The following is a 57,671-nucleotide window of genomic DNA, read 5'->3' as shown; positions in this document are numbered from 1 at the left end:
AATGATGAACTTACCGAATTTAAAGAGAAGTACGATTACGACCGAATCATGCCAAAAATCAGGAACAAGTCCACTGCACATTACGACAAGAATTTCCTCGTTTATTACAACAGTTATGAGCTTCTTGAACCCGTCAATGGAAAAGAAATTATTCGTGACTTTTTATACTTTATCAACCCACTTCATTATTTTATTTATGCTATGATTGAGGGTGAGGTGGATATGATCCTATTTGTCAATAGCTGGTTTTCTTAAACCGTGTGTCATTTCATTATCTGACTTTTTAGGCTGATAAAGTAGAATAGATATAAATTAAATTGAAACGGTTTTGTATCTAAAATGTACCTTCGCTTATACAGGTATTAAAGATTAACTCTTCCGTGACTGAAGTGGCTATGTTTACGGATGGATTGCAAACGGTCGCCCTGAATAATGCAGAAATGAATGTACACCAACCATTTTTTATAGACATGTTTAAATCCGTACGTATGGCCGCTCAGGAAGAGCATATCACGATACTCCATCACAAGTTGGAAACCTATTTGGGGAGTCAGATAATCAATAACAGAACAGATGATGACAAAACCCTTTTTCTTGCTTCAAGATTAAACAATGATAACCACTTATAAAGGAGCAGATGGTGTTCGCCTTTATACTATCGGCAATGAAATAGGAAAAGGTGGTGAAGGACATGTATTTGAGGTACGCGAATCGCCTGCTATATTATTGAAAATTTATACGGAGGAACTGGCAAGCGATAAAATGGATAAGCTCCGTTACATGACCACGATGCGGCGGCCTGCTATATACCGGTTTGCCGCATGGCCACTGGACCTGGCCATTCATAACGGAAGAGTAGAGGGATTTGTGATGAACAAACTAACGGGTTATGTGCCGCTGCATATGTTGTTTAATCCCATGGACCGTAAGAAATTATTCCCTGACAAAGGATATAATTTCTTGGTACATGTAGCCCGGAATCTTGCTACTGCTTTTCATTCTCTGCATGTGGAAGGATTGATCATCGGAGATGTAAATGAAGGGAATATCCTGGTAAACCCGCAAGGGATGGTTGCGTTTATTGATTGTGACTCTTTTCAGATAAAAAACAAAGACCATTATTATTTCTGTGAGGTGGGTGTACCCCGTTATACACCGCCGGAACTGCTATCCGCAAAAAGTTTTAGTCAGGTAGTGAGAACTGTTAATACGGACGCCTTTTCACTGGCGATCTTACTTTTTCAAATCCTCTTTTTAGGTAGACATCCCTTCGCTGGTCGTAATAATTCGGCTGAGGATTTTGATGAAGAGCGCGCCATCCGTGAGCAGGAATTTGCATATTCCCTAAAAAAGCAATATAAACGGTTATTACCACCATTGAATAGTTTTGATATCGCTGATCTCAGTGACGGACTGATCACACTATTCCATCGTGCTTTTGAAAACCAGGACCAACGGCCTTCGTCGAAAGAGTGGATGGTTGCCTTGGATATATTCAGTAAAGATATTATTACCTGTGGGAAAACTAAAATACATACCTACCCAAAAACGATGGAGAATTGTCCATGGTGTGATTTTCAAGCGAAGAAAGGAATTGTTTATTTTCTGGACGACAGTGAGCGAAATATCCTTGCCGATAATCAGGAATTTGCGATGTTCCTCAACGACATCAATACAGAAAAATTATCACTAGAAAAATTTAAGGTAAGGTATTTACATACACCGTTGACTCAGGGGAAAATTGATCCGCGTTGGTATCGGTATCGTTGGTTGCATCTGTTAACGGCTTTTGTCGGTGGGGCTATCATTGCTGCTTTTGCAGTAATACATTCGGCTTTCGTATTGCTTGCGATTATTTTCCTGGCGATGTATCATGTTAAGTCTCCCTTTCGCCGTAAAATAGAGCGGGAACTAGAGAGAGGAATCGGGTTGATCCAGGATATGAAAAAGCAGCAGTTGACCATTGTAATGGAGTATGATCATCCCAAAGAGCTCAAACATTACCGCGATGTACAGGATGCCATTAATGCATCTATCAAAGAATACAAAAAGTTGCCGGACCCCTACCTGAAAGAACGGCGGTTGGTTGAAGAAAAGTGGTATCATAAACAGCTGTCCCTTTATTTAGCTGGATTTTTAATTGTTGATTTCGAGATACCTTCTTTGTGGGCGGCCAAAAAACAACTCTTGTATGATAATGGGATCCTTACTGCTGCAGATATCAGCAGGTTGAATAAGATAAAAATAGCAGGAATCGGCCCCAAAAACATGCAAATCCTAATTTCCTGGCAACAACAGATGGCGAATGGATTTGAATATAAACCAGACTATGAACAAATCAATAAAGAGCTGGCTAAGCTATCACGGGAACTAGCCATACAGAAAGCCAGTATGGAAAACAGTATCCGACAGTTGTATGTCGGTCTGAAAGTACATAAAAACAGTATCTTAAACCGGCAGACCTTCCTAGCGCAGAAATATAATGAGATAGATACTGCCATCTCAAGAAATACTTTTTTTGCAGATGAATTAAAGCAACTACTCAGATATTACTGATATATGGTAACGAGCATCTCTGAAAATAAGCCAGGATGAGGCGGCTCTTTTCCCTTTCTCACCAACCAGGGTTCTGAATTATTTTTTTATCCCTGTCCAGCTCATATTGACTAATAGGCCACCAGTAATAAGACGGCATAAACAGGTGCGGTGTCATGGTTGCTACCCTGTTGTAAAAAGCATCTCCATCCTTGCTGATATCCATGCCATGCATAGTACCCATTACCTGTGGTGCAATTTTCCATCTGCGAATATCAAAAAAGCGGTGCCCTTCATAAGCCAGTTCTACTTTTCTTTCCGCCCGGATCTTTTGACGCATTTCATCCTGCCCGCCCGGTAATGGAAGACCAGCGCCATATTGCGGAATACCTGCCCGCTCGCGGATCATGTTGAGATACCTGACAATATCAGGATTCCCCGGGGTATACTCATTGAGCGCCTCCGCATAGTTCAGGTAGATCTCCGCCAGCCGGAATAAAGGAGCGGGCCTGTCCTGCCGCTGTCCATTACCTCCCGAACCTATATTAGTGGTGGGGCCTACATTTTTCCGGACCAGGTAACCGGTTTTCGAAAAATCCGTTGGATGCCCGTTTCGCCCGTTAGGCCCTGAAACGAAGAAGCTGACAGGCGCGGGCGATTGCATTGTACCGCCCTGCCATACACTATTGTTATAAGTAACATCCCTGTAAAACCTCGGCTCCCTGTTTATGTACATATTGAAAATCTTCTCTCCGTTTACGGTGGTAAAACCAGTTTGGGAATATAAGGGCGATTCCGAAGGCAGCTTACCATCTGACATAAAATAAGTGTCTATCATTTCCTGTGTTGGCCCGATGCCGCACCATCCGCCAGCCTGCCTGGGCATGCAATGTACATCCCATTGGCTTAATCCATTCCCTTTACGGACGAATATCTGTTCATTGTTCCATCCCTGGAAAAAAATTCCCTCCAATGTTTTTATTACATCGCCCGACGGGTCTTTATACAAACCGTAAATGTTCAGATCAATGACCGCCTTTGCAGCATCTGCAGCCTTTTTCCATTTTTCAGCATCCTTCACCGGCGAGATCAGCGGGGCGCCTTCAGCACTCTTGAAGGAAGACAACAGCGCGTCTGTATTCCCATTGTACAAAGGACTTGCAGCGTATAACAGCAACCGGGCTTTGACAGCTAATGCCATCCCCTTCGTAGCCCTGCCATATTCGGCATCGTTTGGCTGTCCGTTTCTCTGCGGAACCAGCGGCAGCACCCCGGCGGCTTTATCCAGTTCGCTTACTACGTAATTAACGCAGTCGTCATACGTACTTCGCGGAAGCTGCATATTGCCGGCCGGAGCATCCGGAGCAATAACATCTTCTCCCAATAAAATCACAGGGCCATACTGGCGCATGAGGCAGAAATAATAATAGGCCCTGAGGAATCTTGCTTCTGCCTTGTACTGGTCTATAAGCTGCTGACCACTTAGGTTGCGTATTTCGTTGTTTTCGTCTATATGATTGATGAAGTAAGTGGCTGAACGGATAGCCTGGTAATAAGAGCCCCAGTATTCAAAGGAGTTGTTGGCAGGACTAAGGTTACCAATGTTGATCTGGTAATTGGAAGAGCCAGACCAGGTAAGATCCGCTTCATCGCTCGTTCCTACCCAGGGGAAATTATGGATAGCTTCCCATTCATCCGGCACATAACTGTATACACTGGCAAGAAATTGTTCTGAGGTGGCTTTCTTTTTAAATACTTCTTCCATAGTGATCCTGTCATCAGGCACCTGGTTAAGGAATTTCTTGCAGGAGGTGAAGCTTAGTATGCCGGCAGCTAAAAGTAATATATTGATCCTGGTATATCGAAGCATAGTCATTGTTTTTCTGTTTGCAGAGAATAAGTTGTCAGAAGTTACATCTCAGGCCGAGGTTATAAGTCTTCAGCAGCGGGTATTGCGACCCCCTTCCATCGCCCAGTTCCACATCCCACAGCTTAAAACCACTGAATGTAGCCAGGTTATACCCGATGAAGTAAACATCCAGTGTTGAAATGCCCAGGCGGGATAACCATTTGTTTTTACTTAATTCATAATTCAGCTGAAGGGTCTGCAACCTCAGGAAAGCCCCGTTCTTCATCCACCAGGTACTTCCTTCATAGTTCATATTATCAGCTCCATAAGTGATCCTTGGATAGAAGGGATGGGGATTCGGATTGTCGGGCGTCCACCTGTCTGTTATCTGCGCCAGCAGGTTACCACGTTCACCGCCATATGTAAATGGCCGGAAGCCGTCGCCATACAGCGTTATATCCACATTCCCGATCCCTTTGAACCATGCCGCCAATGACCAGTTTTTCCACCCGATAGTTGGTCCGAAACCATATACGATTTCCGGCATGCTTCCATTACCAATAGGAGCCTGGTCATAAGAGTCGATCTTACCATCTTCATTCATATCTTTATACTTAATATCCCCCGGTTTGTTGGTGCCAGGCTGGAAGGGGCTATGGGAAATTTCATCTTCCGATTGGAATAGTCCCAGAGCAATATAACCGAACCGCTGCCCCAGCTTTCGCCCTATACGCTGTTGCCAGGGATAAGGCCAGGGAGCATTGGCATCATCTATCACCGTAGCCCGGTTCCAGGTTATATTTCCGCGGAATCCCAGCCTGAAGTTACCTACCTGTTTATTTATCTCCAGTGTGGCGTCTATTCCTTTGTTATTTACTGCGCCCAGGTTGGCGTAGGGCAGATTGGTGATCCCTGCAAATTGGGGGATGTCGCCACGCTGACGGAATATACCACGTCTTTTTTCCTTGAAAAGATCTGCCGTAAATGAGATCGCATCATTCCAGGTCCTGAGCTCGATGCCCAGGTTGTATTTTTTTGCTCTTTCCCAGGTAACATCTACCGCGTAATCACCGAAATTCAGTCCGCCTATTGAATTGTTGATATTGTTCTGTCCATAGTCATAACCGCCGGCGCCCGCAACAGTGGCGATATAGGCAAATCTTCTTCCACCAATATTACTGTTTCCCACTTCACCATAAGAGAACCTTAGTTTCAGGAATGACACAGCATCTTTAATTCCTTCAAGGAATTTTTCCTGGGAAACCACCCATCCCAAACCGAAAGAGGGGAAAAAGCCAAACCGGCGATCTGGTGCAAAAGTTTCCGATCCATTGTAACCGAAGTTCATTTCTGCAAGATACCGGGTATCATAAGCATAGGTAGCCCTTCCTGCAAGGCCAACATACCGGTATGGAATAGAGCTGATGAAATCTCCCGCAAAAGCATCTATCCTGTCTGATTGATTATATAGCAGCATTCCGGTAACCAGGTGCTTGCCGAATGAACGGTTATAATTGATAGCAGATTCGAGATAGAATTGCCGTGACCCGCCGTTTTCACGGTTATAACCCAGGTAATTTGTACCTATCTGTGTTTGTATGAATTGCAGGTTCCCCTGCCCATCTCTCCCGGTTGCGAGATAACCATCTACTGATTTACTCCTTGAAATATTATGTCCGTTGTTATTATCGAACGAGAACATACCGGTAATTGAAAGGCCGTTGGTTATAAAGTCGAGGTTTTGCGTAACACGGATGTTACTCCACAACTGGCTGTTGAACCTGGTGGAATACCCCGACTGTGTTAGCATAGTGTAAGGATTGGCCATATCGCCTGTTCGTACCTGCGAAAAATAGCCATTCGAATATTTGACAGGAATTGAGACAGGAGGCATTACATAAGCTGCGTTGAACACAGAGCCGGTAGCGCTACCGGGGTAATTACCATTGCTGATCCATCCGGATGCCCCAAAATCCACTTTGGTAGTTTTAGTAACGTTTAATGTAAGGTTGGAGGTAAAGTTATACCTGTTAAATTTTATGGACGAATTATACCTGGCTAATTCGTCCGTTTTAAACATACCTGTTTCATCGTAATAACCAATGGACAAGTAATATTGAGCTTTATCAGATCCTCCGTTAGCATTGACCCTTACCCTTCGGTTACTGCCATATTTATTAAAGATGGCGCTGAACCAATCTACATCCGGCGACAGGTCCGGATCAGATTTGTCGGCGGTTTTTTGGATCCTTTCCTGTGAATACCTCGGCAACGGATCGTTAGGATTACTGTTTTTATATGCTTCATTCGAGATTTCCAGGTAGGTAACCCCATCTGCAAATTTCGGCAGCCTGGTAAATTCTGTTCGTCCATAATCTATTTGTGCATTGATGGTTGTTTTTCCCAGCTTTCCTTTTTTTGTTTCGATGAGAATAACGCCGTTAGCCCCCCTAACACCATAAACAGCAGTGGCTGATGCATCTTTAAGAATAGTAAAGCTGGCGATGTCTTCAGGATCTATATTGTTAAATGATCTTTCTACCCCATCTACCAGTATCAGCGGCGAGCTGCTGGTAAACGTAGAGATACCCCTGATATAAATTTCAGAATTATCAAAACCTGGCTCTCCGCTCCGTTGCACGCCGATAATACCGGCTACGCGACCGGCAACCAGGTTGCTGAGATTAGCGACCGGCTGTTTTAATTCTTCAGCGGTAATAGTGCTTTGCGCCCCGATGGTCGTTATTTTCTTTTGCTTGCCATAACCAACAACAATCACTTCATTCATTTCGGAATGATGCAGGTTTAAAACTATATTGACTATTTTCTGATTTTTGATAGCTGCTTCCTGGGTATCATAACCTATATAACTGAATACAAGTGTTTTACTGTTTTCGGGTACAGACAACTGGTATTCGCCAAGCGAATCCGTAGTAGCGCCCATTGTTGTGCCTTTCACGACTACTGTGACCCCGATCAGGGCTGTTCCCTGGTCGTTTGTAACCTTCCCTGTTATTATCTGGTTAATCCTGGAACCGGGATCGGCAGTGGAACCGGTATTCTTACCGGCTGGTTTGATCAGCAGGCTGCTGTTATTGTATTCATAGATAAACGATTTCTCCCTGCGTAATTGCTCTAACGCGGCATCCAGCGGCGTATTTACAAAGTTTACGGAGATCTTATCCTGCACGTTGATGCTTTCGTCAGAATAGTATACCGTCAGATTGGTTTGTTTTTGAACGGCTTTAAAGAAATCTTTCAGTGTTATGCTTTTGCTTATCACATTCACCCGGAACCGGTCGGGGATTTTGTTTTGGGCTTGCGCCAGACCGGACAGCATCATCATAACCAGGGTTAATCTTAATATGCCCTTCATGTGGAATTGGATCATTGGCAGTTGATTTTTACTGACTAACTATTATAAAGTTCAACAGGAAATACTTTTGGGTGACCTCGTCATCAACTTTTTTATTTTTACCCGGAATGTGGAACTAAATCGTTTTAACTATTATCTTTGATTGTCACCCAGCGGAATAAATCAGGACATCATGTTTTTCAGAAATAATATTCCTGGTGGCTCCACGTATAGAACAACCAAAAATCTTTCAGGTATAAACGTCAACTGTTACTGATCTATGCAGGACGATCAAATGCTAATACAAGAACTGAAAAATGGTCAGGCAAGTGCTTTGCGGTTACTTCATGACCGATATGCACGTTTTTTATTTTTCACTGCCTTCCAGATACTGGGATCGGAAGATGAGGCGAAAGATGTGGTGCAGGATTTCTTTACAGACTTCTGGCAGAAGGAACGGTATTTTGATGTACGGGGAAACGTTAAAAGTTACTTTTTCCAGTCGGTCCGCCTGTTGTCGATCCGGGTACTGGACACCAAAAAGAACAGGGCAACCATAGTTCGTAACATTATCGATACCAATACACCTTTGTACCAGGTTGATCCTGCGGAAAACAGCCAGATCAGGATGGAGTTTACAAAGGCGGTAAGAGGGCTCCCCCCGCAACAGGCGAGGGTATTTGATATGGCGTTCATGGCTGGTAAGAAAAGAAAAGAGATCTCTGCCGAACTGGGTATCAACTCTAATACTGTCAAAACCCATCTTGCCGATGCGCTCAAAACCCTGAGAAAAAAACTGATTCATTTGCGATAGCAAGTCACCCATTTTCCCACCTCAATGAACTTAATATAGTGGAAACCGATAATTCAGATGACATGGATCTACATCAGCTCATGATAGAAAAGCTTTCAGGAATTATCAGCCCGGAAGATGAACGCCTGCTTACACAGAAGATGTTGGAAGATAAGGAGCTAAGAAGGCAATGGGAGGAGCTGCAGCGGACTATTCCAATCTCCGGGACATTGCAGTACAACCTGGATGAGTCCTGGGAGGAAATTTCCGGCAGGGTGCAACGGTCAAAGAAGCAACGCAGCAAACGGTTGATGTTTGCCGCCGCCCTGCTGGCTGGTATATTGATAGGTGGCTTTGTTCTCATAAAACCAGCGCACAGGCAGCTTGTGGCCAGTAAAACAGCGGATGCGCCATTGTCGGGCGGTTTGCATTTACAATTAGCCGGCGGAAAGGTCATTGATCTTTCACAGGCCGGCGCCACCAATGCCGGTGACGCTCAGCTGGCGAATGATACAACCACCAAAACCCTTAGCTATACTGATAAAGGCGCTGATGTAAGTATGAACAAACTATGGGTGCCCCCGGGGTTGGACTATACGTTAAAACTTTCTGACGGCTCGGAGATCGTTATAAATTCTGCAACGGAAATATGGTTTCCATTCAGGTTCGCGGACGCTGCCCGTACCATCAGGATCAGCGGGGAGGCCTATTGCAAAATTGCCAGGGATGATGCAAGGCCGTTTATTGTAGAATTACCGGATGGAGCGCGGGTAGAAGTATTGGGAACCACCTTTAACGTTAACACCTACGAACCAGGCAGGCAGAAAGTATCGCTTGTTAATGGTGCTGTAGCGCTTAAGAGCGTATCAAAAAAAGTGGTGCTGCAACCGGGACAGCAGGGTAGTTATGTTGCAGGACAGGATGAAATGACCGTTCATTCTTTTAATCCTGATGAACTGGCATGGATAAACGGTCAATATGTGTTAGATAATGCGCCGATCAGTGAACTGGCAGCCCTGCTAACACGCTGGTTCAATACGCCTGTACAGCTGGATAACGCCGATCTTGCCGCCAGCAGGCATTTTACAGGCATTGTCTTTAAAAACAGGCCCATTGGCGAATTCCTGGATATCCTGTGCGCTACTGCCAACTGTACGTATTACTATAAAGAAAGAGTATTGCATATCAGGTTGAATACGAAATAAAAAAGCGCGGGTTCCGGTTAATAATAAATAATAATTTCATCAATACAAGAGCGTAAAAAATGGATCAGATCAGGAAAAGTTGTATGGCAGCGATGATAGGCGTATCACTACTGCTTTCATTATCTTCTTCAGCCTACGAACGTAGTCCAAAGATTGTTAACATCGTGAACTTTATCCGTTTACTGGAACCACGGGATGCCAATATCACAGAGGATGTATTGTTCCAGACAGTTGTAAAACAAGTTGGGATAATGCGGCAATTTAAGCTGCCAGGCACCTTTTTGCTGCAATATGATGCATTAATGGATCCACGGTATCAAAAGCTGTTGGCAAGCCTGCCAAAAGACTCTTTTGAAATTGGCGGATGGTGGGAGATACCACAGCCACTGGTCGAAAAGGCCGGCTTAAAATGGAGAGGGCGTTATCCCTGGGACTGGAGGGCCAATATCGGTTTCTCTACCGGTTATACGCCGGAGGAACGCGAGAAACTGATTGATGTTTATATGGCGGATTTCAAAAAGATCTTTGGCCGTTACCCCGCAACGGTGGCATCCTGGTTTATTGATGCCCACAGCCTGAATTATATGTATGAGAAATATCACATAGTTGCTTCAGCCAACTGCAAAGACCAGTATGGAACCGATGGTTACACTTTATGGGGCGGTTATTGGAACCAGGCATATTATCCAAGTAAAATTAATTCCTATATGCCTGCGCAGCATGCTGAGCACCAGATCCCTGTTCCGGTTTTCAGGATGCTGGGAAGCGATCCTGTGAGGCAGTATGACAACGGTGTGGGTACGCAACGGCAGGGCGTTGTAACACTGGAGCCTGTTTACCGGTTCGGAGGAGGCGATGCTGCCTGGGTTAACTGGTTCTTTAAAACATTCACTGAAGATGAGGCATTAGGATTTAACTATACACAGGCTGGGCAGGAAAATTCTTTTACCTGGGATGCCATGGCCAAAGGCTTCGAAATCCAGCTGCCTTTGATAGCGCAGCTACGGGCAGCCGGGAAGCTCAGGGTGGAAACACTGGAGCAATCAGGCGTATGGTTCAAAAAAAACTATAAAGTAACACCGTCCACTTCGTTTGCTGTCACTAAAGACATTGAAGGCAGTGACCTGAAGACGCTCTGGTTCAACAGCCGTTTTTACAGGATCAATATATTGTGGGAACATGGCAACCTTCGTATCCGTGATATTCATTTATTTAATGAAGCCTTCCCCGATGTTTATACTACACAGGTCGCAACATCCAATGAATGCAGCTTCTTTACATTACCCTTCGTTGATAGCTATTTATGGAGCAGCGGCAGCCAGGTTGCCGGGTTGCGGCTGAAAGCACTTGTAAACGGGAAAGAAGTTTTATTAAAAGGTGGTAACCCGACATTTACCCAGAGCGGCGGTAGCAAGGTGCATATTTCCTGGCCATTAACCACTGTAAACGGATCGCTGGAAATGGAGTTGAATGAGAAAAACATTACCCTCAGGCTGCTTGGCAATAAAACCCTGGATTGGTACCTGGATTTGAACACTGCTTCTGCGGTTAAATTACCATTTAATAAGATCGATCCACAACAGGTTAATTGCAGCTTCGAAGGAATGAATTACAGGATTAAGGCAAAGAAAGGAACTTTTTCAAAGCAGGGTAGTGAAGCCTCACTGCGGGTTAAGCCGCAAATGAATGTTATGATGCTGGATCTATAAACAGGACAGCCTTCTCTTTTTGTTAACCCCGTTACCAGGAAGAATATCAGCGGTTGATATTTTTGGATATCCAGATGGCTCCATTTTTTGTTACCAGCTTTTCCAATTTTCCATTGGCAGTCAATTCATCTAAAATCCTTTCGCTTTCAGCCCTTGGGGTTCCTGTTAGCTCTGTAAATTCTTTGGCTGTCAGTGAATGATAGGTTGAGAACAAAGCAGGCCAGCTTTTATCGTATGGGGCTTTGGGAATACCTGAATGGATTTTTAGTAAAGCGTTCTCATAAGCGCTATAAGGTTTCGAGCCATATACCATTTCAGTTTTTCCTGTTGTATCAGCAAAGAAAATGGTGGGAAAACCTCTTACTCCTGATTCCCTGGCTAATTGCAGGTCTTTATTAAAAAGTTCTTTTGCGTCACCTTCATAATCCTTTTTAAATTGAGCAATGTCCAGCCCAACATTTTTGGCCGCTAGTTCCAGGTGCTCCCACTTTGTTATATTCTTTTTTTTCAGGAACACCATCTCCCTGATTTCGCGAAGAAATAGAACTGCTTTTTTGTTATCCTGTAATTGGGCGGCCTTAAAAGCAATGGAAGGGGGATAGGAGGAAGGTAATGGATCTTCCAGCCACACATCGCCATCTATGGGCATATCATAATGCAGGCTTACTTCGTCCCAGTGGTGGGCAACATCAGAAGGTTTGCTGATCCCACCGCTGTTATAACTCCAATCGGGCAATAAGCCACCCATCCTGTATTCTATTTCAATGCTTTGGCCATATTCTGATTTAAGTTTCCGTAATTGCGGCTCTATGCCCCAGCAGGATGAGCAAATAGGGTCGGTGTAGTAAATGATCCTGACCGGCTTCTTTTCTGATTTAAAGTGATTACTATCAGCAGATGCTGTGTTGTGCGCAGGAATTTCACAAATACCACTTTCCGGATTACACAATAAAGGATTATTATTTTCCATTTTCTTTTTTGTTTGAGCCTGGCAGATGTTATAACCAGGGAGCATGATTGATATTAAAACATAAATGGGTAGCTTCGTCTCTGAATAACTGCAATGAAAAGATAAAGTTCCACGTAATATTTTGCTCCTCCAATAGGTCATTTTTTTATGACTGCCGGAACGAATGCGGGGCGGCAATTTTCCTGGCGTAAACCTGGAAGCAACTGACCATTTTGATTTTTATAGCCAAATTACAGGCTGCCACCAGAGGCACAATACAGCTTTTTATTATCATGAAAAGTTGGATGGGGTAAATATACCAGCGTTTTCTTAAATTGCGTACATGTAGCATTTTGACCTGAAATGTAATTCACAATTGTAAAAAGAATCCCCATGCCAGTCCATTTTATCAGCATGTTGTTTGTACTGTTCCTGTCCGCAGCTTCGGTCGACTTGTTTGCGCAGGACAACGACTTTGAGCAGCTTTCAAAAGTCCCTAAAGATACGGGTGTTAGTTTCCCATTGGATTATAAAATTGCAAGGCCGGAAACACGGTTTCCCGATTGGGATAGAGACTTCCGCGTTTATTATAATTTTCTGACGCCTGCATTAAGAAAAACGCAGGTTGCTATGAGCTTTACTCAAAATGGCGTGGTCACTTCGGTAACAGCTAATTCCATCATTCCGCATGCCCAGCTGGATACATCCACCATGGTGAATGATCCTGCCAGGTTTATGGGCACCTGGCGGATGATTAGTTTTCGTTCAGTAAGGTATAATGACTCGGTGTATGTTCCAACAAAAACATATTACCGGCTTCCGGATGTACTTTTAGCAGATAAAAGTAAAGACGAAGCTTTTGCTGTTATTACAGACGATAATTTTAAACTTTATGCGAAGGAAGAAGGAAAGACCAGTTTCAAAAAAATGATATCGGCTAAATACAAAATTGAGAACAAACGATTTATGATGTTATATAAGCTGGTCCGGTCCGGTGCAGGAGTGTCGCAAATCGGGATTGATGAAAAGGGTTACCTGATCCTGAATTATCCTAAGGTAGTAGAGGACGTAAAAGAAGGGGTTTATATTTCTTATTATACCGTTGTTGAACAATATATTTTTCAGAAAATGAAATGAAGATCACTTTGGCTATAAAGGGTTTTAGTAAAAAGGAAAAGAATTACTGACCTTTAAAATTATTTGCCTTAAATATTTCTTTGGCAATAAACCTGCTGTTCTTTTCAAATGCGATCAATGTGCACATCTTGGTGCCTATTACCTCCATTCCATGGGCAACTTCAATAAAGCTCAGGCGTAACAGACCTGCATCGTCGTTTACTACCTGCTTCCATATTTCCATCGCCAGTTCCTTTTCTTCACCGATCTTAAAGGTGCAGAAATTTGACCAGCCGTTTAGTATTTTCATGTCTGCATCGATGATATAATAAGGTTCCATAACTTTATAGCTTGTGCCAGTCGGAAAGGCAGTGCTTACATCTTTCCTCTCACTGCCTTCCGCTGGGCTTGTAAGAAATTTGAGTAGCCATCCTGCTTAGAACTGGTGTTGCATCCCGGCGAGGGAACTTTCCCTTTTTTGCCGGTTGGTGAGCGTCCTGAGCAGGTTGATCCAGATGGTGGATACCAGCAACGAGAGCGCTGTGATGGCGATACCTGTTTTAAACAATCCTGCTTCTATTACATGTAAACTATAGGCCACCGTCAAAGCCAGGATACCAAACTCTCCTGTCTGGGAAAGCAACGCTCCGCCGTAAAAGCTCTGTTCCCAATTGTATCGCAGTAACCGGAACACCAATGCAGAAAGCACGCAATTACTAAAAAGGATAAAAAACGTACCTCCAAGGATGATGGCGTAATTGGTTTTTAAATAAGAGATATCCAGGCGCAATCCCACAGAAACAAAGAATAAAGAGACAAAGAAAACCTTAAAAGGCTTTAGAGAATGTTCCAGCCAGTTAAAAGCCGGTAACCGGCCAATGATCATCCCTGCAATAAAGCTACCGATTGATCCGCTTAAACCACTAAGCTCAGCCAGTACTCCAAATGATAAACAAATGGCGCCACCCGCAAATACCTGGAAATCGTGATCTTCCTTTGTATTACTGGTCAACCTGCCGGTTAAACCAGGGAGACTACGATTACGCAGGTTCCTTAGTAATAAAAAGATGATAATGGAAAGGACAAGCGGAACTATTATCTTTACTATGCTGAATTCTTTATTTCCTGTAAACCGGAGCAGGGTAAGCACAGGGGCAAGCAGGATATCCTGGGCGATAAGTATATTCAGAATGGTAGTGCCGAACTCCGACCGAAGCTCCCCGTTCTGTTTGAGATATTCACTGACCACAGCCGTACTGTTAAAAATAAACAGTACGGAAAGCATTATACTATCTGTAAATGACCATCCCTCCAGGAAGCCCACCAATAGCGCAAAGCCAAGCCCTAATACCATTTTTGCCCCCTGTGCGATCAACGGCTTAACCAGATGGCTTTGTTTGCCGGGAACGTTGATCTCCATCCCGAGGAAAAACATCAGTAATAATATTCCTACTTCTCCAACAACTGCTGTTTGTTCTGCACCGGAAAAAATATGCAGCATATGCGGACCAAGCAGAACACCTGCCAGTATATAGGCAATCTGGTAAGGTTGTTTCAGCCTCTTCAACAAAAAGATTAATGCGAAAATTACCACGCACATTTCAGCAACAGGCAATAGCAGCAGCTCGTTCATCATCCGGTTCGCTATTTCTTATTTTTCGATGCTTCCAATCCTGGAAAATTATCTTTTAAAAATGCATTCCGGGTGGAATCCATCTGTAAAATGAAATTATCCATATCCAGTTCACTGTTCTTCCATTTGTGCCTAAAGTATTCAGGATCGGTGAATTTCCTGTAGAATAAGCTGTCGCTCCATACCGGCGCTCCGAAACTTTGTCTGAATACATTATTGAACTGTGAATCGAACCTGTTTTTGAACATATTCATCACGCTATCCACTTTCACCTGTTCATGCGCGCCTTTGTTAGTATAAGACCATACATAAGTGGAATCATACCTGATGATGTTACCATTACTGTCGATTTCTTTATTGACCTTCCAGGATATCTGCGGCTGATTTGTTGTTGCAGTATCAACCTTGTCATAATTATATTTTTTTGTATTCTCCTGGCCATTGCATCCAATACTGGCCATCATGAGGAAGGTCATGAATACAACGGGTTTCATCTCTTTTATTTTTATTGTTTAAACTTAACGTGAAACGGGGTTAGCATTACCTAACCGGCTGCTGTGCAGGCTCGCACCTTCGGGCCTGCTACAGCCGGATTAAAGGTTGCTTTTGGATCATGGCTGTTTAGCCAATATTGATCAGCCGTGGTGGTTTTTTCCTGGCCTCTTCCCGTTTAGGGATAGTGAGTTGCAACAGGCCGGCGTCATATTTCGCAGTAACGCCATCCTGGTCCACTACATCTTTGGGTAACAGTAAAGTTCTCTGGAACGACTGGTAACTGAATTCCCTGCGGGTAAACCTTTCGTTTTCGTTGCTTTCCAGGTTGGACTCTTTCTCGCAGGTGATGGTAAGGGTGTTGCCATCCAGCTGGATTTTAAAGTCGCTCTTATCCATACCCGGGGCAGCCATCTGCACCTCAAAATTATCCGCAGTCTCCTTAATATTGACTGCAGGAACGGTAGTGCCGCTTGATGAACCGTTGGAGTTATCCCAATTAAAGAATTCACGACTGATCGGATCATCAAAAAAACTGAACAATGACGGGAAAGTTGCCCGTCTCTTTTGGATACCTGACATACTTACCTCCTTTTATTTTTATTACGGGTTATTATAGGCGGGACTTAGATATCGTCCCTTTAAAAAATCGCGATCAAGTGCTGTGCCGGACCGTTTTTGCAGGAATTTTCGTCATTTTTTCTGTCAATTTTTCAAGATAAAGTGAAAAAAATTCAGGACAGACCGGTTTCATGATAGGTTCTTTCAATTTCGTGTTGTAGTAATCATTTAAAATAGGGAGATTTGGAATGATGGAATATTCATCCGTTCAGGGATGAGTTTCCGAAAGCATTATTAGCAGAAAAATTATAAAATGATAAAATCACTTTTGTTCCTTTCAGCAGGCATCTTCATTTGTTGTACAACACATCAGAGTAAACTGATTCAACATAAAAACTGGCATTTGTATAAGGAAGCGCTGCATGTAAAGGATGCAAAAACGGATACTACTTATGTAAAGTTTAAGGATTTCAGTAATATGGAATTCCTGCAGTTCAATAACAGCAAAACGCTTAACATCCTAAATGGTGGGGATTCAAGAGTTTGTAACTATGAGATAGAAGACAGTGTTTTAAGCTTTGGGCCGGAAGGAAACAGTAACCGTACAGATGAATACCGGGTACTGCTGTCGACGAAGGACAGCCTCGTATTAAAACGGGTTGAAACATGGGGAAACGAAAGCCCGGTAAGGCTTGAATTGACGCTGCATTTTTCTGCCGTTAAATAATAGCAGCCCGGTTCAGCCCTGTTTAGCCTTTTTGTTTTCTTTTTTTAGAAGTTCCCTTGCCTGCTTTAATCCAGTGGCAATTGCAACGCCTTCTGCCGCGCCGTTTTCCAATAATCTATTGGCAATTTCAACTGCCTTTTCCCTGAGTTTAGGCGGTTGATTTTTATAAGACGGGGGATAATCTCCATTATACCATGGCATACTAAGAATATTTATAGTGGTTAAGGTTGTCCGCCGCCGCCGGAGGCGCCGTAGATCTGGCCGTTTGCATAACTGGCGTCTGTTGCTGCAAGTTGAACGTATATAGATGCCAGTTCTGCCGGTTGCCCTGGCCGGCCCAATGGTGTTTGTCCGCCGAACTTCTTCAGCTTTTCCATAGTGGCTCCTCCGCTCACCTGCAGGGGCGTCCAGATGGGGCCTGGCGCAACGCCATTTACCCGTATGCCTTTGGGCCCAAGTTGTTTGGCGAGCGATTTTACATAATTCATAGTAGCGGCTTTCGTTTGCGCATAGTCGTAAAGATCCGGTGAGGGATCGTATGCCTGTTCGGAGGTAGTGGCTATGATTACGGCTCCGGGCTTCAGGTGAGGCAATGCCGCTTTGATAATCCAGAAGGGCGCATAGATATTTGTTTTCATAGTGGCGTCAAAATCCTCGGAGGTGATATCGGCGATGGATGGTTTGGTTTGCTGCCGGGCGGCATTATTGACCAGGATATCGAGCCCGCCAAGTCCTTCCACTGCTTTTGATACCAGTTGCCGGCAAAACGTTTCTTCCCGGAGGTCGCCGGGAATGGCAACCGCCTTACGGCCTTCTGCTTTGATCAGTGCCACTACTTCCTGTGCATCCGGCTCTTCCGAAGGGAAGTAGTTGATGGCTACATCGGCGCCTTCCCTTGCAAAAGCAATAGCGGCTGCGCGTCCCATACCGGAGTCGCCGCCCGTGATCAGGGCTTTCCTGCCATTGAGGCGGCCGGAACCTTTATAGCTTTTCTCGCCGTGGTCCGGTTTCGGGTGCATCTTTCCCGCAAGCCCCGGCCAGGGTTGGGACTGTTCCTCAAAAGGTGGTTTGGGATACCTGGAAACGGGATCCTGTAATCCTTCAGCGCCTTTGCTATTGCGCGGCGTTGTCTGAGCGCCGGCAACAGGTGCAATGACGGCCATCGCCAGGCTGGCGCAGATGCCGGTTACAACCGTTCTCCGGTCCATTAAATGAGTTTCGTTCATGGCTGTGTTTTTAAGGTTCATTTTTATCAGTGCTGTACTCATTGTTTTCTTCATCTTCTGCGCCTATCTGCTCCTGGCCGTCATCCAGCTCAGCGCCCGGTACATCAAGACTATCAGCTTCGTTTAGCGGCTCTCCGTCATCATCCCTGTTATCTACTTTTGCGCCGCGCATCCGTAGTTCTTCGGAATAAGTAGGATCTGTGGTAGAGGCTTCTTCCAGCAGTTCTTTTTCTTCTTCACTTACTTCTGCATCCTGGTCTTCTGTTGTTTGCTCTCCGGGTTGTTCGTTATTTTCATCTTCGCTGAAAGCGTTTTCGTTTAATTCATCTTTATTAATCATAACCGGTATTTTAAAAGTGAATAATATACCTGGTCCAACAAATCACAGACCGGGTTAAAAAGTGGTGAATACAGGGGCAAAGCTCATACAGGACCGGGTAATATTTATTTATATTAGTAGGAACGTTGGGACAAATTGTAGACCGGCCTGATCGCTGTAACGGGTATGTGTCCGATTTCAGACATTACGTGTTCATATACGGACATTGTTACCCGGAAGTGTCCCCGGAATTGGCTACTGTAGCTGTTTTGGAGGTATGGCAATATTATTGTTTCCCATGGAAAAACCAGTTAACTATGTTAAGAAGTCATGCCCGGATCGCGTGGCGAAACCTGCTCAAGAATAAAACTTTTTCGTTCATCAACATTGTGGGGTTATCTACCGGCATGGCGGTAGCCCTGCTGATCGGTTTATGGATCCATGATGAGCTTACATTCAGTAAGAACCACGAGAATTACGACCGTATTGTGGCAGTGATGCAGCACCAGACTTTCAACGGCGTAAAGGGTACCCAAACGGCCAATCCTTACCTGCTGGGAGAGGAGATCCGCAGTAAATACGGCAGCGATTTCAAGTATGTAATCATGTGCTCCTGGCCTTATAAGCATGTGCTGGCATATAACAATAATGCTATTTCCCAGACAGGCAATTTCTTTGAACCGGATTTTCCCGAGATGCTGACGCTTAAAATGCTGAAAGGTACCCGCGCGGGGTTAAAGGACCCGGCATCTGTGATGCTGTCGGCATCCACCGCTAAAGCATTGTTCGGTGATGCCGATCCTTTGGATAAGCTGGTGAAAATGGATAACCGTACCATGGTGAAAGTGACCGGCGTATATGAAGATCTGCCCTACAACTCCGCATTCAGGGAACTGGCCTTTATGGCGCCCTGGGAACTGTTTCTTCAGCGTGAGCCATGGATAAAGGAAATGGAGAATCCCTGGCGGTCTAATTTTACACAAACCTATGCACAGCTGGCGGATCATGCTGACCTTGAAAAAGTATCTGCCAAGATCAAAGATGTGAAGCTGCATAAGGTAAGGGCTGAAGATGCAGCCTTTAAGCCGGAGGTTTTTCTTCATCCTATGAGTAAGTGGCATTTGTATGCCGATTGGAAAAATGGAAAGAATATAGGCGGCAGGATCCAGTTTGTATGGCTTTTCGGGATCATAGGAGTGTTCGTGTTGCTGCTGGCCTGCATTAACTTCATGAACCTGAGCACCGCGCGTTCGGAAAAGCGGGCAAAAGAAGTAGGGATCCGGAAAGCGATAGGTTCTTTCCGCAGCCAGCTGTTGACGCAGTTTTTCAGCGAATCGCTGCTGCTGGCCCTGATTGGTTTTATAGGCGCCCTGGTATTGGTACAGTTGGGGCTGCCCGTGTTTAACGAGATGGCAGATAAGAAGGTGAGTTTGCCCGTAGCCAGCCCTGTGTTCTGGCTTGCTGCATTTGCCGTGATGTTGTTTACCGGCCTGGTGGCAGGCAGTTACCCGGCTTTGTATTTATCTTCTTTTGAACCGGTTAAAGTATTAAAAGGAACTTTTCGTGCGGGCCGTTATGCGGCCATTCCACGCAAGGCCCTTGTGGTGATCCAGTTTACTGTATCGGTGATCCTAATTATTGGTACCATGGTGGTGTTCCGGCAGATCCATTTTGCAAAGAACCGCCCAACAGCTTACAGCAAAGAGGGATTGATAGTTATCCCGGTATCAACCGGTGCGATGAAGGATAATTTTGAAGTGATCAGAAATGAACTGGTGGCCTCGGGTGCGGTGACGGAGATGGCTTATTCCTCCAGTTTGCTGACAGAGATCAATGCGGTGAACAACGGTTATACCTGGAGAGGTATGCAACCGGGCGCCCAGGGAAATTTCGGGGCGATCACCGTTACGCATGATTTCGGAAAAACCATTAACTGGCAGATACTTTCAGGGCGAGATTTTTCAAGGGATTTCCCATCGGATTCTTCGGCTATGATCCTGAATGAATCGGCAGTGAAATTTATGGGGCTTAAAGACCCCGTGGGAGAAATTGTAAAGGTAGATGGAAAGCCTTTTAACGTGATAGGCGTTATAAAGGATATAGTAATGGAATCGCCGTACCAGCCGGTTTTCCGCACTGTTTTTACGCTTAATTACAACGCTGCCAACGTGATCGATGTCAGGATCAATCCTGCAAAAACCACCGCAGATGCGCTTTCCCGGATAGAGAATGTTTTTAGGAAATATAACCCGGGCGTTCCCTTTGTTTACAGTTTTGTTGATAACGATTATGCGGTGAAGTTTGATGCAGAGCAGCGTATTGGCAAGTTATCGAGCTTTTTCGCGGTGCTGGCCATTTTCATCAGTTGCCTCGGGCTTTTTGGTATGGCCTCTTTTATGGCGGAGCAGCGGGTGAAGGAGATGGGAGTACGGAAAGTTCTGGGCGCTTCTGTTTTCAATTTGTGGCGGCTGATGACAAAGGATTTTATACTGCTGGTATTTATAGCCTTGCTGATTGCAGTGCCACTGGCTTATTATTTCATGAATAACTGGTTGCAGCGGTATGAATACCGTACCAGCATATCCTGGTGGATCATTGCGGCTACTGCCGGGGGTGCGGTGTTAATCGCTTTGCTGACCGTAAGTTTCCAATCAATAAAGGCAGCGATGATGAACCCCGTGAAATCCCTGAGATCGGAGTGATCACTATTTATCTTACTAAAAAGGAGAAAATGAAGGTAAGCTCATTTTCTCCTTTTTTATTTTAGTTCAGTTTCCAGTTGGGCCGCACAAAGTGACAGGTATACCCGTGTGGATGTTTCTGCAGGTAATCCTGGTGTTCCTCTTCGGCATTCCAGAAGTCCGTTGCCGGCACCACTTCTGTTACAATAGGACCGGGCCATTTACCGGAGGCATTGAGCTCGGCAATTAACGCAACAGCTGTTTGATGCTGTGTTTCGTCCAGGTAAAAGATAGCAGAGCGATAAGAGGTTCCTATATCATTACCCTGCCTGTTCCGGGTGGTAGGATCATGGATCTGGAAGAAAAATTCCAGGAGTGAACGGTATGATAATACTGCCGGATCAAACTTAATTTCAATGCCTTCCGCATGGGTGCCGTGATTGCGGTAGGTGGCGTTGGGCACATCGCCGCCGGTGTATCCCACTACGGTAGAAATAACCCCGGGCAGTTGGCGGATCAGTTCTTCCACTCCCCAGAAACAGCCACCTGCAAGAATCGCTTTTTCAATACTCATATGTCTTTCCTCTTTTTAACCAGGTGAAGTTAAGTTAAGCTGCTGAATCATTCGTGATCATCATCATTTTTTTGTGCAGGGTTTTCTTCCGTTGATCGAGCACCCGCTGCCGTAGCCGCAGGAAAGGGGCTTCTACCGCCTGGTTCAGGATAAAAGCGCCCAGCCCGGCAACAAGCAGGCAGGCAATGAGCATGAGCGTTCCTTTGGGATCCAGTCCTGTTTTGGCCAGCAGGGGCTGTACCAGGTGGATCACTCCTTTATGAGACAAATAGAGCGCAAATGAGAGTTTGGCTACCAGAGCGGTAACCCGGCTGCCGTACCGGTACAATATGCAGGAAGGGCTTACCGCCGCTACTACCATGAGCCCATAACCGGCCGCCACCAGGGGATAGCCGAATACTGAAGCGTAAAAATCCTCCTGGTCCTCGCACAGGAACCAGGCGCCTGTAAGCACGGCAAGGGACAGCAGCAGGATAACGTTTCCATGTGCAGTGACCCTGTTTTTTACTGCCGGCTTGAATACAAACAAGGCGGCGATGGAAACGCCGGCCAGCAAGCCATCCAGGCGGGTGTAAGTGGGATAGTAAATGTGTTTATACCAGATAATGAAAAAATTATCCTCCGCGGTATGAGGAGCAACTAAGGTATACCAGCAATATAACCGGATACCGATGCCGAATATAAATAACGCCGCCAGCAGGAAGCCTGCTTTTTTCCATGCGTTAAAGCGCAGTAATACCGCCAGTACCAGCGGGAACAGCAGGTAAAAGTGCTCTTCTACGCAAAGCGACCATACATGCGAGAAGGTGCCGAAGTTTTTAATATCAAAGCCAAAGTTCTGCGTAAAAGTAAGGAACCTCCAGAGCGGGGGCAGTGCCTCTCTTTCATGGAAGGCAGGAAAGAGGAAGTAGATAGCGAGTACCACCAGGTAAGCGGGAATGATCCGGAAGAAACGCTTGATAAAAAATTCAGGGAGGGAGATATTTTTCCCGGCGGCCATGTTTTGGAAAAGTGGGTATGAGATGAGGTAGCCGCTTAAAACAAAGAACAAGTCCACGCCCGTCCATCCGAAGCTCATGATGTTATCCACCCATTCCGGGTGCTGGAACATGCGGTAATGGTAGAACAACACCATCAGTATTGCCAATGACCTCAGATGATCAAGCCCATAGAGCTTTTTCATCGTAATGCCTGTATTTGTCATAAGATATGCCTGTCTTTTGGAGGTTGTAAAATAGTGTGTTTTTGTGAGAGAAGCGTGAATGGTGGGAATTGTTTGTGAAGGGTAGATAAAGCAATATTTCTCTTGATCCGGTAAAACAGTTTGTTTTGCGGATTTTGGGTGTGGCTGGTTGGCAGAACAGCCCCGTAATTCGTTATTATTTATGACGGTTAAGTTTTCAGTTCACCTTAAATTGGAAGGTGCCTGAGTCTGAAGTGTTGCCTTTTCCATCATGGGTAATTATTTTCCAGTAATAAACCATATTGGAATTAACCGGGACATCATTTAAAAACATGTCTGTGACATTATCTTTAAGCAGGGCAGGAGTAGCGTTGGTGCCAAAATAAACGGAATATGCCGTAATATCATTGTCCACGTCGCTACCCGCCCATTTCAGATTAACAGTGTTGCTGGCAGTTATGTTCTGACCAAATGTGGGCGACACGATGGCGGCTGGAAACGGGGCATAAGAAGTAACACCAGGGCCGGAGTTGTAAAACTTCCAGATATTGCTTTCGGTGCTTGCAGAGTTACCGGAGCTCATTGATTTTACAAACCATGAGTAGGGAACGTTCCGTAACAATGTAACAGTAGCCTTATTGGTAATTACTTCCCGGCTGGTAACTTGCTGGGTTAAGAGATTTTTTATATTTAGTACATAGCTATCTGTATGATCTGAAGCATTCCATGTAAATGTAATCGAGCTTTCTGTATCAGATATAACGCTACCGGTGGTGCAAGCAGCATTTTGTTCAGGAAAAACCAGCGTTGCTTTTCCCGGATCCGGCACATTATCTTTTTTGCTGCAACTATTTAACGATATAATTAACGATAGAAAAACGATCTTCTTCATTTTTTACTTTTTCAATAGTTTAAACGTTTTTTCCTTATTGTCTGCGGATAACTTAAGCATATAAAGGCCACTGCTCAGATCAGGAAGACTGATAGATATATTTCCGGATTGGTTTGCATAGCTTCGGGAATAGACAATTTTACCCCCGGTGTTAAATAATGATACCAGTAGCCTTTTAACATTACTGTTACCAATATTAATCGTAAATGAGCTGAGGAATGGATTGGGGAAAATGGACATGCCGTCATTTATGATAATTTCCTTTGTTATCTGGCCCTGACATAATTTATCTGTGCTAACACTAACTGTGTTTACACCCTCTTTGAGTGCGAGTGTTAATTCGCTTTTATTGGTTGTAATGGTGGACCCATTGAGTGTAACCTGATACTGCGTTGCACCGTCCAATGATAATACCACTTGCCGGGGTGTCTTATTAATTGCCATGTATACTGACAGATCTTTTGGTTCGGCAATTACAGAGGTGAAGCATTGCTGATATCCCGGCTGTCCGGCTACGGTTAAGCATATATTATAGCTACCGGCTGAAAGATCTTTTAAATCAATGGCAGATGTAAATGTGTGCGTGGAGCTCTGGCCGTTGCCGGTAACAGTTGCCGTATAGTTTAATTTTTTTACGGCAGAAATATTAATCGTACCATTAGCAGAACCTTTACAGCTGGCACTGGTATTTGTTATTTTAAAGTTATCAGCCGGTAAGGTAAATATAAAATTAAAGCCATCGAGTGTTGCTTTACCACCTGGCGTTGTAACGGACACATTTCCGCTTGCGCCTGCTCCTACCACAGCGATGATGCTGGTGGGTGAATTTACCACGAAAGAGGTTACAGCACTATCTCCGAATGCAACGGATGTTGTACCTGTAAAGTTGGTACCTGTTATTGTTATTGTTGTACCGGTAGTCCCGCTAGTTGGGCTCATGCCTGTAATGGATGGAGGTGGAACATAGGTGAAACCAGGTATAGTAGCGGTTCCGCCGGGCGTGCTGATGGCTATAACGCCAGACGTACCGGCACCAACGACCGCTGTGAGCACTGAATCAGATATCATTGAAAAGGAGGTAGCGGGAGTTCCTCCAAAGCTAACAGTACTAACACCTATTAAATTCTTTCCCTTTATGGTAACAGTATCTCCTGTTGAAACTGAATCGGGGCTAAACGATAGCAGGGCCGGCAGGAACGTGGCGGAAGGAATATCATACTTGAATAATGTTCCTCCCATTGCCAGATAGAATTCATTGTTGCGAAGATAGGTTGTACCACCTATTCCGCAAACCATTTTGGAGCCAGTCAGACTATCTGCATAATATCTGTTCCAGTTATTAATGAACAGGCTTCTTCCGCTGGAGTCAACTCCGTCGGGATAGCTGGGATAGCTAAAGTAACTCAATTGTTTCAATGTACCGTCCGGAGACCTAAGCCATGTTTGCGAGCCGCTTGCACTGTCGGACTTTAAAAAAAGCGTATAGCCATTATTCATTGACATCCTGTTCTCGGCGAAGCTTAGTGTTCTACCGAGATTATAGGTATTTACTCCGTCGTTTAAATAATTATAAAAGACAGTTGTACCACTATTTTCAACAGTTGTTATATAAGCTGTATATTTTCCGTCGATAACAGGACGCGTATTTATATTGGTAGTAGTTAGCTGCTGGGTTACCTGGCTGCTGATTGAATATCTGTAAACATTATAATTACTGGTTGATGCTGATGCCACATAGGCAATATCTCCATCTTTGCTTAGCTTGTTGCTGGTATTTACTACATAGGATCCAGTACCGGTAAAGCTGGTATTAAATGTATTGAGATTTGTTATGGCTATTGGGCCATTTTGGGTCAGCCACATCAGGTACTGTCCTTCGCTTTGCATATCATTTAGCCCTGCAGACAGTCCAAGCGGTTGGGAAATATTGATCAGCGAGTCATTTTTCCAAACATATATATGTGTTCCTGTAATAGAGCTGTCTGTATTGTAATAGATGACAAACGCAGCCCCGCCCTGGCATAGTTTGGCCTTGATAATTGATTTTATCTTATCTTGTTTTGGTCCCAACCGGATGGAATCCACCGACGAGTCCGCCATATTCACTATTTTGTAGTAGGTCAAACCGTTCTCTCCTGTGGTGGTCATTAATAGCCTGGTATCTTTAAAATCGATTATATCGCCGTCGGAGGTAAAATAGGGCTTTAGCGCGTTGCTGTTATTACGGTGAACGGGCACCTCAACCGATTTTACCTGGCCTGCACTGTCTATCCCACTAATCGAAATAGTAACTGACGGAATAAAATCGTTATCAGGAAACATGTCCACTAATGTATCAATGCTATTTATAAAGTGTATAGTCAATGATGGTATTGATGCCGGAGATGATATTATACCAGAGCAATTTACGCTTCCGACATCGCTTACGGATGCTTTTATACGGATCTTGGATTGGTATGTGGTGTGTGCGGTGGGAGCTTCAATTTTAACTACAGGCAGACTGTTGAAAATAAAGGGGCTATTTTTGGTTTGTGTGTTCCCCAATACGTCTTTAACGAAAATACTTAACGTTGAGGGGCCCTGGGGCAAGCCGGTTAATGATAAATATCCCGAGTAGTTACCTAGCATCGGGTTAACCGTCAGGGTTACAGATCTTCCGCCAACACTAGCTTCTACAGTATGATATGCATAAGTAGAGGAGACAAATACCGAAATGTAGAGGTTATCGTCATAAAGAATGTTGGTTTTGGGATATTGAACATTAATCTCAATGGCTGCTTTTCCTGCCAGAGGGAGAGTTACCAAAAGTATAAATATCGTATTTCGGAGAAGCTGAAGTAAAGTTTTCATGTGTATACAGGACATGTCAAGAATATTGATTTTATTACGTAGTATTCGTTATTATCGTATGCTGCCTCGATTATAGCTATAGTTAACCTTTCAAGGATTAATGTTTCAGGTATGGCTAGTTCCGGGTTACCACCATCAAAAATACATTTATTTATTCATATTCAGCAGTCATTTCTAATTTAGCTAACCGTTATGTTTAGATTTATTCAACAGTAACCAATATTTTTATCTTGATTCAACTAAGTGCTTGACAAAGCGTTTGGTTTTCTGTTGGAATATGATACAAGGGGCTTTTATTGTTTTGATAAGACGGTGATTAATGATTGCTGGATTATAGGTATTGTCTGAAGGCCAGTGCGAAGATGGCATTGATTATTGATAACAAGATAAAGGATATAAAAAAAATGCCGCAGGCTTTCACCCGCGGCACGCTATAAAAATTCCCCCCTCTAAATCAATACCCAGGGTTCTGCACCAGCTCCGGTGCATTCCGGTCTATCTCCGTTTGAGGAATAGGCCAGAAGTCATAGTTAGCTTTATATTTCGTTTTTACGGTAGGCTGTAATGGATTCGGTACAAAGCCATCCAGTTTCTGTACTGCAATGCCCCATCTCCTCAGGTCAAAATAGCGGAGGCCTTCCAGTGCAAATTCTACGCGTCTTTCATGCCGTATACGGGTACGCATATCCGCCTGTGATAACCCTGCCGGGAGATCGGGCATATTGCTACGGTTCCTCACCTGTTTGATAGCGGCATATACGGATGCATCGGGACCAACGGCTTCATTCTGCGCTTCGGCGTACATGAGCAGGATATCGGCATAGCGGAGCAGCACGAAGTCATTGTCGTCGATGGTGCCGTAATCCGGGTCCACCAGGCTGGGGTCCAGCCATTTCTTTACGGCATAATAACCGGCTGTCCAGCTGTCTTTGCCGGGAGTGGCTACGGCCAGCGCACCGGTGAAAGGCCATCCCTGGGCTTTGGTATCGCCGGGGAAGAAGAAGGTGAGGCGCATGCGCGGATCACGGTTTTCAAAGGGTTTTCCTTTAACGTATACGGCGGAAGAGGCAGTGTCTTTTCCATCTGCGGCTTCGTATTCGTTGATCAGGTCCTGTGTGCCTTGTTCCCCTTTCCAGCGTTGCAGGTTTACTGAAATTGCCACATCCTGGTGAAGCATATTCGGGCGCTGGTATTTCACGGAGAACATAATTTCTTTACTGTTACCCTGATCAGGTTTGTAAAAGTTGCCGGCATAATTAGCAAAGAGACTGAACTTGTTGGCGGTCATGATCTCTTTTGCCAGTGCGGCTGCTTCTGCATATTTTTTCTGGAAAAGCAGCACTCTTACCTTATAACCCTGTGCGGTAGCTTTTACGGCATGGCCATCTGCATAGCCGGCGTCGGGTAATGCGGCAATGGCAAGGTCCAGGTCTGCCAGCACCTGTTTTAAGACATCGGCCCGGTCTGATTTTGCACGGGTCGATTTATAATCTACCTTGAAAGGATCTTCTGTGATGATAATGGTATTGCCATACAACTGCGCCAGCCAGAAGTAATTAAAAGCCCGGAGGAAATAGGCTTCTCCCTTGTATTGGGTCAGCTTGTCGCCACTCAGTACTTTATCTACATTGGCGAGGAAAGAATTAGCCGCTGCTATTGCCTGGTAGCAGTTTGTATAGTAAGCGTATACAAAATCGCCGGATTGCGGGGTGATGCCGGAAGTAAGGGCGCTGAGGCCGCCGCCGTAGTTGTACTGGCCATAGGAATCGTCGGTGAAATTGTCCCAGGCAAAAACGGTGTACTGGGAAGTAGCGTATCCTCCGCTGCTGCTATACAGGTAATTATACAGGCCGGTGAGCGCTTTGTCTGCATCCTCGGGCGTTTCCCAGAAGAAAGAGGACGCCAGTTTATCCGGTGGCGTTACATCCAGCAGATCTTTGTTACATCCGCTGAAAAACATGAGGGCTGCACCTGTTATTATTAGTAAATATTGCTGATACTTTTTCATAACTGAATCTTTTAACAGAAAAAATTAAAACTGAACCATGGCGCCGAATGTGTATGTTTTGGTTTGCGGGTAGGTAACATAATTACCATCTCCTACACGTTCGGGGTCAAGACCGGGAAATTTGCTGATGGTAAACACATTTTCGGCGCTGAAGAATACCCTTAATGATTTTATGCTGGCCCTGGCAAGTGTTGCTGCTGGCAGATTATAGCCCAGTTGTACGTTACGCAACCGCAGGAAGGACGCATCTTTCAGGAAGTAAGTGGAAGCGTAGTTCTGTACCGGGGCATATCCATCGGCAACATAAATTTTAGGCATGGTAGTGCTGGGATGTTCAGGCGTCCAGCGGTTGCGCCAGTCGGTGGTAGGCACAGAGCCCTGACGGAATGGCTCTATTCCCCATCCGTTTACATATATTTTCTGTCCTTCGGATCCGTAAAGCTGCGCGCTGAAATCAAAGTTTTTCCAGGAAGCGCCGATATTGAAGGCATACTGGAAAGAAGGATATTTTCCTTTGGTATAGGTCCTGTCTTTGTCGTCGATGACGCCATCTCCATTTACATCTTTTATTTTCAGATCGCCGGGAGTGGCGTCTACAGGCTGTTTGGGCGATTTGGCAATTTCATCTGTACTTTGGAAAATGCCATCCCATTGATAAAGATAGTATTCATCCAGCGGGTGACCTTCTTCGCGGATGGTGGTATTGCTGATCTCCCGTTTACCAAATTCTTCCAGCACATTTTTGTACCGTTGGAAATTAGCTCCTACATACCAGGTAAAGTCTTTCCCGATCCGGTCGTTGTACTGCACATTGAATTCAAATCCTTTATTCCTCACGGCGCCGTTATTGATGATTGGTGCATTAAGCCCCAGCCACAGGGGAACCTGTGAGGTCCGCAGAATGTCAAAGGTATATTTGTTGAACCAATCGCCGGTGAAAGTAAGCCGGTTGTCAAAGGCGGTCAGGTTAAGACCAAAGTCCAGTACCCGGGTGGTTTCCCAGGTAAGAGTGGGATCTATGATCTGGCTGCCGGTGAAGCCGGTGGCGATGGAAGAACCAAAAGCATAGGGCCTGTTGTCGAGTGTAGACTGGTAAGGATAGGTGCCGATGTTCTGGTTACCTAACTGGCCCCAGGAGGCGCGTAATTTCAGGTCGTTGATCCAGGTAACCTTTTTCAGGAACGCTGCTTCTGAAGCGCGCCATGCACCGGAGAAGGAATAAAATAATCCCCAGCGGGTATCGGATGGCAGCCTGGAAGTACCGTCGTACCGCACGCTGGCGCCCAGGAGGTATTTATCTTTGTAATCATAATTGGCATTACCATAAAAAGAGCGGATGGCCCATTTGCCGGATGTACCGTTGTTGGTCTGTCCGTCTGCCGGTCCTGCATTAAGTTCTCTCAGGAAGTTGGTAGGGAACTGTGTACGGGTAGCGCCAAGTGTGTCTGCTTTATTCTGTTCCTGCTGGTAACCGGCGAGGGCCGACAGGTTATGTTCCCCGAATTTCTTTTTGTAGGTGAACTGGCTGTAATAAACAGTATATACATTACCCATGGTACCTACATTGAGCCCTGGTGTGCCCACATCCAATAATCCGGCGGGGCTCATATCGCTGAAATAAAAGGTAGGTACGGCAGGTCTGAAATCATTGTATTTATAATTGTCGTAGTTCATACCTGCACGGTTCTCCCATCTTAATCCATCTACGATGTCCACATCGAGCGACAGGTTACCCTGCGCGTAGTAATCGTTTGTCCTTATCCGTACATCTTCTTCCACAATAGCTACCGGATTCTTGTTACCCAGTTCATTGGAGTAACCTTTCTTAATCCATTTGCCATCGCTGGAAGGAGGGTAGAGGGGCGATTGGGCCAGCGCAGAAAGGAACATATCGCCGGCGCCGTTTTCAGGATACTTCCTGTCGGCATACCGCATCTGCACATTGGTGCCTATAGTCACTCTTTTATTAACGCGGGAGCTAAGGCCCAGGTCTAATGTATATTTTTTGTAGTCGAAGCCGATCAATACGCCAGGCTGCGTGCTGATACCCAGGCCCAGGCTGTAGGTGGTGTTGTCTTTACCGCCGCTCATATTCAGGTAGTGGTTCTGGGTGTAGGCGGTACGGAAAATATCATCCAGCCAGTTGTGATTGGGATATTTAACACGGTCGGTGGCATTCTGGTACAGGTCGATCTGCTGCTGGGTATAAAGCGGCGCCAGCCCGGAATTGGTTCTTGCTTCATTCGACAGCTGCATGTATTCTGCCGAGTTGGAAATAATATCAGGCAGTTTGGCTGCTTTTGAGATACCAAGGTTATACCCATAGGTGAGCGAGAAGCCGGTTTTTCCCTTTTTCGTTTTCACCACAATTACGCCATTGGCGCCGCGGGAGCCATAGATGGCTGCGGAAGCCGCATCTTTCAGCACGGAAATGGATTCTATATCATTTGGATTTAAAATGCTGAGGTTTCCAGGCAACCCATCTATTATTACGAGCGGATCATTACCTGCACCACTGAAAGTGCTGATACCACGGATGCGTAATTGTATGTTTTCATTGCCAGGCTCGCCGGAGCCCTGGGTAACCTGTAAGCCCGGCAACTGGCCCTGCAGGAGGGAAGTAGGGTTGGTAGCTACCCGTTTGTTAAGCTCCGCGCCGGAGATAGTGGCTACAGCGCTGGTCAGCTTATGTTTTTCCTGGGAGCCGTAACCTACTACTACCACTTCATTTAAACCGGATACGTCTTCTTTCAGGACTATGTTGAAAGAAGCCTGACCGGCAACAGGGATCTCCTGCTTCAGGTAACCGATGGCGGAAATCACCAGGGTGGCATTTTCCGGTACCTGCAGGGTGAACAATCCTTCGGCAGTAGTTAATGTGCCCGTGGTAGTACCTTTTACCTGTACCGTGATGTTGGGCATCGGGTGACCTTTTTCATCAACCACTTTTCCGGAGATCTTTTTTGTTTGTATCCGTTCACCGGCATTTTTAAATACCACCATACTGTTATCCAGGATGGTATAATGAAGCCCGCTTTTATGCGCTACTTCATCCAGCACCGCTTTTACATCGGCGTTCTCCATGGTAAGACTGATCCTGGGTGTTTTTTCTGTTTCGTTATTGCTGTAATAAAAAGTATAGCCTGTTTTTTTCTCAAGAGAGCGGAATACTTTTTCAATATCTGTATTGACGAAGGAAACGGATATCGTGTTTTGTGAGAATCCTGCTGCAGATGCCTGGAAAAACAGCAGGAACAATACACCGGTAAATTTGAGCATTAGAAATAATTTTCGTCCGTTATTAAGTAAGATAAACGTGGTTTGTTTCATTGCTTTTTTCATAACCTGGGTGGGACTTATTAAATCAGTAAATATAATCTTGTGGAGGTCCGTAGCGGATCTTTCCGGCATAACAAATCCTCTAGGGAGATCGCTCCCCGATGATGAACTTATTTTTCATAACTTTTGATTTACTTAATTGTCACGATATCATCCTGCATGGAATAATTGAATGGTTGAATATTCTGGAGTATCTCCAGTAGTTTTTCAATGGAAATATTGTCTGCACGCCCGGAAAATCTCAACATAGCAAGCTGTTGATCTTCTATAATTATTTTTACTCCATACCAGCGTTCGAGTCTTTGTGAAAGTGAAAGCAGCGTTTCATTGCGGAATATCAGCTGGTTGTTCATCCATGCGGTTTCCAGCACATGAATGGTATCGGCAGGTGAAATGACCGACAATGGCTGGCGCTCAATCCTTGTTCCGGCTTCGCCGGTAGATATACTGCTTTTCTTAACAGGCCCTCCGGATGTTTTGTGAAGCACCACCTTCTGGTTGGGCGTAATTTTCATGACCTTATGTTCTTCCGGTACAGTTACTTCCACGGCCCCCGAAATAACGGCGGTTTCTTCAAAATCTTCATCTTTATACGACCGCACATTAAACGAGGTACCCAGTACCCGGATGTCCATTTTTTGTGCATGGATAATAAAAGGCCGGTTGGGCGCCTGTTTTATATCGAAGTAAGCTTCGCCGCTCAGGTAAACCTCCCTTTGGGCTTTATCCAGTTTTTCCGGGTATCTTAAGGTGCTCCCGGCATTCAGCCATATAATACTGCCGTCCGACAACCGGATCTTTGTTTTCATGCCGGCATCGGTGGATACTATTTTGTAACGGTGGTGTTGCTGCGACAGGTAAATGAAGGTGAGCCCGGCAGTTATTGCTATCATGATGATGGCGATGGATACCTGGTATTTATAGGCATGCAGGAACTTCTTCCGGGGGATATTCCCCTTGGAAAGCGGCTCGCCGCCCGCTGTGGAGATAGTTCCCAGTACTTTATCCATCAGCGCATCCGTGTCTTCCTCTTCACCGGGAGGAAGTGTTTTGTGAAAAGACAGCTGGTCCAGCTGTCCCGTCCGGAGCCAGTCCCCTGGATGCTCCAGCAAAAGTTCCTCCAGTTCGGCTTTTTCTTCCGTGGAAATTTCGCCGCTCCATTGCAGCGCCAGTAATTCCCATAATCGATTGGTCATTTACGAAGTATGATTTCAGTTGATTCCCTAATAAGACAACGTAGAAAAGGAAAACAATTAAGCGTACAGAAAAAAAATCAGGAGTAGGAATATTGAAGGGAAGTGCCCAGTGCAGCCCATATTTTTTTCAGGGCAAGGGTCATCTGTACATTCACGGTGGCTTTGGAAAGGTCAAGTAAGGTGGCCACCTGTTCATAGGTAAGCCCATCTTCTTTTACAAGGATAAAAATCTGGCGGCAGCGGGGTGGTAAGGAGCGGATAGCAGTGTTTATTTCCAGGAGCCGTTCTTTGCTGATCATCAGGTCCTGCGGGTTTTGGGGAGATACCCTGCTCACCTGGATTTCCCATTCATTATAATGTGAAAGGCGCCTGCCGCTGCGTTTCAGGTAATTAAGCGCCGTGTTCTTTACTGCTTTGAAAAGATAGTAACGTACATCACCGGGAGCGCTTGTTTGCTGTCGTTGCTGCCATATTTTGATAAATACATCGGCCACAATTTCTTCTGCCTCGGCTTCATTACCCGCAATACTGCCCGCAAAATACTTCAGGGAAGGAGTGAACTCTTTCATCATTTGTTTAAATAATGAAAGATCTCCAGTTGGCCAAAAAGATGTATAATCCGGATTTTGATTGCTCATAGTAATGACAAAAACCAAGTTAAAGTAACTTTTTGATAGTTACAGCATGCAGTATTACCCAATTTTGATGTTATATTATCCATTCACAATACCGGAAGGCCTTCCCTCAATAAAACCGGTCACATTTTCAAAGGCTTTCCCAAAATAAAGCTCATAGCTGTTTTTCTCCACATAGCCCAGATGCGGGGTACAGATCACGTTGCGCATATTGAGGTAGTCATACTCCACATTGTACACTGGTTCCTCTTCATATACATCGAGGCCGGCAAACCCGGGGCGGCCATTCCGCAGACTTTGAAGCAAAGCGCCTTTTTCAATAAGTTCTGCCCGGGAAGTATTGATAAGCACAGAGGAAGGTTTCATCAGGCCAAGGTCCGCAGCTTTTACAATGCCGGCGGTAGCTTCGTTTAAACGCAGGTGCAGGGAAACAACATCTGCCTCCCGGAAGAAATCCTCTTTGGTGGCGGCTTTGCTAAAGCCGTCCTTTACAGCGTTTTCCCTGGATGCCTCGCTGCCCCATATCATTACCCTGGCGCCAAAAGCTTTGGCATACCCAGCCACCATTTTACCGATTTTTCCATACCCCCAGATGCCAATGGTTTTCCCGTGAACAGTACTGCCGATATTGACTTGCCATTGCCCGTTCTTCATGCCTTCAATGGCCTGTGGTATCTGGCGCAGCGTATTCATGATCAGTATCCAGGTGAGCTCTGCAGGCGCTATGGGAGAGCCAATGCCTTCGGCCACGGCTACATTATGCCTGGCGCAGGCGGCAAGGTCAATGTGTGAGGATACTTTCCCTGTTTGGCTGATCAGCTTCAGCTTAGGTAACAGGGAGAGCAGCTCTTCATTGATCCGGGTTCTTTCCCTGGTAAGCACTATCACTTCCACATCACTTAAAAATGCGGCCAGCTTGGCGGGTTCTTTCTCCGTATGGTGCAGTACTACCACATCTTGTCCGGCTAACAGTTTGAAGCAATCCAGGCTCCTGATGATATCCTGGTAGTCGTCGAGAATGGCAATTTTCATGTTGGAGGGTTTACTTATAGCCTAAGGTACAAATAAATGCGGTCACCCTTTGGATCACTTATTCTTCAGCAGCCGGTTATTGACTATTTTCTCCAGCAGCTCTTCTTTCTGGTATTTGCTGATAGGTACTTCATGGGCGCCCATATGCAATACATTGCCTTCAATAGCGCTGATATGGTTGATATTAACGAGGTAGGATTTATGTGGTTGCAGGAATTGCCTGGCCGGTAATAGCTCCTGTACTGATTTCAGCGTAGCATGGGTGATCATTTTTTTATCTCCCGTATAAATAGCTACATAATTACCCAGGGCCTCTGCAAATAAAATATCCTCGAATAATACTTTCTCCAGCTTGTTGTCGGTTTTAATAAAACAGTAGGGTGGTTCTTTGCCGGCCTGCCGGGAGGAGAAATAATCGAATGCTTTGTTGGCGGCTTTGAGGAAGCGGTCGAATGAAATGGGTTTGATGAGATAATCCAGTACATCCAGCTCAAAGCCTTGTATGGCGTATTGTTCGTATGCAGTGGTGAAGATCACCTTTGGCGGGTTGGGATAGCTTTTAAGGAACTCGATACCGGTAATGTAAGGCATTTCAATATCGAGGAACAGCAGGTCTGCCGGTTGTTGTTTGAGCAGGGTATTCAGCTGTATGGCATCTTCGCAAACAGCGGTTACGTGCAGGAAAGGCGTTTTCTCCGCATAGCGTTGTAAGCCTTCCGCAGCCAAAGGTTCATCATCGGTGATAATACAGCGTATCGTTAATTGATCCATTATCTGGTAGGCAGTTTTAATTCCGCCAGGAAACTTTTTTCTTTTACCTGGGCAGTAAATGAGTGTTTGCCGGGATACAGCAGTTCCAGTCTTCTTTTCAGGTTGTCCAATCCTATGCCTCCCTTTGCTTCGAAGCTGATCTTATCCGGTATGGAGTTTTCTACCTGGAAAGCTATTTCATTATCCTGTTTTTTCAGGCAGATGTGAATCCGGAAATCACCTCCTGCATATTTAAAGGCATTTTCCACCAGCGGCAGGAACAGCAGCGGGTATACCTGTTCATCATGCAGGGCTTCATCCAAATGTACCTCCAGTTGAAGGCGGCGTGAGGACCTGATCTTTTGCAGGGCAATAAAGTTCTGCAGGTATTGTATTTCGTTGGCTACGCTCACCATTTGCTGCTGATCGTATAACTGGTAGCGCAGCAGTTCTGAAAAACGCTCCACTGTTTTCTTGGCAGCCTGCACGTCTATATCCATCTGGAAATATATGGTGTTTAGCGCATTAAACAAAAAATGCGGATGGTATTGCGCCCGCAGGAATTTCAGTTCCGTTTGCAGCTGGTCGTTGGTGATTTTTTCCAGCTGCAAACGGTTATTGATATATGCCTGCAAAAAAGCATTGCTCCTGCGGACGCCATAGTATATAAAACAATACAGTAAAGGGATCACGTTGATATCGACCAGGTCGAACAACTGAAGACCATTATCTGTAAAGGCAGCCATCGGTGTGAGAACGGCGTTTTGTACCAGTTGATTGATGATGAAAATATACAACAGCTCTTTCAGGATGATCTTATAGGAGAAGCCGGATTCATTTTTTTTATCAAAATACCGGAACAACCAGTTGAAGATCCCGATCAAAAGGTAACCCATTAGTATGGCTGTCACCATTTCAAAGGCGTTCAACGACAGCGGCCGGTACCAGAATTTCATTTCCGTAACACTGTCCGTTAACAGGCGGATGGTAAAGTATACCAGCAGGCCATATATCGGGGGAAAGAAATATTTCCAGAATATTTTCATCATAACTGATTCATTAGGCCATTCCCGGTTGTACCGGTATTAATTCTTCTTCTTTTGTAGCGCCGCGTTTTTCTCCTTTTGCCATTGGCTTCATACCAAACAGGAAACGCATAATGGCAAAGGGCCTGATAAACAAATGGAAGATGAATATACTGATTAAAAAAGTAACGGTCACGGTAAAGGTGTATTTCAGTCCTACGCCATCCGGCACGGTTACAAGATAGTAAGTAAGGATCACAATCACCGTTTGATGCAGGATATAAAAAGGGTACACCGCCTGGTTGGCATAGGCCAGTATGGGACGGGGCTTGTTCAGGTATTTTTTTGCATAACCCACAATAGCGAGCACCCACATCCACGCGGTGATACCGCCCAGCGCCATATATACGTAGGTAAAAGGCATGTACCTGAAATTATCGTTGAAGATCCAGGGCTCCAGTTTATTCCAGCGCAGGTAGTTGATGATGAGAAGCCCCGTGAATGCGATGGTAAGTGAAAGCCGGCGGTTCCGTTCCAGGCTGTCCATGAACAGTGGATTGGCAATGCAGATAAATCCGGCCAGTACATAAAACAGCCAGTAGAAGAAATAGCCGTAATCGTGCACCAGGTCGCCTGTTTGCCGGAACCACACCAGCAGGAAGGTGTGCACCAGGGTACCGGGGATAATCAGCAGGTAGATGTATTGCTTATTGCCGATCCAATTGAGCTTTTGCAACAGCTTTTTCCCGTTGCCGGAGATCAGCCATACAAAGAAAGGCGCAAAAAGGATGTCGTATACCAGCAGGTAGGCAATGAACCACAGGTGATGCCAGCTCATATTGCCGTGGGGATATACGCCGGTGGTAAACATATGGGTGTAGAAATCGGCGTAGTTGCCTTTGAAGCCCTGTGTGAGGCGCTCCATGTACACTTGCGGAGGAACAATAACCAGTATGCCCACCAGCAGGGGAACGAACAGCCGCCTGAAACGGAGGCCAATAAACCCGCCGCCGGTATTCCGCTGCAACATAAAGTAACTTACCGTTCCGGAGATAAAGAACAGGAGGGGCATACGGAAGCGATGTAGGAAGTCGTTCATTTCCAGCAGGGCATTGCTGGTTTCTTTATTTTTTATATGCCATCCCCATTCAGGGATATAGGGCATGGCAGAGTGGAAGAACAGCACGCCTATGATGGCAATAATGCGGAGCCAGTCTAAATATGCCTGCCGTGAAGATGATGTTGGTTGCATAGCTGATTGTTTTATGCAAACCTATCTTCCCGGCTCTTTTTAAGGAAACATATTTGACGTGTGGACAGTTTTTGGTGTTGAAAAGATTATTATGGGAGAGATGGGTATTAGATAAAGTTTGATAGCTTTACGGATATGTCCGTAAAACCAATCGTCAGTCAATCGTATCGTCTTGAGAAATTCCCTGTTAAAGGGGGATGGACCTTTGCGCGTATTCCCGAAATAACTCCGGATAAAGTGAAAGCCTTTGGCCTGGTGAGAGTGAAAGGATTTATAGATGATTTCGAGATCAAAAAATGCCACCTGATGCCGCTGGGCAACGGTATATTGTTCCTCCCGGTAAAAGCGGAGATCAGGAAGAAGATAAAGAAGAAAGTAGGCGACCGGGTAAAGATCGTTTTGTTCCGGGATGATGATCCAATGGATATACCGGAAGAACTAAAGATCTGCCTGGAAGACGAGCCAGGCGCAAACCGTTTCTTCCAGTCGCTTTCAGAAAGTGAGCAGCGGTTTTATATCAACTGGATCTTCAGCGCCAAAAGAGAGGAAACAAAAGTAAGCCGTATGACAAAAGCCATTATCCGGTTGTCGAGGGGCTTGAAGATGTATCAGCGGGAGGAGGAGTGAACCGGGTAAACAACACTATAACCTGAGGCGGCCATGACCCGCGGAAGAGGAGCGTTTACCAGGCTCAAACAACAGAGATGCCTGTTTGGGGTGGATTTTTCAGCTTCTTCAATACAATGTTGGAATTGTAGGAAAACGGGAAGGTTAAAGTATCTTTGATCACCGGCGCCTCAACGCGTAACCGGTTACTTTTATGAGTATCATCCTGTCGCCAGGTAATTATTTTGGAAAAGAACAACAGGTGGGGGAGAATGCCTCTTTCCGGCTGAACATTACGGCCTACCAGCCGGATGCGCAGATCGGTGTGCATCATCATGAAAACGCGTATCTCAGTTTGCTGATCAGCGGCAGTTATGAAGAAGTGAGCCGGAAAACAGACAGCGCTGTTATTCCCGGTGAAGTGCTTTTCCGCCCTGCGGGATACTCTCATGCCAATCATTTCCAGTCATCCGGCGGCCGCTGCCTGAATATAGAGTTTAAGCCAAACGGACTGCAGGAGCTGGAGCTGGATCATCTGCTGCCGCAAACGGCAACGATCTATAAAACGGGTACCTTCGATTACCTGTACCGGTTGTTGTACGCATTTGTGCAGGACCCGGAAGGCGCGCTCCCGGAAGAGCATATGATCAGCTGGTTGCTGGAATATGAAGAGAGGAAACTGCCGGAACGCCTGCCCTGGCTGCCAAAAGTAAAAGACATCCTGGAAAACGAGTTTGATACCCATCATACCATCCGTTCGCTGGCCGCGCGGGTGTTTGTACATCCTATTTACCTGGCCCGTGCTTTTAAGGAAAGGGAGGGCGTTACGCCCGGCGAATACCAGTTAAAGATGCGGGTAAGGAAAGCCATGATGCTGCTGTTCACCACGCAGTTGCCGGTAGCCGATATTGCTTTTTCCGCCGGCTTTTCAGATGCTTCCCACCTGGTAAAGTGTTTCCGGTTATTTTATAACGCTACTCCGCATAAATTCAGGGCCCTGCTAAAAAGTTAATCCGGTACCATTTTTTTGATGGGACCGGCTGTTACTTTGTATAAAAAAAGTATGCGCCGTTTGATCGTTCTTTTATATCTGTTAGTACCGGCATTGTTACCAGCCCAGCGTAAACTCGATTACCGGCTGCAGGTTACCACCAACCCGGCAAAGCAATCATTTTTTGTGCAGGGCGGATTTACTTTTGATACAGAAGCCGCTGCGGCCGACTCAGTAGATATTGTGATCAGCCAGGGCGCAGGCCCGGCAACGCTGCAGCTACAGGGCATTGCAGCCGTAATGGATACCATCCGTAAATCTACCGGCGATATCATTTACCGCTGGCACTTCCGTTCTCCGCTGCCGGCAGGTACGCCTTTACATTTCACCTTCGCCTATGAACGGGGCGGCGCACCGGCCTTCCAGTTTTACCTGGATAGTACCTTTTGTATGGCAGGCGGTTATGGCGCTGCATGGTACCCGCAGGTGACCGATGGCGCAGGTAATCATACCCGCGGTACCGGGGTTATCACCGTTACCACATCCGCAGGGATGATGCCAGTGATGGCTTCCAGCACGGTTACCGCCAGGGGCAATACTTATACTTTTCATTATGCACAGCCGGATATCTTCTCCCTTTATATTGGCCGGTACACACGGCAGGAGTACAAAGCGCAACGGTCCTTTTATACTTACAGCCTGAGCAAGGGAGTGGATGGAATTGACCTGAGCCGCAAATCCGCTGCAGTGCTGGATTACCTGTCTTCCCAGTTCGGACCCCTGAACATTCCCAACTTTTCTATCATTGAATATCCTGATTACGTAGCGGAGATAACCGGTATCGGCGGCGCCAGTATCTTAGGTGGAGTGGCTATGCCTACCGGGGCGTTGCGCCAGTTCAACTACGCGCTCTTTGGTCATGAAATAGGGCACCAGTGGTGGGGCAACAAGGTATTGGCTGCCGGTAGCAAAGGAGAGTCTATGCTGTCGGAAGGACTGGCCCAATACGGTTCTTTGCAGGTAGTGAGCCATTTCGACAGCGCTCATGCGATGACGTACAGGCGTACGGGTTATCCGGGTTATATCAGCGACCAGTGCGGACTTGGCTATCTCCAGAATGCAGCGGCGGGCAATGATGAACCGTTGGTGGCGCTCACCGGCAACAATGGGCATACGATAGGCGACAGCAAAGGCTTTCTTGCCCTGGAGCTGTTGTCTGCGATTGTGGGCAAACAGGCTTTCCATAAAGCGCTGCGCACTATCGGCGATCAATACAGCAGCAATGGCGTTAGCTGGGAAAATTTCCAGGCGGAAGTAGAGAAGGCGCATGGCAGCAGCCTGCAATGGTTTTACCGGCAGTGGTTTGAGCGCACCGGGGCTCCTTCCTGGCAAAGCAGCTGGGAACAACAGCAGGATAAGCTGCAGCTCAGCATCACGCAAAAAGACAGTATCTACCAGCTTCCGCTGGAAGTGCTGATCACGTACAGCAACGGAACCACAACGCTGCAGCACATCAATATCGGTGACCGCAACAACCGCTTACAACTGCCGGTAAAGGGAACGGTAACAAACGTACAGGTAGATCCTTATTTTAAAGTGCTGCACTGGGATGAAGCGCTGACACCAGCGGCGCTTGCCCAGGCTAAAGTAGTGAAGGTGCTGAACCTGCGCAGGCAGCAGAAAAATGATGAAGCAATGCAGCTGGCACAGTCGTACCTGGAAGAAGGGTTCCCGGACGATCACTACGGGGTCGAATATACGTTGTTATACCAGATGGGCCGTATTGCCGCTATGCAGCATAAGGACAAAGAGGCCCTGGCATATTATCAGCGCGCTTTGCAATGTGTATCGCGTGCGCCGGACCTGCTGGCCTATACTTATTACCGGATTGCTCAGCTGGCAGCCGCGCAGCATGATGATGCGCTGATGCGGTGGGCGGCGACCAATGCTGTGAAGGCCGATGCAGGAAATCAGTCAGAAGGGATGGCCGAAAAAGTAGCAGCGCTGTTATCGTCTGTAGTGGCGAAAACCCCGTAACGGGCGCTATAAAAAGCGCTGCCGGATCAGTTCCATAAATGCCGGCCTGAACTTTTCACTCAGCGGAATCCGTTTGCCGGCAATGAACAGGTGATTGTCCTGGATCTTATCGATTTGGGTGGTGTTCACAATATAGGAATTGTGCACCCTGATAAATGGAGGCGACAGCTGTTCCGCGATATCTTTCAGGCGCTTGTATACCAGTATGGCTTCCCGCACCGTTACTACCCGCACGTATTCTTTCTCTCCTTCAAAGTACAGCAACTCAGAGAGTTTCACCTGTTGCAGCGTTTTACCGGTTTTTATAAAATAATAACCGGGAGATGATTCCGGAACAGTGACCTCCTGTGCACGGGAATGCATAAACGTTGTTTCTATTTTCTGCCGGGCAGCCAGGAAACGCTTGAGTGTAATGGGTTTGAGCAGGTAGTCGATCGTCTGGAAATTATAACTGGCAGCGGCGTATTCCGTATACGCGGTGGTGAACACAATTTTTGTTTCCGGTGGCAGCAGGGCAGCCAGTTCCATGCCATCCAGCCGGGGCATATTGATATCAAGGAAAACCAGGTCGGCTTTGTTATTTTTCAGGAAGTTCAGCGCTTCCAGTGCGTCGTAGCATTTGGCCAGCAGTTGCCAGTCCGTCGTTTGCCGGATATGCAGTTCCAGCAGGTTTACCGCGTTGGGCTCATCGTCAACAATGATACATTTCAGGCTCATAACGGAACGGATAGTAATGCGGTGAAGTAATTGCCTGACCTGCCGGTTTGCAGCGTGAAGTTGCTGCCATACAGCAGGGTAAGGCGTTTCCGGAGGTTGTCGATCCCCGATCCCCCCGGATGCTTATGTACCGGTTGCTCCGGTAAACTGTTCCGTGTAGTGAAAAGCAGGGTGTTTTCCTGTTTCACCAGCGAAATATCAATATGGTTCTGCATACTGGTTTTATCGATCCCATGTTTGAAAATATTTTCTACAAAAGTCATCAGCAGCATCGGTGGAATACTGCACCCACCCGGCACTTCACTGGTAAATTGCAGGTCGATGCCATGCCTGATGCGGATACGCTCCAGGGCGATATAATTTTCCAGGAACTTTATTTCCGTGGAGATGTCTACCTGGTCCTTCGGGCTTTCATCCACAAAATACCGCATAATATCCGACAGCCTTTCTATCAGGGCGGCAGTACGCGGCGCTTCCCGGTAGGCTTCGTAATAAATGTTGTTCAGCGTATTAAACAGGAAATGGGGCTGCACCTGTGATTTAAGAAGATTGAGCTCCGTTTTTGTATTCTGTATTACCAGTGCGGCTGCCTGCGCCTTCAGCTCAAAATAAACGATCGCCATTCTCAGGATAAAGCTCATCAGGAACAGGAGCGGAATGCCTGTGAGGTAACGGAGTATTATATCAGTGGTAATGGGCTCAGGGCGGGGGGCGAACCAGGTGTTGTAGATCCAGGTGAGGAGGAAGCCCCTGGCCAGTCCTGCCGCCAGCAGGAACAACGCCACCGTAATAACGTATATCCATATACGCCCTTTCAGGTAAAACCGGGGATACAGCCAGCTGATATTGCCGTAAATCACCAGGGCATAAAAGAGGGCGTTGAGCAATGAAAAAACAGCGGCCTGCCAGAAGCTATCTTCCGGCAGCATAGTAAAGAACATCATTAAAAAAACAACCACCCAGAGTATCCATTGCACTTTAGTGGCTGTCGTCATACGGTTTATCAGTTGCATGCCCCAATTTACGAAGGTTTTGTACTCGTCCGCAGGTGACGCTGTATTATTCAATAAATGCCGGCAAAAATTCAACCGTTGGACAGGTTGTTTCAACAGATGCCGGATTCCATCTTCACAGGAACAAACAGGCAGATGATTAAAAAGAGAGGGGAGGTGATTGAAATCATTTTCCGGATAGCAGGGAACAGGAAATCTTTGCTGATCCGATCACTTTAAACCACTTTATCAATATGCAACCCAAACGCTACCTGACCCTTGCTGTACTGCTAATGGCCATGCTGCCTGCTTTTGCGCAAACCGACACCATTGATCAGCAACATCTCCGGCTGAATACTGCTTTCCTGGAACCCGGTGTGAAACAATACCTGGTTTATTTCCAGCTGCCTGCACGCAGCAACTGGCTTGATCTGAGCCTGTGGGTCCGGGAAATAGAAAAAACCAACCATGATCATCAACCAGTGTTCCGTATCACACAGCATTGGTATGGGAGTGACACCGCCCGTTATCTTACAAGCTACTCCTATAACAGCGTGGCCGATTTCTCGCCGTTGTACCATGCTGAAACAAGAGGCGGGGAACAGAAAGCCTATCGCTGGGCTACTGATGGGATCAGCGGCGATACTGCCACCGTGAATAATAAAGCAGCAGATTTTAAGCTGGTTTTTGACAGACCTAATTACAACTGGAACCTTGATATTGAAACCTTTGAGATGTTGCCTTTAAAGGCCGGGAAAACCTTTGTGATCCGCTTTTATGACGCGGGCCTCGAGCCACCGGCTTATGTAACATATAAAGTAACGGGCAGTGAAATGCTGCAAACTTTAAACCACCAGGCGGTGGACTGCTGGAAGTTGTTCACCGAAGGAGACTCGCCCCGGGGGCATTATACACAAACCTTCTGGATCAGTAAAACCGGGCATGAGCTGTTGAAAGAAGAGGATTTCTTTGGTGGCTATTACCGGTACAAGGTAAAACTGCCAGGGCTGGCGCCCCACCTGGGGCCGCGTTTTACAAAACTGTAAATGTTGCATCACCTGCGCCCCGGTATCCCCGGGGCGTTTTTTTATCTCCCGAAAGCAAACAACTGGTTATCCCGTTTGTTGTAACTTCCATAGAAAGTAAAACAGTCATGGATATTCAACAATTTGAAGATAAGGGACTGGCGCAGTATGCTTATGCCATTTACAGTGAAAAGGCCCATGAGATCATCGTGATAGATCCGGGCCGTGATATCAGCCCTTACCTGGAATATGCAAAGGGGCTGCATGCAAAGATCACAGGTATTATTGAAACCCATCCGCATGCGGATTTTGTGAGCGGCCACCTGGAGCTGCATCGTGTTACGGGCGCTACTGTTTATTGTTCCAAACGTACCGGCGCCGCTTACCCGCATGTAGCTTTTGATGACGGGATGCGGATAATGCTGGGGGATATTGTGCTCAAAGCATTGAATACGCCGGGGCATTCGCCGGACAGTATCAGCGTGGTGCTGATATATGGAGGCGAGCCACGGGCGGTGTTTACAGGCGATACCCTGTTTGTGGGCGATTGTGGCCGGCCGGACCTCAGGGAGCATACCGGCAACCTAACGGCCAGTCGTAATGAACTGGCAAAACAGATGTATCATTCCCTGCGCGAAAAGCTGATGGTGCTGGAAGATGATGTACTGGTATACCCTGGTCACGGTGCAGGAACTTTATGCGGTAAATCGCTCGGCGATGCCGACAGCAGCACGATCGGTGTGGAAAAGGTCAGCAACTGGAGCCTGCAACCGCTCAGTGAGCCGGAGTTTGTGACCGCATTGCTGGCGCAGCAACCGTTTATCCCGAAGTACTTTCCTTACGATGTAAGTGTGAACCGTGAAGGCGCGCCGGACCTGCAACCCTCGCTGGATAAGGTGAAGATAACAGCAGCAATACCGGAAGAAGAAAATATGATTGTCATAGACACCAGGCCCCAATCCGTTTTTAAACAAGGTCATTTACCCCATGCCATTAACCTGCAGAATGGAGGCAAATTTGAAACCTGGCTGGGAAGTATTGTTGCGCCCCGAACGCCTTATTACTTGCTGGCGGAGAACGAAACGGAATTATGGGAAGTGATCCGTAAAACGGCTAAAATCGGCTATGAGCCATATATCAAAGCAGCGGTTGTTTACACGAAAGGCACTGTAACCATGGCGCCATTGCCGCTGGCGGATTTCAGGGAGCACCCGGAGCATTATACGATTATAGACGTCAGGATGGCTTCTGAAATAAACGATGAGCCGGTATTTAGTGATGCGATCGCTATTCCGCTCGACCAGCTACGGGAACGGGTATCCGAAATTCCGGCAGATAAGCCGGTGGTGGTGCATTGCGCCGGCGGCTACCGGAGCGCAGCGGGCAGCAGCATTGTAGCTGATGCTTTGAAAGATAAAGTGCCCGTATACGACCTGGGAGAAGCAGTAAAAAGATTTCTGCAATAGTTGTCGTAATACCCCCTTAATTTGCCTTGTTTACCCCCCGTGATTACAGGCGGATGATAGTACATTTACATAACAGGTATTTCAATGGAGCAGGCCGCTGTGCCTTGTTTCATCGCAACAGGAAATTATTCTTCACCCGGAAAAACCAGTTATTATGTTTGGGAACACAAAAGCATTCAGCAGTTTCTCAGTAAATGATCTGCAGCAGGCAAAACAATTTTACCAGCAAACATTGGGCATAGAAGCGGAAGCCAGTGCAACGGAGCCGGTGCTTACGTTAAAGATTGCAGGCGAGCCATCGGTGATGATCTATGAAAAGCCCAATCATACGCCCGCCACGTTTACCGTGCTGAACTTCCCGGTAAGCAACGTGGAAGAAGCGGTAGACAAGCTCACCGCAAAGGGCGTACAGTTCCAGCATTATGAAGGCGAGCTTAAAACAGATGAGAAAGGCATTTTCCGCGGAGGCGGCCCCGTCATTGCATGGTTTGCCGATCCCGCAGGCAACATCCTTTCCGTGATAGAACAACGGTAAAGTGTTGTTAACACAATAGCCATTTGTTTTCCCTACTTTTGCCGCTCAAATAAGGAAGATTTATGGCTACAAAAATTACTGTAAACAACAATGGTTCACTGAGAATAGAAGGTGAATTTGAGATCGTGGATAAGAACGGGAACAAGTACGACCTGGGCGGCCGGGAAGCAGTTGGTATCTGCCGTTGCGGGCTTTCTGCCAACAAACCGTTCTGCGATGGCTCCCACAAAGGTCACTTTGAGCATGATGCCGTGGCATTTGCGCTCCCTCCGAAAAAGTAGTAAAATCAACACCGTTTTAAAGGCTTCATGCAGGTAACTGCATGAAGCCTTTTGGTATCTGATATGGTCGAAATAATCAAAATTGCATCTGTTTTTAGAAAATAATTCGCTGCATTTTTGTGCTGCAATTTGTAACAACATATGGAAGTAAGATTTTTTCAGGTAGATGCTTTTACCAGAAGCCCATTTAAAGGAAACCAGGCAGGCGTGTGCCTCCTGGAGCAGATGCCCGGCGATGAGGTATTGAAATCCATCGCGGCGGAAAATAACCTGGCGGAAACGGCATTCCTGCTGCCACAGGAAAATGGTTACCACCTGCGCTGGTTTTCACCAAAAGTAGAAATGACGCTTTGCGGGCATGCTACACTGGCCAGCGCGCACGTGTTATGGGAAGCCGGGCTGGTGGCCCCGGATGCTACCATTTCCTTTACCACGCTGAGCGGCGTGCTAACCGCCAGCCGGCAAAACGGGTGGATCACGCTCAACTTCCCGGCCCGGGAATGCAGCAGGGCAGCCATGCCCGACGACCTGCGCAAACTGTTTACCGATGCCATTGATGTAGCTTTCAGCGTAGACCGCTACATCATAGAGCTGCCAACAGGAGCCGCCGTGGCCGGTTTTGTGCCCGACAGGAACCTCCTGGCGCCGTACCGGCTGGTGCTTACCGGGAAAGGCGCAGCGGAAGGACCATACGATTTTATTTCCCGCTATTTTGCCACACCGATAGGCGTTGATGAAGACCCTGTAACCGGTTCTGCACATTGCAGTTTAGCTACTTACTGGGCGGCAAGATTACATAAAAACGAGTTCTTTGCTTACCAGGCATCGCCCCGGGGAGGAGAGTTGAAAGTGATACTGGATGGGGATCGTGTATTGCTGAAAGGAGAAGCCGTGACGGTGATAGATGGCGTGTTCCGTTTTTAACGGAACAGAGAGGCGCCCCAGTAACCCAGGGCCAGCCACAGCAGGCCCTTTATAAGAAAGAAAAGAAAGCCCCAGAAGCCGAGCTTTTTTATCCATTTGAGGATCTTTGCTTTCCTGTTGTTATCTGGTGACATAGCATCACAAAATTAAAGTTTTTTTGTGGAGATAAATGTATCTTAACCGGGCGAATATATTCCGCCGGTTAAAATTTATTACCGCTGGCAGTTACGTATATCCGTTCACGTATTTACCCCATCCGCATATGATCTTCAGAGAAGCAACAATTGCCGATATCCCTGGTTTGCAGCGCGTCCGCGCTGCTGTGAAAGAAAATGTGCTGAATAACCCGGGGCTGGTTACCACGGCTGATTATGTACAATATCTTACCATCAGTGGCAAGGGATGGCTGTGTGAATCGGCCGGGCTTATTGTGGGATTCGCCATTGTGGATACCGGCTCACATAATATCTGGGCCTTGTTCGTGGATCCGCATACGGAGGCCCGGGGAATTGGCCGGGAGTTGCAGCGTCTTATGCTCAGCTGGTACTTCTCCACTTACCCGGGGCCGCTTTGGCTGGGCACTGCCCCGGGCACCCGGGCGGAATATTTTTACACCCGCAGCGGCTGGAAAAATGCAGGGCTGATGAAGAACGGGGAGCTGAGGTTTGAAATGGACCGCGCCACCTGGTTATCCCTGCAGAATACCCTTAGCTGATGGGATAAATGATTTAATGCGTACTTTTGCGCTCTTTTAGCAATCATTTTGAGAGATGCGCGTAGCAGTACCGAATAACAAATTACTGATATCCCTGTTCCTGGGCCTTTGTGGCAGCGCCACTGCGCAGCAGGCCGACACTGTGCTAATCACCCGCCACCTGGATGAAGTGATTGTGCAGGAAAACAGGCTGGCAGCGCCTGTAAAGGCGGTGAACCGGAACATTACCATCATTACCCGCCGGCAGATAGAAGCGATGCCGGTATCGTCTATAACAGAAGTACTGGCTCATGTACCCGGACTGGATGTACGGCAGCGGGGCCCGGGCGGTATCCAGGCGGATATTGGTATCGACGGGGGCACTTTTGACCAGACCCTGGTGTTGCTGAACGGTGTAAAGATCACCGATCCGCAAACCGGCCATAATATCATGAACCTGCCTGTTTCCCTGGCGGATGTAGACCATATAGAAGTGCTGAGAGGCGCTGCGGCCCGTGTTTACGGGATCAATGCACTGAATGGCGCTATTAATATCGTAACCCGTAAAGCCACTGAGAGCGGGGTGAGTATCAGCGGCAGCGGGGGCAGCAGTTTTAAAAAGAACGAAAACAATAATTTATACGGCGCATACAGCATTGGAGCCACCGGTGCGCTGGTAAAGAATGGCGTAAGCCAGTCGCTTTCCGCCAGTCGTAACCAGGGCAACGGCTACCGCTACAACACCGCTTACGATAACTACCGCGCATTTTACCAGGCCGCCTTTAGCCGTGATACCCTTCATCAATACAATGTGATGGCCGGTTTCGTCAATAACGGCTATGGGGCCAATGGTTTTTACGCCGCTCCCGGGGATCTGAATGCAGAGGAAACCGTGAAAACCCTCTTCGCCGCCGTAAGCAATACCTCCCGCATTAACCCCAACTGGGTGATGACGCCGCGGGTAAGCTACCGCTACACCAAAGATGATTACATCTACATAAAACCCGATAAATTCAGGAATCTTCATAATACCCATGTGTTCGATGCAGAGCTGAATAATACGTTTACCACTGCCATCGGTACCTTTGGGGCCGGCCTGGAAGGGCGTTATGAGCATATTAAAAGCTCTAACCTCGGTAACCACGACCGTACCAACCTGGGCCTGTTCGGGGAGTATAAATCTTTGGCCGACCGCCGGTTCAGCTTTACCGTAGGCGGTTATCTTAATTACAACACGGTATACGGCTGGCAATTCTTTCCCGGTGCAGATATAGGCTTTAATATTACGCCCCACATAAAGCTCTTTGCCAACGCAGGTACCGCCCAGCGTTTGCCTACTTACACGGACCTTTACTATAAAGGAGGCGGTATTACCGGCAATGAAAACCTGGGACCGGAGAAGGCATCTTTTGCAGAAGCGGGTATACGGAAGTTCAGCGGCAAATTCTCTTTCTCAGGATCTGTATTTTACCGGCAGGTCAGCAATTTTATTGACTTCGTAAAAGATACCGCCGGCGGGGTAGATCCGGCAAAAGTTCCCTGGCAACCGCAGAATTTCCAGCGGGCGGATATGACCGGTTTTTCGTTGAACAGCGGCTACAACACTGTTTTCAGCGATGGTTCGCTGTTTAACGGTTTTGGCGTAAATGCCGGGTACAACTATCTTTCTCCTTCGTTTAAAGGAGACGCCATCACCACGAAAATTTCAAGGTATGTGATCGAAAGCCTGCGGCACCAGTTCACTGCCAATGTACGTACAGATATAGCCCGTCACTTCAGTGTTTCCGCGGCAGCTCGTTATTGTATGCGTGTTAATTACAAAGACTATACCCTGTTAGATGCCCGTATTGCGTATAGGCAACCCCGTTACCAGGTGTATGCAGATGCTACCAACCTGCTCGACGTAACCTATGTGGAAGCCGGCGCAGTGCCCATGCCTGGCCGATGGATCACAGTAGGCGGTAAAGTGAGCTTTTAACAGCAGCTTATAAAAAAGTAAAAGCAGCGGACAAATACGTCCGCTGCTTTTTTATTACAAACCACCAATTGCTAACCTTTATAAACCGCCGGTAGAAAGGATGCCTGCGCTAACACCCCCTTTGCTGTCGGCACGGATAAATACTGTATATATTTTTCCTGCTTCAAGGGTGATGTTTGTCAGCCCCTGCTGCTCAATAGTAACAGGCGTTGCATTTTCCCCTGCGCTTACGATCAATGAAATCGTACCTGCGTTTACGTTAGTAAAGGGCGCGCTCTCGTATGCGGTTCCCTGGAGATTACTGCCACCAGCGCTTCCATAAGGAATAGCGCTGAACAGGGCGCTTTCTGCATTGTTTTGTTTCAGCTTCACGTTTACTCCGCCGATGCCCTGCGCCAGGTGCACAAACCTGAGCTTGGCCTTGCCGGAAGGCGGGGCAGAGAGATCGTCATAAAAAAGAATGAGGGTGTCTTTGCCGGTGTTGTATTTAGCAGATGCGGCAAATACAGTATGGTGGTATCCGGCAATAGGGCCGTTAGGGCCACCTGTTGCCGAATAGGTGGCGCTGTTGCCAAATTGCCTGGAGGCTTTGTAGGAAGTGCCGCTGCCTTCTGTGAAGTTGATCTGTACGTTCCCGAAGGTAGTAGGCACATAAGGCGATGCGGCGCCGGGCAGCACGGCATCGGTAGTTACTTTTTGTGTAAACGTCCAGAACTGGATACCGGTGGCGGGAATGCGGGCATTTACAAAACGGATACTGGCAGAGAGTGGAGGACGGTCGCCTGCGTTAACATCCAGGTAATCCGCTTTGTTGCAGGCGCTGAAAACCAGTATGGCTAAGCTACCTATAAGGAAGAGGTTATTATTTTTCATGATAGTTTTTTTAATCGGTTAGAAACGCGCGTATAACCTTACAAATGGCTGGATGCCTGCGCTGCCGTTCTGGATGCCTACTACAGATGGATTGCGTAGCCCCGCGATGACTTTATCGGTATAGTCGCCCAGTACATTGAACGCATTATTTACGCCGGCGGTTACCTGTACGGCTTTGCTGATACGGTATCCTACAGAGAAATCGGTAACCCAGATGGGCTTCAGCTCCTGGAAGTAGTAATCGGGCCGCGGGAAATTAGCATTGAGCGCGGAGGCGGTAGTAACGGAGCCAAAATAAATGGTGCGGGCCAGGAAGGTAAAACGGGGCGTATTCAGTATAGCCTGCAACGTTATTTTCTGTTGCGGTATATTGGTAGTTACCCTTGCTTTTTCCGATTCGCTGAAGATGACGTACTGGTATTGCTCCAGTCCTTTGGGCGTATTTACAGACGTTACCTCGTTCTTTACAAAGTTGCCGCCAGCCAGCAGTTGCAGGCTGTTGCGGCGCAGAGGAATTTTATAGCTGCCGGTAAATTCAATTCCTTTTGTGCGGGTACTGAAGGCGTTGTAAAAGAACTTTGCCTGGGTGGTACCTGTTTGCAGCAGCAATGCCCTTACGTCTGCCGGCAGGTTGGGATCAGTAGCGGAGAAGTTACCGGTATTGCCTACACGATTTTTGATGTCTATAAAATAAGCGTCAACGCTCAGTTCCACGTTTCTTGTGGGTTGGGAAGTGATACCGGCGGTGTAGCCCGTGCTTTTCTCCGGCGTGAGGGAAGGGATGCCAAGCGCCCTGGTAGCTGCATTTTTATTGGAGGCAGTAACCTGGTCGATGGCGCGGCCCTGCTGGAAGCTGGTAGAGGTTTCGGTGTAATAGAACTGTGCCAGGTCGGGCGCACGGAAGCCGGTATTGGCGGAACCACGGATGCCCAGCCAGGGCGCGAAGCTATAGCGGGTGGCTATTTTCCCGGTGGTAACATTGCCAAAGTCGGAGAAGTTTTCCGCACGGAGAGCGGCGGATACCAGCCATTTTTCGGTAACATTAAGCTCTATATCCGCATAGCCGGCTACTATAGCGCGACTCACATTCACTTCATTCGAAGGGCGGAACCCTGCATGGATCTGTGACCCGGGAGAAAGCCCATTCAGCGCCAGCAGGCCGCCGTCCGCCAGGTAAGGCACACCGTTTACGGAAGTATCTACCGTATAAATGGGACGGAGGTCTGCTTTGCTGTAGGAGGCTTCTTCACCGGCAATGATCTGGTAGGTTTCCGTGCGGTACTGTGCGCCGAATGCGATATTGAGGCCATGCAGCACGGAAGGGAAGTAGCGGCTGATATCCAGGCTGGCGGTGTTTTGCGAGGCGTTGTACTTGCCGGCATCAAAAGTAGTGGGGCTTTTAAGACCCAGGCTGGCATTGAGTGAGTTGCTGATCACATTGCCGAAATCATTTTTGCCGTATACATTGGAGATATCGAGCTTCCATTCGCCGGCCCTGGCTTTGAGGCCAATGGCAATGGATTTGTCGGTGATGCTGTTGTCCATGTTGGGCAGGAAACCATCGGGGTAAAGACCGGTATTGTTGCGCTCCGTCCATCCTGGCAGGCGGTATACCGCGGTAAACTGGGAGTTGCGGTGACTAATACCGCCGAAGGCATACACCTCTGCATGGTCACTAACGGGAATGGCTGTATTAAAAAACAGCAATGCGTCTTTAGCTTTGTTGGAACCTCCGCCGCGCTGGTCAAAGTAGTGGCGGTCGATGCCCCTGCTGGCGAGGATGGCGTCGTCTATTTCTTTGGTATAGATATTATCGTAACCACGGGTATTGGCGCCGCCGCCATAGATGGGGCCGTTGTACAGCCCTGCGTCCTCGCGGCCGGGAGGGAGTGAAATAGCTTGTGTGGCAAATTCGGCGGTGGCATTGAGGTAGCCGCCGCGGTCGCCTATTTTGATACCGTAGTTAATATTGGTGCGGGTGCTGGCGCCGTCGCCCCTGCGGCGGATGCTGCCGGTAGTGGATACGATCACATCATCCGTTTGTTTTTTCAGTACGATGTTGATCACGCCGGCGATGGCATCGGAGCCGTATTGGGCGGCGGCGCCGTCGCGCAGTATTTCGATGCGTTCTATAGCGCCGGCGGGAATGGAGTTGAGATCGTACCCGGTAGCGCCGTTGCCCAGTCCGCCCCAGTTCACATTGGAGCTTTTATGGCGGCGTTTACCATTTACCAGTACCAGCAGCTGGTCTACGCCGAGACCTTTCAGTTGTGCAAGGCTCAGGGCTGATCCCGCATCGCCGGCGTTGGAGCCGTTTACGGAATGGAAGGAGGGGGATACATATTGCAACAGTTGCGTGACGCTGGTTTGCGGCGCTGCTTCCTGCAGTGACTTAATATCGATGATATCTACAGGTACCGGCGAATTCAGTTTGGTACGGTTGGCGCTGCGGCTGCCCACGATCTGTACTTCCCCCAGCTGGCTGGTAGTATCCGTGAGGTGTTTGTCCTGTGCTGCAAGTGTTGCTGAGAGCAGCATCAGGGGAGAGATGACCGGCAGTATAATTTTTTTCATGCCCAGGTTGATTTTTTATGGTTAATGATCTTTTAGTTTGAATCGGTCGTCGGTAAGCGCTACCAGGAATGCTTCCAGGTCTTCCATTTCTTCTTTGCTGAGGTTGAGCGGTTTGCTGAGCGACAGGTCGCGGTTGATACCATCATGCACAATGTTGTTGGGCTCATTGTAATAGGCAATTACTTCCTTCAGCGTTTTGAACATACCGTTATGCATATACGGAGCGGTAACGGCTACGTTGCGTAAGCCAGGCACCTTGAAAAAACCTCGGTGGGAGCTGTCTTTCGTTGCTTCAAAGCGGCCCGCGTCCCTAAGGGTGGTTCCGTTATAAAGACCGATGTTCTTGAAACGGTCTGCAGTAAAATCTTCTCCCGAATGACAATTATTACAATTGGCTTTACCTATAAAAAGAAGGCGTCCACGTATAGCCGATGGCGTTAGTGCGTTATCATCGCCGGCAATGTACCGGTCGTAAGGGCTGTTGGCGGTTTCCAATGTACGTTCAAATGCAGCGATGGCCTGCAGCAGGTTTTTGCTGTTTGGCGGACTGTTAAACAGTTGCTGGAAGTAGCTCCTGTAGCTTTCATTATCGTTGAGGCGCTGTACCGCTTCTTCAATAGGCAGGCCCATTTCATCGGGGTTGATGATGGGCTGCAGCGCCTGGTCTTCCAGGGAAGCGGCGCGGCCATCCCAGAAAAAATTAGGGCGCCCGGAAAGATTGGTAATGCCTGGCGTATTCCTTTTGGTGGGCGTATGATGAATACCGTTGCTGAAGGCGAGGGTATCTGCAAATCCAAATTGAGGGATATGACAAGATGCGCAGCTGATGCTGCGGTCTTTCGACAACAGGGGATCAAAGAACAGTTTTTCTCCCAGCTGTGCTTTAGTGGGCGGATCATTGGTTTTAAACCCGGCTATAATAGTGTATGCACACAGTATTCCCAGTAAAATGAAAATCATTTTTCTCAGCTTCATGGTGGTAAAAATTATAAATGGCATGTAATGCCCGGCAGCAACATGGGGGTTGCAGAAAAAGTAATTGGTTGATTAAAGAAAGGTGGCTGTTAAGAGGCTGTAATAGTTGGTGGATTGGCATTCCCGGGAGCATGGGCCGGAGTGCCCGTGCTCCCCAGGAATTATATAATGGGGTAGTATAAACAAGAACGAATTATCTGGCAGCGGCTACGAGTGTTACATCCAGGTCGAAGTCGTCGTAGATGGCTTTATCGCCGATACCTTCAAAGAAGCTTTTAGAGCCGTATTTAATATTGTATTTGGTACGGTCTACTTTAATAGCTGCTTTGGCTGTGAGCTTGCTGCCCGCAACCGTTACAGTAGCGGGGAAGGTAACCGGGTTGGTGATACCTTTAATGGTTAAGTTGCCCGTTACTTCATAGTTACCACCGCCTTTGGAAGTTACGCTGGTAGTTACAAAGGTAGCGGAGGGAAATTTCTCCACTGCGAAGAAATCTTCGCTTTTCAGGTGCCCCAGTAATTTAGCGTTGCCGCCTGCATCTTTGATATCGGTTACCACGATGCTGCGGGTATCGAGAGAAAAGCTGCCGCCTTTCAATACGTTACTTTCTACTTCCAGTTTACCATCGGCAATATTGATAGTGCCTTCATGCTGACCGGTTACTTTTTTACCTGTCCAGCTTAATTTGCTTTCTTTACTGTCTACCAGGAAAACAGTTGCTTTCCTGGCTGCCGCAGCTTTGGTTGGTTTTTCTCCTTTGTTGACAGTAGCAGGTGAGGTGAAAGACATCAGGAAGATGGATCCTCCAATAAAGAGCAGTGATGCTAATCGTTGCATATGTTGTGTGTTTAAATTTGGTGCAATTTAATGTTGACGGTTGGATTAGCGTTTACGAGATCCGGAAATAAATGTTAAAATTAGTTTTCAGCAATCAAAGCATCCAGGTCCTGGTTCCATTTAGCTACATAGTCTTTGTAATACTGACCGGTTACTTCGCCGGTATAGCCCGTATGTATCTGCCGTACTTCGCCTTTGCGGTCAATGATGATAGTAGTAGGGAAGGCCATCATGCGGTTGAGCGCCGGTAGTTTTTCAGACGCCACTTTCTTATCAGCAATGCCGCCAAAAAGAATATCATATTGGATATTGTATTTTTCTTTCAGTTTGCCAAGGGTATACTTTGCGTATTCGAGGTCGTCTTTCTGTTCAAAGCCGATAGCGATGGCTTCTACACCGCGGTCTTTGTTTTTATTGAACCAGGGGGAGAGAAAGGAGGTTTGATCTGTGCAATTAGGGCACCAGGTGCCAATGATTTCCACGATCACTACTTTTCCCTTGTATTTGTCGTCGCTCAGGGAAACGTTGTTGCCATTGAGGTCCGGCAGGGTGAAGTCCAGTTTTTTATAGCCTTCTTTCAGGAAAGTAAGTTTATAGGGATCCGGCAATTCTGCGGCGGCATTTTTCTCACCATCAAATTTGATGTTATTGTAGATGCCCAGGCTGATTTCCCCGGTGAGGGATTTATCATCATTTACTTTTCCTTTGATATAAATAGGGCTTGGGCCTGTGAAGCCTGACAGTTCAAATTCATCGCCGTGCACGGTGCCTTCCAGTTCGCGGCTGTCGCCCACAACAGACATTACCACGCCAGTGAGTTTGTTGCCGTTTTGTTTAAGGAGCCCGATGCGGTTAGGGGTCGGTTCTTTGCTGTAGATCTTCAGGTCCCATTTACCGCTGATATCATAGGCAGGCGCGGCTTCTGTGCCTGGTTCCGCAAAGCGGTAGGACTGTCCGTGTTCCGCTGTAAACGGCAGTGCGTTGCCGCGGAAGTTAGGTACAAGGCTGCGGTATTCGCCGGTAATTTTACCGTCGGATTCAATCTTGGCTACCAGGGCGGCGTCATAGGTATTCATCTTTATAAATAAAGAGTCGTTGCCGATGCGTTGCACGTGGAAGTCGTCGCGGCGGGAACCGTTGATCAGCGTAAAAACTGCGTGCTCAGGATCTTTGCCTTTCAGTTCAAAATTGAAGGGCACCTGTGATTCGCTGAGGGTGAATACGCCTCTCCAGATACCTTGTTTTACAAATGGTTTTTTGGGTGCGGCGAAGGAGCTGGCGCCGTTGAATAATCCTGCCACCATCAGGCCGGTTAGAAATAAGTGCTTATGCGTTTTCATGGTTGTATATTATTGATTGAATAATGCAAGACGTTGCCGGTCCTGGTGGGGCGACGAGGTAATGTTACAAATAAAACTGGTGGTGGGAACTGATGGAGTGGTGGCTTTTATCAGTGGTGGTGAAACAAAGATAAAGTGGCGTTTTATTATTTCCAAATAAAAGTCTATAAATTTTGTAGACTAATCGAGCGGGCGCCTTCGGCGCTTGTCTGACTCAGGATTATGATGATTACATTGATTACGCTGATTTTATTTTTTTCTTATGAAGATGGTTACTATTAGGTTTGAGGGTATGTAAGGGGGAGAGCAGATTTATGGATTTCTTTTTTATATAGATGGTTATTATGGGGCTTGGTGTTTTGGATCATTGCATGATTAATATGTTGATTTATTTTTTCATTGGGGATCTTTTGGTATTTAATGAAGAAGTGATTATAGCTACTTGTATAAGACATTCAAAGAATGTAATCATCGGCGTAAAACAAAATAAAATCAATCAATCTGCACCAACCCCTTGGGTAAAATTAGCCTAACAGCAACCGTCTCCATAAGAAAAAAATAAAATCAGTGTAATCAATGTAATCATCATAATCCTGAGTCAGACAAACTCCGCCCGGATACACCAACCCCTGGGCAAAACTAGCCCAACAGCAACCGTCTGCATAAGAAAAAAATAAAATCAGCGTAATCAATGTAATCATCATAATCCCGAGTCAGACAAACTCCGCCCGGATTCACCAACCCCTGGGCAAAATTAGCCCAACAGCAACCGTCTCCATAAGAAAAAAATAAAATCAGCGTAATCAATGTAATCATCATAATCCTGAGTCAGACAAACTCCGCCCGGATTCACCAACCCCTGGGCAAAATTGGCCCAACAGCAACTGTCTCCATAAGAAAAAAATAAAATCAGCGTAATCAATGTAATCATCATAATCC

At 46.7% G+C, this 57,671-nt stretch carries 50 protein-coding genes (1 of these 50 running past the window's edge); 19 read left to right on the top strand and 31 right to left on the bottom strand.

Features of this window, described 5'->3' with window-relative positions; all coding sequences use genetic code 11:
• Together VIM72_RS22570 and VIM72_RS22565 are read left to right on the top strand one after the other, a co-directional pair.
• On the top strand, positions 1 to 255 hold the 3' end of the coding sequence (locus VIM72_RS22570; RefSeq protein ID WP_332005083.1) for a hypothetical protein. It extends 375 nt beyond the left edge of the window; 255 of the gene's 630 nt are visible here — the last part of the coding sequence; its start codon lies off the left edge, out of view; its stop codon occupies positions 253 to 255.
• A 357-nt stretch (positions 256 to 612) separates the two neighbouring features.
• Positions 613 to 2,556 carry a protein kinase domain-containing protein gene (locus VIM72_RS22565; RefSeq protein WP_332005082.1) on the top strand — a complete coding sequence of 648 codons (1,944 nt, stop codon included), beginning with the start codon at positions 613 to 615 and terminating at the stop codon, positions 2,554 to 2,556.
• Positions 2,557 to 2,614: 58 nt separating this feature from the next.
• Here VIM72_RS22565 and VIM72_RS22560 read toward each other — a convergent pair whose 3' ends face one another.
• On the bottom strand, positions 2,615 to 4,405 hold the full coding sequence (locus VIM72_RS22560; protein WP_332005081.1) for a RagB/SusD family nutrient uptake outer membrane protein: 1,791 nt from the start codon (positions 4,403 to 4,405) through the stop codon (positions 2,615 to 2,617).
• Between the two features lie 34 nt (positions 4,406 to 4,439).
• Positions 4,440 to 7,775: a TonB-dependent receptor gene (locus VIM72_RS22555; RefSeq protein ID WP_332005080.1), complete on the bottom strand. Its 3,336-nt coding sequence runs from the start codon at positions 7,773 to 7,775 to the stop codon at positions 4,440 to 4,442.
• A 259-nt stretch (positions 7,776 to 8,034) separates the two neighbouring features.
• Between VIM72_RS22555 and VIM72_RS22550 the strand changes: the two genes are divergently transcribed.
• The 3 genes from VIM72_RS22550 (at position 8,035) to VIM72_RS22540 (ending at position 11,446) form a co-directional block, all read left to right on the top strand.
• Positions 8,035 to 8,553, top strand: a complete 519-nt coding sequence (locus VIM72_RS22550) for an RNA polymerase sigma factor (protein WP_332005079.1) — start codon at positions 8,035 to 8,037, stop codon at positions 8,551 to 8,553.
• A 62-nt stretch (positions 8,554 to 8,615) separates the two neighbouring features.
• Positions 8,616 to 9,737, top strand: coding sequence for a FecR family protein (locus tag VIM72_RS22545; RefSeq protein WP_332005078.1), 1,122 nt, complete (start codon positions 8,616 to 8,618; stop codon positions 9,735 to 9,737).
• Between the two features lie 59 nt (positions 9,738 to 9,796).
• Positions 9,797 to 11,446: a hypothetical protein gene (locus VIM72_RS22540; RefSeq protein ID WP_332005077.1), complete on the top strand. Its 1,650-nt coding sequence runs from the start codon at positions 9,797 to 9,799 to the stop codon at positions 11,444 to 11,446.
• Between the two features lie 46 nt (positions 11,447 to 11,492).
• Here VIM72_RS22540 and VIM72_RS22535 read toward each other — a convergent pair whose 3' ends face one another.
• Positions 11,493 to 12,416, bottom strand: a complete 924-nt coding sequence (locus VIM72_RS22535) for a ClpXP adapter SpxH family protein (RefSeq protein ID WP_332005076.1) — start codon at positions 12,414 to 12,416, stop codon at positions 11,493 to 11,495.
• Between the two features lie 372 nt (positions 12,417 to 12,788).
• On the opposite strand from VIM72_RS22535, the gene VIM72_RS22530 reads away from it, so the two are divergent.
• A complete protein-coding gene (locus VIM72_RS22530; protein WP_332005075.1) occupies positions 12,789 to 13,532 on the top strand; it encodes a hypothetical protein in 744 nt (247 codons plus the stop codon).
• 43 nt (positions 13,533 to 13,575) lie between these two features.
• Here the strand turns inward: VIM72_RS22530 and VIM72_RS22525 are convergent, their stop codons facing one another.
• The 4 genes from VIM72_RS22525 to VIM72_RS22510 all read right to left on the bottom strand — a co-directional run bounded on the left by VIM72_RS22525 (position 13,576) and on the right by VIM72_RS22510 (position 16,218).
• Entirely contained in the window at positions 13,576 to 13,851 is a 276-nt protein-coding gene (locus tag VIM72_RS22525) for a hypothetical protein (RefSeq protein ID WP_332005073.1), read from the bottom strand.
• A 96-nt stretch (positions 13,852 to 13,947) separates the two neighbouring features.
• Positions 13,948 to 15,147 (bottom strand): cation:proton antiporter, encoded by a 1,200-nt coding sequence (locus VIM72_RS22520; RefSeq protein ID WP_332005072.1) that lies wholly within the window; start codon positions 15,145 to 15,147, stop codon positions 13,948 to 13,950.
• Positions 15,148 to 15,155: 8 nt separating this feature from the next.
• Entirely contained in the window at positions 15,156 to 15,638 is a 483-nt protein-coding gene (locus VIM72_RS22515) for a hypothetical protein (protein WP_332005071.1), read from the bottom strand.
• 127 nt (positions 15,639 to 15,765) lie between these two features.
• On the bottom strand, positions 15,766 to 16,218 hold the full coding sequence (locus VIM72_RS22510) for an Hsp20/alpha crystallin family protein (protein WP_332005070.1): 453 nt from the start codon (positions 16,216 to 16,218) through the stop codon (positions 15,766 to 15,768).
• A 292-nt stretch (positions 16,219 to 16,510) separates the two neighbouring features.
• Here VIM72_RS22510 and VIM72_RS22505 point away from each other — a divergent pair, with 292 nt between their 5' ends.
• Positions 16,511 to 16,924: a hypothetical protein gene (locus tag VIM72_RS22505; protein ID WP_332005069.1), complete on the top strand. Its 414-nt coding sequence runs from the start codon at positions 16,511 to 16,513 to the stop codon at positions 16,922 to 16,924.
• Positions 16,925 to 16,936: 12 nt separating this feature from the next.
• Here the strand turns inward: VIM72_RS22505 and VIM72_RS22500 are convergent, their stop codons facing one another.
• The 3 genes from VIM72_RS22500 to VIM72_RS22490 are packed head-to-tail and all read right to left on the bottom strand — an operon-like array spanning position 16,937 to position 18,490.
• Positions 16,937 to 17,125: a hypothetical protein gene (locus VIM72_RS22500; RefSeq protein WP_332005068.1), complete on the bottom strand. Its 189-nt coding sequence runs from the start codon at positions 17,123 to 17,125 to the stop codon at positions 16,937 to 16,939.
• 20 nt (positions 17,126 to 17,145) lie between these two features.
• Positions 17,146 to 18,150: an SDR family oxidoreductase gene (locus tag VIM72_RS22495; RefSeq protein WP_332005067.1), complete on the bottom strand. Its 1,005-nt coding sequence runs from the start codon at positions 18,148 to 18,150 to the stop codon at positions 17,146 to 17,148.
• Between the two features lie 10 nt (positions 18,151 to 18,160).
• On the bottom strand, positions 18,161 to 18,490 hold the full coding sequence (locus VIM72_RS22490; RefSeq protein WP_332005066.1) for a hypothetical protein: 330 nt from the start codon (positions 18,488 to 18,490) through the stop codon (positions 18,161 to 18,163).
• 296 nt (positions 18,491 to 18,786) lie between these two features.
• Between VIM72_RS22490 and VIM72_RS22485 the strand changes: the two genes are divergently transcribed.
• The gene (locus VIM72_RS22485) at positions 18,787 to 21,171 is read left to right on the top strand and encodes an ABC transporter permease (protein WP_332005065.1); all 2,385 of its coding nucleotides are present in this window, start codon (positions 18,787 to 18,789) and stop codon (positions 21,169 to 21,171) included.
• Between the two features lie 61 nt (positions 21,172 to 21,232).
• On the opposite strand, the gene msrA is transcribed toward VIM72_RS22485, so the two are convergent.
• From msrA to VIM72_RS22425, 12 genes are all read right to left on the bottom strand, one after another.
• Entirely contained in the window at positions 21,233 to 21,724 is a 492-nt protein-coding gene (gene msrA / locus VIM72_RS22480) for a peptide-methionine (S)-S-oxide reductase MsrA (protein ID WP_332005064.1), read from the bottom strand.
• Between the two features lie 34 nt (positions 21,725 to 21,758).
• Complete coding sequence (locus tag VIM72_RS22475) at positions 21,759 to 22,907, bottom strand: acyltransferase (RefSeq protein WP_332005063.1); 1,149 nt, start codon at positions 22,905 to 22,907, stop codon at positions 21,759 to 21,761.
• Between the two features lie 217 nt (positions 22,908 to 23,124).
• On the bottom strand, positions 23,125 to 23,799 hold the full coding sequence (locus VIM72_RS22470; RefSeq protein WP_332005062.1) for a hypothetical protein: 675 nt from the start codon (positions 23,797 to 23,799) through the stop codon (positions 23,125 to 23,127).
• A 3-nt stretch (positions 23,800 to 23,802) separates the two neighbouring features.
• Complete coding sequence (locus VIM72_RS22465; protein ID WP_332005061.1) at positions 23,803 to 26,649, bottom strand: T9SS type A sorting domain-containing protein; 2,847 nt, start codon at positions 26,647 to 26,649, stop codon at positions 23,803 to 23,805.
• 454 nt (positions 26,650 to 27,103) lie between these two features.
• The gene (locus VIM72_RS22460) at positions 27,104 to 28,657 is read right to left on the bottom strand and encodes a RagB/SusD family nutrient uptake outer membrane protein (protein ID WP_332005060.1); all 1,554 of its coding nucleotides are present in this window, start codon (positions 28,655 to 28,657) and stop codon (positions 27,104 to 27,106) included.
• A 24-nt stretch (positions 28,658 to 28,681) separates the two neighbouring features.
• Complete coding sequence (locus VIM72_RS22455) at positions 28,682 to 31,936, bottom strand: TonB-dependent receptor (protein ID WP_332005059.1); 3,255 nt, start codon at positions 31,934 to 31,936, stop codon at positions 28,682 to 28,684.
• A 191-nt stretch (positions 31,937 to 32,127) separates the two neighbouring features.
• The gene (locus VIM72_RS22450; protein ID WP_332005058.1) at positions 32,128 to 33,192 is read right to left on the bottom strand and encodes a FecR family protein; all 1,065 of its coding nucleotides are present in this window, start codon (positions 33,190 to 33,192) and stop codon (positions 32,128 to 32,130) included.
• A gap of 77 nt (positions 33,193 to 33,269) precedes the next feature.
• Entirely contained in the window at positions 33,270 to 33,764 is a 495-nt protein-coding gene (locus VIM72_RS22445) for an RNA polymerase sigma-70 factor (RefSeq protein WP_332005057.1), read from the bottom strand.
• Positions 33,765 to 33,905: 141 nt separating this feature from the next.
• Entirely contained in the window at positions 33,906 to 34,859 is a 954-nt protein-coding gene (locus VIM72_RS22440; protein ID WP_332005056.1) for a D-2-hydroxyacid dehydrogenase family protein, read from the bottom strand.
• 54 nt (positions 34,860 to 34,913) lie between these two features.
• Positions 34,914 to 35,630: a LytTR family DNA-binding domain-containing protein gene (locus tag VIM72_RS22435; RefSeq protein ID WP_332005055.1), complete on the bottom strand. Its 717-nt coding sequence runs from the start codon at positions 35,628 to 35,630 to the stop codon at positions 34,914 to 34,916.
• A complete protein-coding gene (locus VIM72_RS22430; RefSeq protein ID WP_332005054.1) occupies positions 35,630 to 36,658 on the bottom strand; it encodes a sensor histidine kinase in 1,029 nt (342 codons plus the stop codon). The genes VIM72_RS22435 and VIM72_RS22430 overlap by 1 nt, the downstream gene beginning before the upstream one ends.
• A 10-nt stretch (positions 36,659 to 36,668) precedes the next feature.
• Positions 36,669 to 37,886, bottom strand: a complete 1,218-nt coding sequence (locus tag VIM72_RS22425) for an acyltransferase family protein (RefSeq protein WP_332005053.1) — start codon at positions 37,884 to 37,886, stop codon at positions 36,669 to 36,671.
• Between the two features lie 135 nt (positions 37,887 to 38,021).
• Here VIM72_RS22425 and VIM72_RS22420 point away from each other — a divergent pair, with 135 nt between their 5' ends.
• From VIM72_RS22420 to VIM72_RS22410, 3 genes are all read left to right on the top strand, one after another.
• Positions 38,022 to 38,513, top strand: coding sequence for a YdeI/OmpD-associated family protein (locus VIM72_RS22420; protein WP_332005052.1), 492 nt, complete (start codon positions 38,022 to 38,024; stop codon positions 38,511 to 38,513).
• A gap of 193 nt (positions 38,514 to 38,706) precedes the next feature.
• Positions 38,707 to 39,504: a helix-turn-helix transcriptional regulator gene (locus tag VIM72_RS22415; protein ID WP_332005051.1), complete on the top strand. Its 798-nt coding sequence runs from the start codon at positions 38,707 to 38,709 to the stop codon at positions 39,502 to 39,504.
• A 60-nt stretch (positions 39,505 to 39,564) separates the two neighbouring features.
• Positions 39,565 to 41,520, top strand: coding sequence for a M1 family aminopeptidase (locus VIM72_RS22410; RefSeq protein ID WP_332005050.1), 1,956 nt, complete (start codon positions 39,565 to 39,567; stop codon positions 41,518 to 41,520).
• Positions 41,521 to 41,526: 6 nt separating this feature from the next.
• Here VIM72_RS22410 and VIM72_RS22405 read toward each other — a convergent pair whose 3' ends face one another.
• Together VIM72_RS22405 and VIM72_RS22400 are read right to left on the bottom strand one after the other, a co-directional pair.
• Positions 41,527 to 42,237 (bottom strand): LytTR family DNA-binding domain-containing protein, encoded by a 711-nt coding sequence (locus tag VIM72_RS22405; protein ID WP_332005049.1) that lies wholly within the window; start codon positions 42,235 to 42,237, stop codon positions 41,527 to 41,529.
• Positions 42,234 to 43,250: a sensor histidine kinase gene (locus VIM72_RS22400; RefSeq protein ID WP_332005048.1), complete on the bottom strand. Its 1,017-nt coding sequence runs from the start codon at positions 43,248 to 43,250 to the stop codon at positions 42,234 to 42,236. Before VIM72_RS22400 ends, VIM72_RS22405 begins: the two co-directional genes overlap by 4 nt.
• A gap of 233 nt (positions 43,251 to 43,483) precedes the next feature.
• Between VIM72_RS22400 and VIM72_RS22395 the strand changes: the two genes are divergently transcribed.
• The 5 genes from VIM72_RS22395 to VIM72_RS22375 all read left to right on the top strand — a co-directional run bounded on the left by VIM72_RS22395 (position 43,484) and on the right by VIM72_RS22375 (position 47,460).
• Positions 43,484 to 44,275: a hypothetical protein gene (locus VIM72_RS22395; protein WP_332005047.1), complete on the top strand. Its 792-nt coding sequence runs from the start codon at positions 43,484 to 43,486 to the stop codon at positions 44,273 to 44,275.
• 107 nt (positions 44,276 to 44,382) lie between these two features.
• Positions 44,383 to 45,720, top strand: coding sequence for an MBL fold metallo-hydrolase (locus tag VIM72_RS22390; protein ID WP_332005046.1), 1,338 nt, complete (start codon positions 44,383 to 44,385; stop codon positions 45,718 to 45,720).
• A gap of 154 nt (positions 45,721 to 45,874) precedes the next feature.
• A complete protein-coding gene (locus VIM72_RS22385; RefSeq protein WP_332005045.1) occupies positions 45,875 to 46,255 on the top strand; it encodes a VOC family protein in 381 nt (126 codons plus the stop codon).
• Between the two features lie 62 nt (positions 46,256 to 46,317).
• Positions 46,318 to 46,536, top strand: a complete 219-nt coding sequence (locus VIM72_RS22380) for a CDGSH iron-sulfur domain-containing protein (protein WP_142686783.1) — start codon at positions 46,318 to 46,320, stop codon at positions 46,534 to 46,536.
• A 141-nt stretch (positions 46,537 to 46,677) separates the two neighbouring features.
• Positions 46,678 to 47,460 carry a PhzF family phenazine biosynthesis isomerase gene (locus VIM72_RS22375; protein ID WP_332005044.1) on the top strand — a complete coding sequence of 261 codons (783 nt, stop codon included), beginning with the start codon at positions 46,678 to 46,680 and terminating at the stop codon, positions 47,458 to 47,460.
• Here the strand turns inward: VIM72_RS22375 and VIM72_RS22370 are convergent.
• Positions 47,457 to 47,594, bottom strand: coding sequence for an alanyl-tRNA synthetase (locus VIM72_RS22370; protein ID WP_332005043.1), 138 nt, complete (start codon positions 47,592 to 47,594; stop codon positions 47,457 to 47,459). The genes VIM72_RS22375 and VIM72_RS22370 overlap by 4 nt on opposite strands.
• Before the next feature lie 128 nt (positions 47,595 to 47,722).
• On the opposite strand from VIM72_RS22370, the gene VIM72_RS22365 reads away from it, so the two are divergent.
• Both VIM72_RS22365 and VIM72_RS22360 read left to right on the top strand, forming a co-directional pair.
• Positions 47,723 to 48,175, top strand: coding sequence for a GNAT family N-acetyltransferase (locus tag VIM72_RS22365; protein ID WP_332005042.1), 453 nt, complete (start codon positions 47,723 to 47,725; stop codon positions 48,173 to 48,175).
• Positions 48,176 to 48,230: 55 nt separating this feature from the next.
• Positions 48,231 to 50,132 (top strand): TonB-dependent receptor plug domain-containing protein, encoded by a 1,902-nt coding sequence (locus VIM72_RS22360; protein WP_332005041.1) that lies wholly within the window; start codon positions 48,231 to 48,233, stop codon positions 50,130 to 50,132.
• A gap of 78 nt (positions 50,133 to 50,210) precedes the next feature.
• Here the strand turns inward: VIM72_RS22360 and VIM72_RS22355 are convergent, their stop codons facing one another.
• The 5 genes from VIM72_RS22355 to VIM72_RS22335 form a co-directional block, all read right to left on the bottom strand.
• Positions 50,211 to 51,005, bottom strand: a complete 795-nt coding sequence (locus tag VIM72_RS22355) for a DUF4397 domain-containing protein (protein ID WP_332005040.1) — start codon at positions 51,003 to 51,005, stop codon at positions 50,211 to 50,213.
• Positions 51,006 to 51,023: 18 nt separating this feature from the next.
• Complete coding sequence (locus tag VIM72_RS22350) at positions 51,024 to 53,579, bottom strand: TonB-dependent receptor plug domain-containing protein (RefSeq protein WP_332005039.1); 2,556 nt, start codon at positions 53,577 to 53,579, stop codon at positions 51,024 to 51,026.
• A gap of 21 nt (positions 53,580 to 53,600) precedes the next feature.
• Positions 53,601 to 54,554: a cytochrome-c peroxidase gene (locus VIM72_RS22345; RefSeq protein WP_332005038.1), complete on the bottom strand. Its 954-nt coding sequence runs from the start codon at positions 54,552 to 54,554 to the stop codon at positions 53,601 to 53,603.
• A 193-nt stretch (positions 54,555 to 54,747) separates the two neighbouring features.
• On the bottom strand, positions 54,748 to 55,392 hold the full coding sequence (locus VIM72_RS22340) for a YceI family protein (RefSeq protein ID WP_332005037.1): 645 nt from the start codon (positions 55,390 to 55,392) through the stop codon (positions 54,748 to 54,750).
• An 80-nt stretch (positions 55,393 to 55,472) separates the two neighbouring features.
• Complete coding sequence (locus VIM72_RS22335) at positions 55,473 to 56,732, bottom strand: TlpA disulfide reductase family protein (protein WP_332005036.1); 1,260 nt, start codon at positions 56,730 to 56,732, stop codon at positions 55,473 to 55,475.
• 16 nt (positions 56,733 to 56,748) lie between these two features.
• Here VIM72_RS22335 and VIM72_RS22330 point away from each other — a divergent pair, with 16 nt between their 5' ends.
• On the top strand, positions 56,749 to 56,892 hold the full coding sequence (locus VIM72_RS22330) for a hypothetical protein (protein WP_332005035.1): 144 nt from the start codon (positions 56,749 to 56,751) through the stop codon (positions 56,890 to 56,892).
• A 594-nt stretch (positions 56,893 to 57,486) separates the two neighbouring features.
• On the opposite strand, the gene VIM72_RS22325 is transcribed toward VIM72_RS22330, so the two are convergent.
• On the bottom strand, positions 57,487 to 57,671 hold a 185-nt coding region (locus VIM72_RS22325), incomplete at its 5' end, for a hypothetical protein (protein ID WP_332005034.1).

Source organism: Chitinophaga sp. (genome assembly GCF_036569185.1).
Taxonomy (GTDB): Bacteria; Bacteroidota; Bacteroidia; order Chitinophagales; family Chitinophagaceae; genus Chitinophaga.
Note: the sequence above shows the minus strand (reverse complement) of the source record. Positions and strands in the feature narration are given on the sequence as shown.

Coding starts and splice junctions, on each gene's coding strand:
- VIM72_RS22565 (WP_332005082.1), top strand. CDS start 613: ATGATAACCACTTATAAAGGAGCAGATGGTGTTCGCCTTTATACTATC.
- VIM72_RS22560 (WP_332005081.1), bottom strand. CDS start 4,405: ATGCTTCGATATACCAGGATCAATATATTACTTTTAGCTGCCGGCATA.
- VIM72_RS22555 (WP_332005080.1), bottom strand. CDS start 7,775: ATGATCCAATTCCACATGAAGGGCATATTAAGATTAACCCTGGTTATG.
- VIM72_RS22550 (WP_332005079.1), top strand. CDS start 8,035: ATGCTAATACAAGAACTGAAAAATGGTCAGGCAAGTGCTTTGCGGTTA.
- VIM72_RS22545 (WP_332005078.1), top strand. CDS start 8,616: ATGGATCTACATCAGCTCATGATAGAAAAGCTTTCAGGAATTATCAGC.
- VIM72_RS22540 (WP_332005077.1), top strand. CDS start 9,797: ATGGATCAGATCAGGAAAAGTTGTATGGCAGCGATGATAGGCGTATCA.
- VIM72_RS22535 (WP_332005076.1), bottom strand. CDS start 12,416: ATGGAAAATAATAATCCTTTATTGTGTAATCCGGAAAGTGGTATTTGT.
- VIM72_RS22530 (WP_332005075.1), top strand. CDS start 12,789: ATGCCAGTCCATTTTATCAGCATGTTGTTTGTACTGTTCCTGTCCGCA.
- VIM72_RS22525 (WP_332005073.1), bottom strand. CDS start 13,851: ATGGAACCTTATTATATCATCGATGCAGACATGAAAATACTAAACGGC.
- VIM72_RS22520 (WP_332005072.1), bottom strand. CDS start 15,147: ATGATGAACGAGCTGCTGCTATTGCCTGTTGCTGAAATGTGCGTGGTA.
- VIM72_RS22515 (WP_332005071.1), bottom strand. CDS start 15,638: ATGAAACCCGTTGTATTCATGACCTTCCTCATGATGGCCAGTATTGGA.
- VIM72_RS22510 (WP_332005070.1), bottom strand. CDS start 16,218: ATGTCAGGTATCCAAAAGAGACGGGCAACTTTCCCGTCATTGTTCAGT.
- VIM72_RS22505 (WP_332005069.1), top strand. CDS start 16,511: ATGATAAAATCACTTTTGTTCCTTTCAGCAGGCATCTTCATTTGTTGT.
- VIM72_RS22500 (WP_332005068.1), bottom strand. CDS start 17,125: ATGCCATGGTATAATGGAGATTATCCCCCGTCTTATAAAAATCAACCG.
- VIM72_RS22495 (WP_332005067.1), bottom strand. CDS start 18,150: ATGAACGAAACTCATTTAATGGACCGGAGAACGGTTGTAACCGGCATC.
- VIM72_RS22490 (WP_332005066.1), bottom strand. CDS start 18,490: ATGATTAATAAAGATGAATTAAACGAAAACGCTTTCAGCGAAGATGAA.
- VIM72_RS22485 (WP_332005065.1), top strand. CDS start 18,787: ATGTTAAGAAGTCATGCCCGGATCGCGTGGCGAAACCTGCTCAAGAAT.
- msrA (WP_332005064.1), bottom strand. CDS start 21,724: ATGAGTATTGAAAAAGCGATTCTTGCAGGTGGCTGTTTCTGGGGAGTG.
- VIM72_RS22475 (WP_332005063.1), bottom strand. CDS start 22,907: ATGAAAAAGCTCTATGGGCTTGATCATCTGAGGTCATTGGCAATACTG.
- VIM72_RS22470 (WP_332005062.1), bottom strand. CDS start 23,799: ATGAAGAAGATCGTTTTTCTATCGTTAATTATATCGTTAAATAGTTGC.
- VIM72_RS22465 (WP_332005061.1), bottom strand. CDS start 26,649: ATGAAAACTTTACTTCAGCTTCTCCGAAATACGATATTTATACTTTTG.
- VIM72_RS22460 (WP_332005060.1), bottom strand. CDS start 28,657: ATGAAAAAGTATCAGCAATATTTACTAATAATAACAGGTGCAGCCCTC.
- VIM72_RS22455 (WP_332005059.1), bottom strand. CDS start 31,936: ATGCTCAAATTTACCGGTGTATTGTTCCTGCTGTTTTTCCAGGCATCT.
- VIM72_RS22450 (WP_332005058.1), bottom strand. CDS start 33,192: ATGACCAATCGATTATGGGAATTACTGGCGCTGCAATGGAGCGGCGAA.
- VIM72_RS22445 (WP_332005057.1), bottom strand. CDS start 33,764: ATGATGAAAGAGTTCACTCCTTCCCTGAAGTATTTTGCGGGCAGTATT.
- VIM72_RS22440 (WP_332005056.1), bottom strand. CDS start 34,859: ATGAAAATTGCCATTCTCGACGACTACCAGGATATCATCAGGAGCCTG.
- VIM72_RS22435 (WP_332005055.1), bottom strand. CDS start 35,630: ATGGATCAATTAACGATACGCTGTATTATCACCGATGATGAACCTTTG.
- VIM72_RS22430 (WP_332005054.1), bottom strand. CDS start 36,658: ATGATGAAAATATTCTGGAAATATTTCTTTCCCCCGATATATGGCCTG.
- VIM72_RS22425 (WP_332005053.1), bottom strand. CDS start 37,886: ATGCAACCAACATCATCTTCACGGCAGGCATATTTAGACTGGCTCCGC.
- VIM72_RS22420 (WP_332005052.1), top strand. CDS start 38,022: ATGTCCGTAAAACCAATCGTCAGTCAATCGTATCGTCTTGAGAAATTC.
- VIM72_RS22415 (WP_332005051.1), top strand. CDS start 38,707: ATGAGTATCATCCTGTCGCCAGGTAATTATTTTGGAAAAGAACAACAG.
- VIM72_RS22405 (WP_332005049.1), bottom strand. CDS start 42,237: ATGAGCCTGAAATGTATCATTGTTGACGATGAGCCCAACGCGGTAAAC.
- VIM72_RS22400 (WP_332005048.1), bottom strand. CDS start 43,250: ATGCAACTGATAAACCGTATGACGACAGCCACTAAAGTGCAATGGATA.
- VIM72_RS22395 (WP_332005047.1), top strand. CDS start 43,484: ATGCAACCCAAACGCTACCTGACCCTTGCTGTACTGCTAATGGCCATG.
- VIM72_RS22390 (WP_332005046.1), top strand. CDS start 44,383: ATGGATATTCAACAATTTGAAGATAAGGGACTGGCGCAGTATGCTTAT.
- VIM72_RS22385 (WP_332005045.1), top strand. CDS start 45,875: ATGTTTGGGAACACAAAAGCATTCAGCAGTTTCTCAGTAAATGATCTG.
- VIM72_RS22380 (WP_142686783.1), top strand. CDS start 46,318: ATGGCTACAAAAATTACTGTAAACAACAATGGTTCACTGAGAATAGAA.
- VIM72_RS22375 (WP_332005044.1), top strand. CDS start 46,678: ATGGAAGTAAGATTTTTTCAGGTAGATGCTTTTACCAGAAGCCCATTT.
- VIM72_RS22370 (WP_332005043.1), bottom strand. CDS start 47,594: ATGTCACCAGATAACAACAGGAAAGCAAAGATCCTCAAATGGATAAAA.
- VIM72_RS22365 (WP_332005042.1), top strand. CDS start 47,723: ATGATCTTCAGAGAAGCAACAATTGCCGATATCCCTGGTTTGCAGCGC.
- VIM72_RS22360 (WP_332005041.1), top strand. CDS start 48,231: ATGCGCGTAGCAGTACCGAATAACAAATTACTGATATCCCTGTTCCTG.
- VIM72_RS22355 (WP_332005040.1), bottom strand. CDS start 51,005: ATGAAAAATAATAACCTCTTCCTTATAGGTAGCTTAGCCATACTGGTT.
- VIM72_RS22350 (WP_332005039.1), bottom strand. CDS start 53,579: ATGAAAAAAATTATACTGCCGGTCATCTCTCCCCTGATGCTGCTCTCA.
- VIM72_RS22345 (WP_332005038.1), bottom strand. CDS start 54,554: ATGAAGCTGAGAAAAATGATTTTCATTTTACTGGGAATACTGTGTGCA.
- VIM72_RS22340 (WP_332005037.1), bottom strand. CDS start 55,392: ATGCAACGATTAGCATCACTGCTCTTTATTGGAGGATCCATCTTCCTG.
- VIM72_RS22335 (WP_332005036.1), bottom strand. CDS start 56,732: ATGAAAACGCATAAGCACTTATTTCTAACCGGCCTGATGGTGGCAGGA.